At 45.5% G+C, this 57477-nt stretch carries 57 protein-coding genes and 1 tRNA gene (2 of these 58 running past the window's edge); 37 read left to right on the forward strand and 21 right to left on the reverse strand.

The features are described 5' to 3' along the window. On the reverse strand, positions 1-1040 hold the 5' portion of the coding sequence (locus QUA24_RS06820; protein WP_333228294.1) for an FAD-dependent oxidoreductase. The gene continues 613 nt to the left of window position 1, outside the view; the window shows 1040 of its 1653 coding nt (coding positions 1-1040); the start codon lies at positions 1038-1040; its stop codon lies off the left edge, out of view. A gap of 58 nt (positions 1041-1098) precedes the next feature. On the opposite strand from QUA24_RS06820, the gene QUA24_RS06825 reads away from it, so the two are divergent. The 4 genes from QUA24_RS06825 (at position 1099) to QUA24_RS06840 (ending at position 5020) form a co-directional block, all read left to right on the forward strand. Beyond that, a complete protein-coding gene (locus tag QUA24_RS06825; RefSeq protein ID WP_333228296.1) occupies positions 1099-1476 on the forward strand; it encodes a hypothetical protein in 378 nt (125 codons plus the stop codon). After that, positions 1476-1877, forward strand: a complete 402-nt coding sequence (locus tag QUA24_RS06830; protein WP_333228298.1) for a type II toxin-antitoxin system VapC family toxin — start codon at positions 1476-1478, stop codon at positions 1875-1877. The genes QUA24_RS06825 and QUA24_RS06830 overlap by 1 nt, the downstream gene beginning before the upstream one ends. Before the next feature lie 198 nt (positions 1878-2075). Further along, positions 2076-3767: an AAA family ATPase gene (locus QUA24_RS06835; RefSeq protein WP_333228300.1), complete on the forward strand. Its 1692-nt coding sequence runs from the start codon at positions 2076-2078 to the stop codon at positions 3765-3767. A 56-nt stretch (positions 3768-3823) separates the two neighbouring features. Then, positions 3824-5020, forward strand: a complete 1197-nt coding sequence (locus QUA24_RS06840; protein WP_333228302.1) for a 5-methylcytosine restriction system specificity protein McrC — start codon at positions 3824-3826, stop codon at positions 5018-5020. A 91-nt stretch (positions 5021-5111) separates the two neighbouring features. On the opposite strand, the gene QUA24_RS06845 is transcribed toward QUA24_RS06840, so the two are convergent. Continuing rightward, a complete protein-coding gene (locus tag QUA24_RS06845; RefSeq protein WP_333035850.1) occupies positions 5112-6116 on the reverse strand; it encodes a phosphoribulokinase in 1005 nt (334 codons plus the stop codon). Between the two features lie 588 nt (positions 6117-6704). Between QUA24_RS06845 and petH the strand changes: the two genes are divergently transcribed. The 4 genes from petH to QUA24_RS06865 all read left to right on the forward strand — a co-directional run bounded on the left by petH (position 6705) and on the right by QUA24_RS06865 (position 11316). Beyond that, positions 6705-7910 carry a ferredoxin--NADP reductase gene (gene petH / locus QUA24_RS06850; RefSeq protein ID WP_333228304.1) on the forward strand — a complete coding sequence of 402 codons (1206 nt, stop codon included), beginning with the start codon at positions 6705-6707 and terminating at the stop codon, positions 7908-7910. Positions 7911-8054: 144 nt separating this feature from the next. Next, on the forward strand, positions 8055-8789 hold the full coding sequence (locus QUA24_RS06855) for a Uma2 family endonuclease (RefSeq protein WP_333228306.1): 735 nt from the start codon (positions 8055-8057) through the stop codon (positions 8787-8789). 136 nt (positions 8790-8925) lie between these two features. Beyond that, complete coding sequence (locus tag QUA24_RS06860) at positions 8926-10242, forward strand: homoserine dehydrogenase (RefSeq protein WP_333228308.1); 1317 nt, start codon at positions 8926-8928, stop codon at positions 10240-10242. A 135-nt stretch (positions 10243-10377) separates the two neighbouring features. Next, positions 10378-11316: a hypothetical protein gene (locus tag QUA24_RS06865; protein ID WP_333228310.1), complete on the forward strand. Its 939-nt coding sequence runs from the start codon at positions 10378-10380 to the stop codon at positions 11314-11316. A gap of 17 nt (positions 11317-11333) precedes the next feature. On the opposite strand, the gene QUA24_RS06870 is transcribed toward QUA24_RS06865, so the two are convergent. Further along, entirely contained in the window at positions 11334-11810 is a 477-nt protein-coding gene (locus tag QUA24_RS06870; protein ID WP_333228311.1) for a hypothetical protein, read from the reverse strand. A 160-nt stretch (positions 11811-11970) separates the two neighbouring features. Beyond that, positions 11971-12855, reverse strand: a complete 885-nt coding sequence (locus tag QUA24_RS06875) for a PhzF family phenazine biosynthesis protein (RefSeq protein WP_333228314.1) — start codon at positions 12853-12855, stop codon at positions 11971-11973. Between the two features lie 174 nt (positions 12856-13029). On the opposite strand from QUA24_RS06875, the gene QUA24_RS06880 reads away from it, so the two are divergent. Then, positions 13030-14352 (forward strand): WD40 repeat domain-containing protein, encoded by a 1323-nt coding sequence (locus QUA24_RS06880; RefSeq protein ID WP_333228316.1) that lies wholly within the window; start codon positions 13030-13032, stop codon positions 14350-14352. 135 nt (positions 14353-14487) lie between these two features. On the opposite strand, the gene trpE is transcribed toward QUA24_RS06880, so the two are convergent. The 7 genes from trpE to QUA24_RS06915 all read right to left on the reverse strand — a co-directional run bounded on the left by trpE (position 14488) and on the right by QUA24_RS06915 (position 23107). Continuing rightward, the gene (gene trpE, locus QUA24_RS06885; protein WP_333228318.1) at positions 14488-16035 is read right to left on the reverse strand and encodes an anthranilate synthase component I; all 1548 of its coding nucleotides are present in this window, start codon (positions 16033-16035) and stop codon (positions 14488-14490) included. A 104-nt stretch (positions 16036-16139) separates the two neighbouring features. Beyond that, positions 16140-17000, reverse strand: coding sequence for a GNAT family N-acetyltransferase (locus tag QUA24_RS06890; protein ID WP_333228320.1), 861 nt, complete (start codon positions 16998-17000; stop codon positions 16140-16142). 164 nt (positions 17001-17164) lie between these two features. Beyond that, positions 17165-17590 (reverse strand): photosystem I reaction center subunit II PsaD, encoded by a 426-nt coding sequence (locus QUA24_RS06895; RefSeq protein ID WP_332956926.1) that lies wholly within the window; start codon positions 17588-17590, stop codon positions 17165-17167. 301 nt (positions 17591-17891) lie between these two features. After that, positions 17892-18392 carry a peptidoglycan-binding protein gene (locus QUA24_RS06900; protein ID WP_333228322.1) on the reverse strand — a complete coding sequence of 167 codons (501 nt, stop codon included), beginning with the start codon at positions 18390-18392 and terminating at the stop codon, positions 17892-17894. 1280 nt (positions 18393-19672) lie between these two features. Further along, positions 19673-21664, reverse strand: coding sequence for a DICT sensory domain-containing protein (locus QUA24_RS06905; protein ID WP_333228324.1), 1992 nt, complete (start codon positions 21662-21664; stop codon positions 19673-19675). Positions 21665-22307: 643 nt separating this feature from the next. Then, positions 22308-22619: a DUF2973 domain-containing protein gene (locus tag QUA24_RS06910; protein WP_333106625.1), complete on the reverse strand. Its 312-nt coding sequence runs from the start codon at positions 22617-22619 to the stop codon at positions 22308-22310. A gap of 158 nt (positions 22620-22777) precedes the next feature. Beyond that, positions 22778-23107, reverse strand: coding sequence for a DUF2605 domain-containing protein (locus tag QUA24_RS06915; protein ID WP_333214680.1), 330 nt, complete (start codon positions 23105-23107; stop codon positions 22778-22780). Between the two features lie 277 nt (positions 23108-23384). Here QUA24_RS06915 and QUA24_RS06920 point away from each other — a divergent pair, with 277 nt between their 5' ends. From QUA24_RS06920 to QUA24_RS06960, 9 genes are all read left to right on the forward strand, one after another. Further along, positions 23385-23534 (forward strand): hypothetical protein, encoded by a 150-nt coding sequence (locus tag QUA24_RS06920; RefSeq protein ID WP_333228326.1) that lies wholly within the window; start codon positions 23385-23387, stop codon positions 23532-23534. Continuing rightward, on the forward strand, positions 23527-25356 hold the full coding sequence (thrS, locus tag QUA24_RS06925; RefSeq protein ID WP_333228328.1) for a threonine--tRNA ligase: 1830 nt from the start codon (positions 23527-23529) through the stop codon (positions 25354-25356). The genes QUA24_RS06920 and thrS overlap by 8 nt, the downstream gene beginning before the upstream one ends. A gap of 120 nt (positions 25357-25476) precedes the next feature. After that, a complete protein-coding gene (locus QUA24_RS06930; RefSeq protein ID WP_333228330.1) occupies positions 25477-26268 on the forward strand; it encodes a DUF4058 family protein in 792 nt (263 codons plus the stop codon). Between the two features lie 202 nt (positions 26269-26470). After that, a complete protein-coding gene (locus QUA24_RS06935; protein ID WP_333228332.1) occupies positions 26471-26689 on the forward strand; it encodes a DUF3285 domain-containing protein in 219 nt (72 codons plus the stop codon). Between the two features lie 205 nt (positions 26690-26894). Then, complete coding sequence (gene ybeY, locus QUA24_RS06940; protein ID WP_333228334.1) at positions 26895-27431, forward strand: rRNA maturation RNase YbeY; 537 nt, start codon at positions 26895-26897, stop codon at positions 27429-27431. 161 nt (positions 27432-27592) lie between these two features. Then, a complete protein-coding gene (locus QUA24_RS06945) occupies positions 27593-28105 on the forward strand; it encodes a diacylglycerol kinase family protein (RefSeq protein ID WP_333085282.1) in 513 nt (170 codons plus the stop codon). Positions 28106-28282: 177 nt separating this feature from the next. Then, the gene (locus QUA24_RS06950; protein WP_333228336.1) at positions 28283-28870 is read left to right on the forward strand and encodes an aminodeoxychorismate/anthranilate synthase component II; all 588 of its coding nucleotides are present in this window, start codon (positions 28283-28285) and stop codon (positions 28868-28870) included. Between the two features lie 323 nt (positions 28871-29193). Next, the gene (locus tag QUA24_RS06955) at positions 29194-29976 is read left to right on the forward strand and encodes an MBL fold metallo-hydrolase (RefSeq protein ID WP_333228338.1); all 783 of its coding nucleotides are present in this window, start codon (positions 29194-29196) and stop codon (positions 29974-29976) included. Positions 29977-30141: 165 nt separating this feature from the next. Beyond that, on the forward strand, positions 30142-30771 hold the full coding sequence (locus QUA24_RS06960) for a fasciclin domain-containing protein (protein ID WP_333214694.1): 630 nt from the start codon (positions 30142-30144) through the stop codon (positions 30769-30771). A gap of 138 nt (positions 30772-30909) precedes the next feature. Here the strand turns inward: QUA24_RS06960 and QUA24_RS06965 are convergent, their stop codons facing one another. Next, positions 30910-31845, reverse strand: coding sequence for a cobalamin-binding protein (locus tag QUA24_RS06965; protein WP_333228340.1), 936 nt, complete (start codon positions 31843-31845; stop codon positions 30910-30912). Positions 31846-31934: 89 nt separating this feature from the next. Further along, entirely contained in the window at positions 31935-34589 is a 2655-nt protein-coding gene (locus tag QUA24_RS06970) for a glycosyltransferase family 39 protein (protein ID WP_333228342.1), read from the reverse strand. Between the two features lie 132 nt (positions 34590-34721). Between QUA24_RS06970 and QUA24_RS06975 the strand changes: the two genes are divergently transcribed. Continuing rightward, a tRNA-Phe gene (locus tag QUA24_RS06975) sits at positions 34722-34794 on the forward strand. After that, complete coding sequence (locus QUA24_RS06980; protein WP_333228344.1) at positions 34765-34911, forward strand: hypothetical protein; 147 nt, start codon at positions 34765-34767, stop codon at positions 34909-34911. Before QUA24_RS06975 ends, QUA24_RS06980 begins: the two co-directional genes overlap by 30 nt. Positions 34912-34977: 66 nt before the next feature. Here QUA24_RS06980 and QUA24_RS06985 read toward each other — a convergent pair whose 3' ends face one another. After that, the gene (locus tag QUA24_RS06985; protein ID WP_333228346.1) at positions 34978-36426 is read right to left on the reverse strand and encodes a DUF4339 domain-containing protein; all 1449 of its coding nucleotides are present in this window, start codon (positions 36424-36426) and stop codon (positions 34978-34980) included. Between the two features lie 229 nt (positions 36427-36655). On the opposite strand from QUA24_RS06985, the gene bchI reads away from it, so the two are divergent. Beyond that, entirely contained in the window at positions 36656-37771 is a 1116-nt protein-coding gene (gene bchI / locus QUA24_RS06990; protein WP_333228348.1) for a magnesium chelatase ATPase subunit I, read from the forward strand. A gap of 95 nt (positions 37772-37866) precedes the next feature. Then, positions 37867-38400, forward strand: coding sequence for a crossover junction endodeoxyribonuclease RuvC (gene ruvC / locus QUA24_RS06995; RefSeq protein ID WP_333228350.1), 534 nt, complete (start codon positions 37867-37869; stop codon positions 38398-38400). Between the two features lie 7 nt (positions 38401-38407). On the opposite strand, the gene QUA24_RS07000 is transcribed toward ruvC, so the two are convergent. After that, complete coding sequence (locus tag QUA24_RS07000) at positions 38408-38977, reverse strand: Uma2 family endonuclease (protein WP_333228352.1); 570 nt, start codon at positions 38975-38977, stop codon at positions 38408-38410. A gap of 261 nt (positions 38978-39238) precedes the next feature. Here QUA24_RS07000 and QUA24_RS07005 point away from each other — a divergent pair, with 261 nt between their 5' ends. Beyond that, positions 39239-39613 (forward strand): hypothetical protein, encoded by a 375-nt coding sequence (locus tag QUA24_RS07005; protein WP_333228354.1) that lies wholly within the window; start codon positions 39239-39241, stop codon positions 39611-39613. A 106-nt stretch (positions 39614-39719) separates the two neighbouring features. On the opposite strand, the gene QUA24_RS07010 is transcribed toward QUA24_RS07005, so the two are convergent. Continuing rightward, positions 39720-39989: a hypothetical protein gene (locus tag QUA24_RS07010; RefSeq protein ID WP_190660572.1), complete on the reverse strand. Its 270-nt coding sequence runs from the start codon at positions 39987-39989 to the stop codon at positions 39720-39722. A gap of 254 nt (positions 39990-40243) precedes the next feature. On the opposite strand from QUA24_RS07010, the gene QUA24_RS07015 reads away from it, so the two are divergent. The 3 genes from QUA24_RS07015 (at position 40244) to QUA24_RS07025 (ending at position 42542) form a co-directional block, all read left to right on the forward strand. After that, entirely contained in the window at positions 40244-41467 is a 1224-nt protein-coding gene (locus QUA24_RS07015; RefSeq protein ID WP_333228355.1) for a hypothetical protein, read from the forward strand. Between the two features lie 10 nt (positions 41468-41477). Further along, positions 41478-41726, forward strand: coding sequence for a hypothetical protein (locus QUA24_RS07020; RefSeq protein WP_333228357.1), 249 nt, complete (start codon positions 41478-41480; stop codon positions 41724-41726). Between the two features lie 177 nt (positions 41727-41903). Continuing rightward, positions 41904-42542 (forward strand): restriction endonuclease subunit R, encoded by a 639-nt coding sequence (locus QUA24_RS07025; protein ID WP_333228359.1) that lies wholly within the window; start codon positions 41904-41906, stop codon positions 42540-42542. 80 nt (positions 42543-42622) lie between these two features. Here QUA24_RS07025 and QUA24_RS07030 read toward each other — a convergent pair whose 3' ends face one another. The 3 genes from QUA24_RS07030 to QUA24_RS07040 all read right to left on the reverse strand — a co-directional run bounded on the left by QUA24_RS07030 (position 42623) and on the right by QUA24_RS07040 (position 44981). Beyond that, positions 42623-42958, reverse strand: a complete 336-nt coding sequence (locus QUA24_RS07030) for a ribulose bisphosphate carboxylase small subunit (RefSeq protein WP_332954823.1) — start codon at positions 42956-42958, stop codon at positions 42623-42625. A gap of 45 nt (positions 42959-43003) precedes the next feature. After that, positions 43004-43414 carry a RuBisCO chaperone RbcX gene (gene rcbX / locus QUA24_RS07035; RefSeq protein ID WP_333054738.1) on the reverse strand — a complete coding sequence of 137 codons (411 nt, stop codon included), beginning with the start codon at positions 43412-43414 and terminating at the stop codon, positions 43004-43006. Positions 43415-43550: 136 nt separating this feature from the next. Next, positions 43551-44981 carry a form I ribulose bisphosphate carboxylase large subunit gene (locus QUA24_RS07040; protein WP_333045238.1) on the reverse strand — a complete coding sequence of 477 codons (1431 nt, stop codon included), beginning with the start codon at positions 44979-44981 and terminating at the stop codon, positions 43551-43553. Between the two features lie 637 nt (positions 44982-45618). Between QUA24_RS07040 and QUA24_RS07045 the strand changes: the two genes are divergently transcribed. The 6 genes from QUA24_RS07045 (at position 45619) to panB (ending at position 50754) form a co-directional block, all read left to right on the forward strand. Beyond that, a complete protein-coding gene (locus QUA24_RS07045) occupies positions 45619-47376 on the forward strand; it encodes a serine/threonine-protein kinase (RefSeq protein WP_333228361.1) in 1758 nt (585 codons plus the stop codon). 19 nt (positions 47377-47395) lie between these two features. Further along, positions 47396-47875, forward strand: a complete 480-nt coding sequence (locus tag QUA24_RS07050) for a hypothetical protein (protein ID WP_333228363.1) — start codon at positions 47396-47398, stop codon at positions 47873-47875. A 101-nt stretch (positions 47876-47976) separates the two neighbouring features. Continuing rightward, positions 47977-48813, forward strand: coding sequence for a hypothetical protein (locus QUA24_RS07055; protein WP_333228365.1), 837 nt, complete (start codon positions 47977-47979; stop codon positions 48811-48813). 66 nt (positions 48814-48879) lie between these two features. After that, positions 48880-49296 (forward strand): hypothetical protein, encoded by a 417-nt coding sequence (locus QUA24_RS07060; RefSeq protein WP_333228367.1) that lies wholly within the window; start codon positions 48880-48882, stop codon positions 49294-49296. Positions 49297-49449: 153 nt separating this feature from the next. Further along, complete coding sequence (locus QUA24_RS07065; protein ID WP_333228369.1) at positions 49450-49866, forward strand: aspartyl protease family protein; 417 nt, start codon at positions 49450-49452, stop codon at positions 49864-49866. Between the two features lie 111 nt (positions 49867-49977). Next, complete coding sequence (gene panB / locus QUA24_RS07070) at positions 49978-50754, forward strand: 3-methyl-2-oxobutanoate hydroxymethyltransferase (RefSeq protein WP_333228371.1); 777 nt, start codon at positions 49978-49980, stop codon at positions 50752-50754. A 61-nt stretch (positions 50755-50815) separates the two neighbouring features. On the opposite strand, the gene tatA is transcribed toward panB, so the two are convergent. Then, the gene (tatA, locus tag QUA24_RS07075; protein WP_006632937.1) at positions 50816-51007 is read right to left on the reverse strand and encodes a twin-arginine translocase TatA/TatE family subunit; all 192 of its coding nucleotides are present in this window, start codon (positions 51005-51007) and stop codon (positions 50816-50818) included. 128 nt (positions 51008-51135) lie between these two features. Between tatA and QUA24_RS07080 the strand changes: the two genes are divergently transcribed. The 4 genes from QUA24_RS07080 to QUA24_RS07095 all read left to right on the forward strand — a co-directional run bounded on the left by QUA24_RS07080 (position 51136) and on the right by QUA24_RS07095 (position 55714). Beyond that, positions 51136-51873, forward strand: a complete 738-nt coding sequence (locus tag QUA24_RS07080) for a phycocyanobilin:ferredoxin oxidoreductase (RefSeq protein ID WP_190745633.1) — start codon at positions 51136-51138, stop codon at positions 51871-51873. A 71-nt stretch (positions 51874-51944) separates the two neighbouring features. After that, positions 51945-53588, forward strand: coding sequence for an HlyD family efflux transporter periplasmic adaptor subunit (locus tag QUA24_RS07085; RefSeq protein WP_333228374.1), 1644 nt, complete (start codon positions 51945-51947; stop codon positions 53586-53588). 172 nt (positions 53589-53760) lie between these two features. Beyond that, complete coding sequence (devC, locus tag QUA24_RS07090) at positions 53761-54921, forward strand: ABC transporter permease DevC (RefSeq protein WP_333213519.1); 1161 nt, start codon at positions 53761-53763, stop codon at positions 54919-54921. Between the two features lie 70 nt (positions 54922-54991). Next, positions 54992-55714 (forward strand): DevA family ABC transporter ATP-binding protein, encoded by a 723-nt coding sequence (locus QUA24_RS07095; RefSeq protein WP_333228376.1) that lies wholly within the window; start codon positions 54992-54994, stop codon positions 55712-55714. 17 nt (positions 55715-55731) lie between these two features. Here the strand turns inward: QUA24_RS07095 and QUA24_RS07100 are convergent, their stop codons facing one another. Beyond that, positions 55732-56643 carry a hypothetical protein gene (locus tag QUA24_RS07100; protein WP_333228378.1) on the reverse strand — a complete coding sequence of 304 codons (912 nt, stop codon included), beginning with the start codon at positions 56641-56643 and terminating at the stop codon, positions 55732-55734. Positions 56644-57181: 538 nt separating this feature from the next. Between QUA24_RS07100 and QUA24_RS07105 the strand changes: the two genes are divergently transcribed. Continuing rightward, positions 57182-57477: the 5' end (the start) of a DNA polymerase III subunit gamma/tau gene (locus tag QUA24_RS07105; protein ID WP_333228380.1), read on the forward strand. 1786 nt of this gene lie beyond the right edge of the window; only the first 296 of its 2082 coding nucleotides appear in the window; the start codon lies at positions 57182-57184; its stop codon lies beyond the right edge, outside the window.

Below are 57477 nucleotides of genomic sequence, written 5' to 3' on the forward strand. Positions count from 1 at the left end.
AACCCGTTCCATGACAGCACATTTTTGTTATAAACGCAGACATTGCCTTTATCAAAAAAGAATCCTTTATTTTGACTAAAGGGCAGCTTTCTGTCTATGTGATACGCTGCACCTATGGCTACGCTTCTGATGTCGTAGCCGTCTGTATATGGCTGATAAATCGTACTCCAGAAATTCCTCATCCAGAATTTTGTACTAGCCGGATCTTTTGATTTCATAATGCTTTCTTTAATTTTTTTTACCAAAGGCCGGTTGTAGAGAATTTCATCTTCTATTCTGCGGAATTCGGACATCGTTATACCTGTAATTGTCGGAACTACAGAGACTGCTAAAGTTTCATTTTTAGATTTTATATTTTGAGATTCATATCCTGTATAATAAGATAATCCGGTTTTTCTGGCTAATTCCGCGTCTTGAGTTACGTCAATAAAAGAGTTGGCTTTAATTCTTAAGGTGCTGCCTTTTACTGAGGCATATTCGATTTTTTTATCTACGACGTGGGGAGTAAGAGTTGAGTTGGAAATAACTCTGACTTTTGCTGCTGAAAGCATTTGCCTGAGAGCTTGATCTGCCATTTTTGGGTCTAAGCAAGATTCCGGCGCATTCGCTTTATCTAAGAATTCCTTAAAACATTGGGCGTAGGGTTGGCGATACCAACCTGGGATTTTATCTATATCGATGTAAGCTAAACCGCCGCGGGTGAGTAAGCCGCCCAAAGGTGCTCTTCCGTAGTTCGATCGCACGATCGCAACTTTGCCCTTTGCGCCTAAAGTTTTCTTAGCCCATATCGCCGCACATATCCCCGGTACTTCATCACCATATACTACTACATCGAACGTTTGCTCCGGTGATTTTTTGGGAAGTACCGGAGGCGGGCTGCTGGATTTTTGCTGCACAGTTCCATTGTCTAAGGTAGCACTTGCTGGGTTTCTATTTGCGATATAATTTTCTATTTCTCTGAAAGCCGGATAATTAAGTAAAAGTTTTAGGGTGGCAAAGATGATTGCAATTGAAGCTAATTTCTTGAAAGTAGAGAGCATTCAGTTGACTCGTGGATAAATTTGCAATACCTGATAGGGAAGTTCAGGGTTTACGGAATTGAATATAGCACGTTTAGATTGTTTCGACACAATTTTAACTTTTCCGGGAACCGTGGTAAACGAATCTTCTCAACCCAAACCTGGTGATGCTGTCCTTGGCAGCCAAAATGCTACAATTACATCAATAACCAATTTAAACATAAAAAACATGACTTTTGAGGCGGTTTTAAATCTTGTTAAGCACTTGTCTCTAGCCGAAAAGTTACGATTGATTAAGTGGATAGTTCCTGAAATAGAACGACAATTAGTTGTTGGGCCGACTCCGCGCAAATCATTGTGGGGTTTATGTGCTGACTTGGGAATTGCACCCTCTGCCACTGATATAGATGAAGCTCGCAGCGAAGAATGGGCGAATTTCCCAAGGGAGGATTTCTAATGCTGCGTGCTGTAGCTGATACTCATGCTGTGATCTGGTATATCTTTGCCGATTCACGAGTTTCGGTGACTGCTAGAACGACAATAGAACAGATGGCTGCCGAGGGAAATCAGGTGGCTTTTTCATCAATTACATTAGCAGAAATTGTCTATCTGAGCGAGAGAGGGCGGATTAATTCAACTACTCTCGATCTATTATTGAGAGAAGTTGAGAGCGATGATGCTTTATTGGTTGAAATTCCTTTCGATCGCAATATAGCTTTGACTTTAAGGCAAGTTGACCGATCGCAAATTCCCGATTTGCCCGATCGCATCATTGCTGCTACTGCTTTGTATCTTAATGTACGCGTTATTAGTCGCGATCGCCGGATTCAATTATCTAGTATAGACACAATTTGGTAAATCTGAGTCACTCGGCGCAAGTTGAAATTTTCCGGGAACGGTTGTTAGCGGTTTTGCCAGTGTTACTGGTTTGGGAGGGCTATTGATGTGGGTAAGGATGGTGGGTGCGATCGCTTCTCAGATATCTGGTGTCGGAAAGGGCGATCGGCTACAATAATTTAAGAACAACAATTGACTCACCTTAAACATACAGAAAAAATGGAAAAAGTTTTTGTACATCCTGAATGTCCTTTTTCAGAAAACACATTTAACTTATTGGCACAATTTTATGAAAACCCCAACTTAGAGTGGCGATCACAAGATTTTTACCGGGAACACAAAAAAAAATTCTTAAAATATGTAGAAGAGCCAGTGAAGTATATTTTAAGCCAGGTAGAAGAGCAGTTGCCTGATTTTATTAAAAAATATATAGATATCAAGCAGGAGAGCTGTCATCAGGGCTGGGCCCCCATTCAAAACAAATATTTGGAATCAGGAGTAGTCTACAGGGTAGACTACTGTGGTATCATCCCTGACGAATCTCCTCAGTTAATATTAAGAGTTGAAAACCAGACATTAACCTTTGGTTGGGAGGCACAAGAATTTGCGTTTGAGTTAATGCTATATCAGTACAAAGCCTCTTATAGAAATGACGTTAATTTAAGCCCAATTTTTAAACGTTATCACCTTTCCAGTAAACATGAATTTTATTTAAAATATAGCCTTAAAGAAGGTGATAATAATAAATTGGGTTGGGAGAGGGCTTATCGCAGGATAAAACCTGGAAAATGTATTCATGAACTCTTAGAAACTCTCTTGAAAGAGATTCCTGTCGATTCGCTAGAAACTGAAATATCTCAAACTCAAAGTTCATTTGGTAATATTTTTGTCGGCACATCACTTGAATTAAAAGAAATATTAGGATATTCGGCTAAACAATTAATTCATACGATCGCACAAACCTTTAAAAAAGTATTTCCTTTATTTTTACTCTCTCACTTAGACTACATGGATCGTGAGCTACCTCTTCTTATCAACCAATATATTTCAGTCTATGAAAAGGAATTTAATCCAGTGTATCAACTAGAAGAAATCTCAGAAATTACTGGTTTTCAAACAACCCAACTAACCCAATGGATACACGCCATTAACCGCAAAGGCCAAGCCATCATCCAAGGCCCACCTGGAACCGGCAAAACCTTCATAGCCGAAAAACTAGCCAAACATTTAATCGGCGGCGGTGACGGTTTCTCAGGCATTATCCAATTCCACCCCGCCTATACCTACGAAGACTTTATCGAAGGCCTCCGCCCAATAACTCAAGACGGACAATTAACCTACTCCATAGTTCCCGGTAGATTCCTCGGATTTTGCAAACTAGCCGAAGCCCGTGAAGACACTTGCGTTCTCATTATTGATGAAATTAATCGCGCAAATCTTTCTCAAGTCTTTGGCGAGTTAATGTATCTCCTAGATGACCGACAAGACACAGCACGCTTTATTACACTAGCCAGCGGTAAACTATTTAGAATCCCTACAAATGTCCGCATTATTGGCACAATGAACACCGCAGACCGTTCTATTGCCTTAGTTGATAATGCACTCCGCCGCCGTTTCGCATTCATTCCCATCTATCCAAACTATGAAGTGCTGCGACAGTATCACCACAGAGAAAAAACAGGTTTTCCAGTTGATAAATTAACTAGCATTCTAGAAAATGTCAATCGCGCAATTAACAACAAACACTATCAACTAGGCATCTCCTTCTTTTTGACAAAAACATTAGGTAAAGATATCCAAGATATTTGGCAAATGGAAATTGAGCCATACCTCGAAGAATACTTCTTTGATAACCTGGAAAAAAGGGATGAGTTTATCTGGGAGAATATCAAGAATAAATTGGGCTATTGACAATCTAACGCCGTCATTAACGCCGATATCATGGCGTTACTGCATCCACCAGAATTATGAAACCAGAATCCCGCCGAATTATCGAACTTACAGAATATCAATTAGCAACTTTTGAACAAGACTCAATCCCCGAATCAGTAGGACAGAAAATATACCATAATTATGCCAAGAAAATCGAGATAGAATTTCCCAACTTTAAAACAAAATATCAATGGCACTTAAAATCTAAAGGCCGAGTTGGCAACATTCCCATCACTCCAGAATTTCACATCGCCATCCGCCCCAAGGTTCCCATAAACAACCTCTTCGGAATGCTTGACTATGCCTACAACCTTAATATAAAATTTCCCCAAGGCTCGATTCAGTGCCAATCTTTACAAGAAACTTACGAGAGATTAGCTAACATTCTTGCCCACAAAATTCTAGAACGCTGTCGCAAAGGATTATATCGCGATTACTTATCCAAAACAGAAAGACTCGCCTACATTCGCGGCCGCGTCGATTTGCGGTCAGCCCTGCAAAAACCTTGGGATGTTAAACTAAAATGCCACTATAACGAACAAACAGGCGACATCGAAGACAATCAAATACTCGCTTGGACACTTTTCATCATTGGCCGCAGCGGTTTGTGCGGTGAATCTGTTTCATCCACTGTGCGAAAAGCCTTTCATGCACTCCAAGGATTTGTCACATTAAAACCTTTTAAAGCCGAAGCTTGTATTGATAGAAATTATCACCGTTTGAATCAAGATTATCAACTTTTACACGCCTTATGTCGATTTTTTTTAGATAACACAGGGCCAAGTCACGAAACTGGCGATCGCGAAATGCTACCTTTTCTCATAGACATGGCTAATTTATATGAACAATTTGTCGCTGAATGGCTCAAAGCAAATACACCAAAAGGCTTTTTTGTCAAACAACAACACCGAGTCACACATGACCAAAACTATTTCGATCGGATTGACTTACTCCTAGGCGATAGTGAAACAAATGAAATCCTGTACGTCCTCGATACAAAATACAAAGCTCCCGATAAAGTAGCCAATAATGACATTCATCAAATAGTTGCTTACGCAAATGCCTTAAAGTGCCAAAATGCCATTCTCGTCTACCCGCAAAACCTCAAACAGCCACTAGATATAAAAAATGACGATATCCGAGTTCGCAGTCTAACTTTTTCCCTAGATAGCGACCTGAATGAAGCCGGAAAAACCTTCTTAACCTCTCTACTTCCAAACACCCTCTCCTAACTCTTCTCTGCGCCCTCTGCGCCCTCTGCGGTTCATTTCTCCACAAAAAAAGAGGCGCAATTGCGCCTCCCAAATCTTTCATGTCTGCGTTCTAAACACTAACAGCCACTTTCGCTTCTTTTGCAGTCAACTTCTCGTAAGTCGCCCGCATCTTCAATCCGACTAACACTTGGAACAAACCAGTTCCATTGTTAGAACCAGGATATTCGCGGTGCTGGAGTAACAGGTGAGTTAACTCGCCTTCATACTTCGCAGAAGTCTTGCTCAAATGGCTTTCGATGTAAATAACTTCTTCGAGATTCTCGAATTGACCATCTACTTCCAAAATCGAGACTTCGTGACCGTAGAAAGCATCGGGCCCGTAGTACATCTTAATTCCGGGATAGGAACAAGTCAGCTTGCGGCCGCAAGGAACCCAGTTAATTGTTGAACCTTCGTCAAACAAATACGCAGGCTCAAAATTGGCGATGCCTTCGCGCTGGATCATTTGCACGCGCAGAACCTTCCGCTCCTTGTCATCTTTGATCAAGTTGGTCGGCAACACTTGAATTACCACATCAGCATATTGCTTTTGCGGGTCGATGTAGGCGGTAAAATCCGGTTTGCGAGCATTGATCGCAAACAGCACGTCTTCGTAACGGTGGCCCCGTTCCGCCATGTCGCGCTGGATTTTCCAAGCAATTTTTACCTCGTCGCTGATGTCGAGGTAGACGCTGAAGTCGAGGAGCGATCGAACTCGCTCGTCGTACAGGGGATGCAGCCCCTCAATCACAATCACATGATTCGGCTCTACCCGCTCAGGAGGATCGAGCAGACCAGTTTCGTGGTTGTAAATCGGCTTGTCGATCGCGTGACCTTCTTTGAGCGCCTTCATTTGCTCAGCCATCAGGTCAAAATTGTTGGCTCTGGGGTCAAGGGCTGTAATCCCTGTTTCCTTGCGCTGCTTGCGATCGAGACAATGATAGTCATCAAGGCAGATTACAGTCACGAAATCTTCCCCGAACAAATCTGTCAATCGGCGTAAAAAAGTAGATTTTCCGCATCCGGAATCTCCGGCAACGCCAATTAAAACCACGCGATCCGGCTTACTGGTCATAGTTTCCCTCTAACAAAATCACTGTTTACTAACTAACTCAAGTCTAGATTCCACAAAATTTCAGCCCGCAGGTAGCGGCAAGCAGGCTTTGTGCTGCTGTGCTACCCCGAGAGGATCGAGTTCTCACCAGCATACAGCAGTGAGTTGACTGCCTGCCCGGGCAGACCCAAGCAATCTTCAAGGCAAGTAATTAATACTAACTTTAGTGGTTAATCTTACCAGAATGCGTTCGCCCCCTACAAGCTCAGCCTCATTAAACTGCTCGAATTTTCCTTTCTCTGGTGGGGCGCTCCCCAAATCAGAAGGACTTATCGGGGCAGATCCCCCGATCGGGTAAAATATTGGCAGTACGCAGACAACAATAGCTATAGGTCAACAGCCGAACGCAAAGCGGGCTCGGTGAGCGCGGCGTTCGGCTAGTAGGGATTTGATACGCGAGCGATCGCAACTTCAACACTCCTGCCGGCGTGGCGAGGCCCAAAAATTGGCGCGGCCAATTAGTCCCGATGGCCTTAAGAAAAAAGTAAATTGAGTCTAACGTCACATTCTCTTTCTTTATAACTCTGTATCGTGAAGGACAAGCAACAAATGTACAGCCCAAGCATATCTGGTGTTGCGGCAAACTCAGAATCAGGCAGCCGCATCTTTGTTTACGAAGTGGAGGGTATGCGTCAGAGCCAAGCAACTGACCAAATAAGTAACCCGATTCGCCGTAGCGGCAGCGTATTTATCTCCGTACCCTACGATCGCATGAATCAGGAAATGCGTAGGATTGCTCGCATGGGTGGAAGAATTGTCAGCATCCGCCCCTCAAACAGCGCTCCCGAAACAAATGGCAAAGTCGCACCAGAAGCAGGGCTACAGAGTCAGAAATCTGGAGAAAAAACTAAGCCCATGACTCAAGCCAAGGAAAAAGTTCAGGTTCCTGTTAACCTCTACAAACCGGCCAATCCCTATATTGGTAAGTGCATTTCTACAGAAGAATTAGTCAGAGAAGGCGGCGAGGGTACAGTCCGTCACGTCAAATTTGACATTTCTGGAGGCAAATTGCACTATCTCGAAGGTCAAAGTATCGGGATTATTCCCGATGGGACGGATAAAAACGGCAAACCTCACAAAATTCGGCTTTACTCGATCGCCTCCACCCGTCACGGAGATGATGTAGACGACAAAACAGTCTCTCTGTGCGTCCGCCGCCTAGAGTACAAAAGCCCAGAAACCGGTGAAAAAGTCTTTGGTGTTTGTTCGACTTTTCTCACAGGTTTGCAACCTGGAGATGATGTCAAAATCACCGGCCCCGTAGGCAAGGAAATGCTGTTGCCCGACGACGAGGAAGCCACCGTGATTATGATGGGTACTGGTACGGGTATTGCTCCTTTCCGGGCTTATTTGTGGCGGATGTTTAAAGAAAACAATCCCGATTACAAATTCAGAGGTTTAGCTTGGTTGTTCTTTGGAGTTGCTTACACTCCCAACATTCTTTATAAGGAAGAGTTGGAGCAATTGCAGCGCGAGTTCCCCGATAATTTCCGCTTGACTTATGCCATCAGCCGCGAGCAAAAGAATGTTGACGGCGGCAAGATGTACATTCAAAACCGGATTCAAGAGAACGCAGACCAATTGTGGGAATTGGTTCAAAAGCCGAATACTCACACTTATATCTGCGGTTTGAAGGGTATGGAAGGCGGAATTGATGAGGGAATGTCGGCCGCGGCTGGCAAGCACGGTGTTGACTGGGCTGGCTATCAGAAACAGTTGAAGAAAGAACACCGTTGGCACGTTGAAACTTATTAATGTGTTACCTGATTTAATCTGATTTGTAGGGCGGGCTTTGCTCGCCCTACAATTTTTGAAGCAGTTTTGAGTCTTGAGGGGCTGATTCACCCAAGACAAGTGTAAAATATACAGTAAGCTCACCGAAAAAGGGAGATAACTGACATGGTTATAACTTCTACCCAAAAACTCACCTTTGAAGAATATCTGAACTATCAGGGAGAATCGGGTGTTTGTTATGAATTATATCGGGGCAATCTGATCGAAATGCCAACACCTACAGCAATACATATCAAAATTTGTGAATTTTTAGTTTATCAGTTCCGGCGCTTCTTTGCAGCACACAACCTACCCATAGTTGCAATTGTGACTACCGCAGTCCGAACTGAGGAAAACTCTTCTCGCATTCCTGATGTGGTGATTTGCACTCAGAGTCTGTGGGAACAAGTCTGCGCGCAACCTGGTTCCGCAGTGCTAGATTTTGAAGAAAAACCGCTGTTAGTTATCGAAGTTACCAGTCAAAATTGGCGGGACGACTACATTCGCAAACGGGCAGAATATGACTTAATTGATATCCCTGAATATTGGATTGTAGACCCAAATCAACCGAAAATACGAGTATGCAGTCGCCCGGAAAATGAAGGCAGTTATTCTCATCAGGAATTTGTGCCGGGACAGCAAGTTCAGTCTGTACAGTTCGCTGAATTTATTTTATCGGTTAATCAAGTGCTATGTCCGCCCCTAGTTGAAGATTTAATTCGAGAAGAACAAGCACAGCTACAGCAACTAGAACAGCAAAATCAGCAACTTGAACAGCAAGTTAATGCAGAAAGGCAGCGGGCCGAAAGATTGGCGCAGCGGCTGCGAGAAATGGGGATAGAGATGGATACAGAACTTTAAATTGCCATGTAAAATCTGGATTAATTAGTCATGTAGATCCCGGACTTTTTTAAGAAGTCGGGTCTCTGGGTATTCAGTGAAGCCGCGGTTATCATACAATGATTCTAGATGAAGTGAGTTTCTACGGGTCAAAGTCGTGGCTTTCAAAATTGGTTTGCTAGGTTTGGGTACAGTTGGCGCGGGAACAGCAGAGATTTTGCTCTCCCCAGATGGCCGCCATCCACTGTTGCAGGAATTGGAAATCTATCGGGTGGGAGTGCGCGATATTTCTCGAACTCGGTCTTTACAATTGCCAGAAAATGTGCTGACAACTGACCTAGAAGCGATCGCAACTGACCCGGAAATTGATATTGTAGTAGAATTGATTGGCGGATTGGAACCGGCGCGATCGCTCATTCTGCAAGCTATTGCCAGCGGCAAGCACGTCGTCACTGCCAACAAAGCAGTTATCGCCCGCTACGGTAATGAAATCTTCGAGGCCGCTAACAAAAAAGGCGTTTACGTAATGCTAGAAGCTGCTGTCGGCGGCGGCATTCCAGTCATTCAAAGCCTCAAACAATCCTTAGTTGCAAACCGCATTCAAACTGTCACCGGCATCGTCAACGGCACAACTAATTACATCCTGACGCGGATGCAAACAGAAGGCGCAGACTTTGCCGAAGTCCTCGCCGACGCTCAGCAATTAGGTTATGCTGAAGCTGACCCCACAGCAGATGTAGATGGATTAGATGCTGCCGATAAAATTGCTATCTTAGCCTCGCTAGCTTTTGGCGGACGCATCAAATTAGCTGATGTTCACTGCGAAGGTATTAGAAAAGTTAGTGCGGCGGATATTGACTACGCCGACAAGCTGGGATTTGTGATTAAATTATTGGCGATTGCTCAAGAAACTTCCCGCTACAATGGCAAGCAAGCGGAGGGAGAAAGCGAACTGCTGTCCATTCGAGTGCATCCGAGTTTTGTGCCGAAAACTCATCCGCTGGCGAGTGTTAACGGGGTTTACAATGCAATTTTAGTCGAAGGAGAGCCGATCGGGCAATTGATGCTGTACGGGCGCGGCGCCGGTGCGGGCCCCACAGCTAGCGCCGTAGTATCCGACATCATGAATGTAGCGGCCATCCTGAAAACAGAAACTGTTCCGATTCCTCATCCTTTGCTGAGTTGCAGTCACCAACACTACTGCAAAATTGCTCCGATGCAGGAACTTGTTACTCGCTTTTACGCCCGTTTTTTAACCCACGATACTCCGGGGGTAATTGGCAAACTAGGCACTTGTTTCGGCAACCACAAAGTTAGTTTAGAATCAGTTGTGCAGACGGGAATTCACGGCGATTTAGCAGAAATTGTCGTGGTGACTCACGATGTTAGGGAGGGTAATTTTCAACAAGCACTCGATGAAATTCGAGCGATGGAAGCAGTCGATAGTATTGCTAGCACGTTGCGAGTTTTGTAAAAGTGATTTGCTAAGGCCGGGCGGGTTTCACATACAATATTTGTTAATAATTGACAATATCTAAAACCCGCCCTCTCACTCCCCCAATGGTAAATGTCATGTAGATTTTTGCCATTTGATACAAGTAAAAGTTAATTGAGATTATTCGTTGTGCGGTGGCGGGTTTATGTAGATTTTTTGTACTTATTCAATATTGTTGGTAAAACCGGCGGCTACCAGATAATGAAAGGAACAGAATTCGATTTTGTCGATCGCAAAACGGGAAGGCACTTGCTAGATTCCCTCTACGAAAAGTTTGCCAAACCCCAAATGCACGATACTTTTAAACCCAATAATCCTTCAATTTACATTCGGCACGAGGAAGGGCAAGTTATTGATGGAAATTATATCATAAAAAAAGTGTTTGAAGACTCTCGCACTGGTTTTTATGCTGAAAGTCGCATCCCCATTTCTGGCAATAATCCGCCTGTTTTCGTGATTCGCGGATACGGTTCTTGGTATCCTTTCGAGCGCGTTTTGGAAGATACGCCCGATGTATTTATGGCAAAACTAGAACGCCAGTTAAAATCGGCGCAAACTGCGGGTGCTATTGATTGGATAAAGCAGCAATTTCACAGCGGGAATCCGCCCGATGTCATCGGAGAAAGTTTGGGGGGCAAAGTTGCTCAGCAAATAGCAGCAAAATACCCTGATTATATTAGATCCACTGTAATTTTTAATTCTTTGGGCGTTTCGGAAAAGTTAGCTAAAACTTCCACCGCTAAGAATGTTTTTCACTATTTTACTTTAGGCGAAAGGTATGCTTTCTGGGCAAATGAAGGCGATTACATACCGGGGACGATTTTTGTGATTTCCCAGAAGGGGAAAAGCTGTTGTTATAAAATCGAAGAGGCGATCGTCCGAATGGCGCGTTTTGAAGGCAAGTTTCTCAAAAGGCGCGCGATTGTGGCAATATTGGCTCAGTTGCTTTTGCTAAATAGACACAATGCGATCGTCCTCAACAAGCGACGGCCAGTAGTCGTTCAGATCGATCGCACTCAATTGCAAATTTTCCGAAAAAAGCGCTTTGTTTAAACTCAGACAGAATAGCTTCAGGCCGCAGATGGCTGATTTTCCCGCGCTGCGACAGCGAGAACCAGACAAAGTGCTGCGATCGCTTTTTCCCATTCTTGCTTTACAGCGGTAGGTTGAACCTCATCAAAGGTGCTAACTAAACGAGGGATCGCTCGTTCTAATGCCTGTCTTGGAATTGATTTGTGCAGATCAACTAAACGAATTAAACTTTCTTGATTCTTCAAAAAACCGACTACCCATTTCGTAGTATGATCGGGACCCTCAGGGACGTTTTTAATTCCTAGTTCTGTTTGTAACCAGTCGTAAAAAGGCGGCAGCTTTTGAGCTAAAACAGTTCCAGCAGTAGGCAAAGTTTCTTTGAGTAAAGCAGTATCCAGACTTGCGAATAATTGATTGAATTCCGGTGAATCGAGCAAGCTGGTTAATGGCAGTGAAAGCAGCGCTTCTGAAGCGTCAGGGGATACATTTAAAGTCCGCGAAAATGTTTGCAGCATTGGAAAGTCTCTGGTATTGATGACTTTTTTAGCCTAACAATCATGGGAATCAATGAATATGAGCTACCTCATATTAGCAAAATTGTAACATCTCGATCGCCAAAGAAGCCTCTAAATCTAGCTGCCTGCATCTACGGTTAATAATTCTCTGTTAAAAATGCTACACAAATTCTCCCTTAGCAACCATCACCACCTTACCACCAACCAAAACTTCTATTTCCCCTTCATTTTGGGCGGCTTGTAACAACAGCAAAGAAGGTCGCTCGATTTCATAACCCTGCTCAACTCTGACATCAATCTTTGCTTCCCCATAATAATCATGTTCTACCAAATATCCAGCCAAACAGCCGTTAGCACTACCCGTCGCCGGATCTTCTGGAATTCCTAATGAATGGGCAAAAACTCGCACGCTTAAATCATTAAGGCCGCTGTAGGTTTCTGGGCAAAATATCAAAATTTCTTTCGCTTCCATTGTATCAACTAGCTCAAAATATTTATCTAAGTTGACTTGAGCTTTTTTGAGCGAGGCGAGAGTTTTTAATGGGACAATAATAAACGGCACTCCGGTCGAAACTTCTTGAATTGGGAAGTTTGCATCAATTTCATCTGGTTCTAAATTCAGGACATTTGCCAGAGTCTCGGCTGATAAAACTTGACCAAAACTAGGGGCGTTTTGTCGCATCCACAAAATATCTGCCGATTCATTATGGTAATTAAAAGTAACTGGAATTTGACCGACTGCTAGATTGAGAATTACTCGATCGACCTTTTCGCGAATAATCTCTTGCTGCAACACAAACGCAGTGCCCAAAGTCGGATGACCGGCAAAGGGCAATTCCTTCTTTGGCGTGAATATCCGCACGTCATAGCCGCCATCTCGCGGAGTGGGCGATCGAATAAACGTAGTTTCTGAATAATTGATTTCCCTCGCTATCAGCAGCATTTGAGCCTCAGATAGTTCGGCAACTCCTGCACCGCAAAATACAGCTAGTTGATTGCCAGCATATTTTGACTCCGCAAACACGTCAACTATATAAAAATTCATAATTATGCCTTTGGTAAAAGTCGATAACTAATATTTTACATCCAGCGTTACAAAGCAGATTTATTTTATAGATCGAATCACCGCGACGATTTGACGCAGTTTAAAGAAGTGCTTAGAATTGGAAAGATATAGAGAAACAGGGATTTGTAAGAATTTGTTGAGGAATTTGTAACGATGAGTGAGTTTAAACAAGAGTTAGGGGAAATGTCGCGGGAAAAGCGACTTTATACTTTAGAAAGTCTGCCAAGGCATTTAGTAGAGAGTGGGCAAGGGGAAAAGCTGTACCAGTTGTTAACGGATTTCGATTTTATGCAGGCGAAACTGGATGAGTTGGGGCTTCAAGCGTTAATTGAGGATTATGATTTAGCGATAGATTCTCAATTGTTGGATGGGCCGGAGCAAAGTCAAACTTATCTCTACTGGATTCAACAGGTACTTCACAGGTCAGCGCCAATTTTGGAAAGGGATAAAACGCAATTAGCAGGTCAATTATGGGGGAGATTGCTTGCTTTTGAAAAGCCTGAGTTTCAGAGGATGTTGGAACAAGTCAAGCAGTCGAAAAATAGTCCTTGGCTGCGGCCTTTGAGGTGGAATTTAATAGTGGGGCCATGTTGGCGTAACCTCGCCGGCCATTATTTCGGGGTACAAGCAGTGGCGATCGCACCCGACGGCAAACGAGCAATTTCGGCTTCATCGGATAAAACCCTTAAAATCTGGGACACAAACACTGGCATAGAACTGAGAACTCTCACCGGTCATACTGGCCCGGTAAGGGGAGTCGCGATCGCACCCGACGGCAAACGAGCAATTTCGGCTTCAGACGATAACACTCTAAAAATCTGGGACATCGAGACCGGTACAGAACTTCAAACCCTCACCGGTCATACTAACTCGGTAAGGGGAGTCGCGATCGCGCCCGACGGCCTGACAGCGATTTCGGCTTCAGACGATAACACCCTAAAAATCTGGGACTTGGCCAGTGCCAGCGAACTGAGAACGCTCACCGGTCATACTAACTTTGTAAGGCAAGTCGCGATCGCACCCGACGGTCTGACAGCAATTTCGGCTTCACACGATAACACCCTAAAACTCTGGAATTTGGTCAGCGGAACCGAACTGAGAACTCTCACCGATACTGGCTATGTATATGCAGTGGCGATGACACCCGAGGGCTTCAGAGCGATTTCGGTTCCACAACTTAACACGCTGAAAATTTGGGACACAGACAGCAGCAGGGAACTTCAAATCCTCACCGATGATGATAGCTTTGTATCTGGAGTGGCGATCGCACCCGATGGCAAACGAGTAATTTCGGCTTCATTGGATAACACCCTAAGAATCTGGGATCTGGCTAGCGGCAAAGAAATTGCTAGTTTCACCGGAGATTATTGGTTTGATTGCTGTGCGATCGCACCTGATGGGGTGACAGTGGTAGCGGGGGGTCTACCGGGCACCGTGCATTTCCTGCGATTGGAGGGAGTTAGCGGCGGGGGATAGGAGTTTTAAGTGCGATGGAGTTGGCGGGCGATCGAAAAAGTTCGGTTCATCGGGGCGATCTAGTCTTCAACCCGCTCTCGTCGGGTAAAGTTTCGTGTAGACGGGGTTTCAACCGCCGAGTCCTATATTTATTCGCTACTTCAAACAGCGAATTGCCTCTAACATTCCCCTGGCTTTATTGAGAGTTTCCTCATATTCCATATCCGGGTTAGAATCGGCCACCAAACCAGCACCTGCTTGCACAGAAACCGAATGTTTATTGCCTCCTTGAGAGCGAACAACCATAGTCCGAATTGCGATCGCACTATTCAATTGCCCCTCAAAATCATAATACCCGTAAACCCCAGAATACGGCCCCCGGCGACAACCTTCCAACTCGTGTACAATCTCCATCGCCCGAATCTTCGGAGCACCGCTAACCGTACCCGCAGGAAAACCAGCTTTCAACAAATCCCAAGCTGTCTTATCCTGGGCCAATTCTCCCACCACATTGCTCACAATGTGCATGACGTGAGAATAACGCTCAATTTCCATTAATTCGTCAACTTTTACAGTACCGTTTCGGCACACTCTGCCTAAATCGTTCCTACCCAAATCAACTAACATGACGTGTTCCGCAATTTCCTTGGGATCTTGAAGCAATTCAGCAGCCAAAGCATCATCTTCTTGAGGAGTTTTACCCCGGCGACGAGTGCCGGCGATTGGTCGCAAAGTCGCTATCTTTTTGCCATCAGCAGCGTTTTCCGCTTTCACCATAATTTCGGGACTCGAACCGATAATCTGCCAATCTCTAAAATTAAAATAAGCCATGTACGGAGAAGGATTTATGAGACGCAAAGATCGGTAAAGTGCAAAAGAATCGCCACTGTATTCAGCTTCGAGTCGCTGCGAAATAACTACTTGAAAAATATCTCCGGCTTTGATATAATCCTTCGCTTTTAAGACATTGGCACAATACTTTTCACGGGTAATATTGCTCGTGTAAGCCAATTCTGTATTTCCGGTTGGGGAACGGGCATCTTGCCAGTCATTGGGAGGTGTCCATTCTATTAGAGTAGATTGCCGGGAAAGCGGCGATTGCAACTTCTGAACTAACTTGCCAACGCGATCGCACGCTTGCTGATAAGCATCTGCCAAATCAACGCCAACCTCGCGCAAATCCGCATAGGCGACGACCCAAATTTTCCGCTTCACCTGGTCGAAAATCAGCAAATTATCCACCTGCATCCACAACCCATCCGGCAAATCATTCTCGCTTGCTGGATGCACGGGAACTCGCGGTTCTATCCACTTAATTAACTCGTAACCCCAAAAACCGAATAACCCGCCAATTCCCGGCGGTAACTGCGGCAATTTCACCGGTTGATAAGACTCCAAACACTCGGTTAAAGCTACAAACGGATCGCCCGTAAATACTTTTTCGGAACCGTCACGGTAAACTTGAGTTGTGCGATCGCCCTTTGCCTCCAAAATCCACAACGGATCGCACCCTAAGAAACTATAACGCCCAAGTTTTTCCCCACCTTCCACCGACTCCAGCAGAAAACTGTAAGGTTGACCCGCACAAACCCGATACCACGCAGACACCGGCGTATCCAAATCAGCAACCCATTCTTGATACACGGGTACAAAATTGCCTTGTTTCGCCAGTTCCGAAAATTGTGAGAAATCGGGAAATATCATATATATCAGAAGGAAGAAGGAAGAGGGAAGAAGAAAGAAAGAAGAAGGAAAATGCAATCCTGGCAATAATTTCAGCGATTAAAAGCGTCCTACCCGTCTTGGGATCAATAAACAAAAGACGGAAAGCAACAGCCATGAGGCTGCTGGTACTCGCCAACTGCCATCACCGCCATCGGTTTGAGCGCGCGCAGCCCCTCTTGCAAACACCAGCGAAACAAACTTGCGTAACGCACCGGCAAGTGGAAAGAAACCTGTGCTTCGGAGTTCGATGCCGCCGCCCCCAACAGTAAAGCCTGCATATCCGCCTCAGTTTCTGCGACGCTGTGGCTCAAAGCCGACACCGCACAAGTATAAGCCACAATCCGACCTTGTTTGCAAGCAACCCAAGGAGAAAAGAAATTCAGGGCGTACTCAATATCGCTAGTTCGATCGCACCTGTATAATTTCTTGCACAAAACCGCACATTCACCAACATCCTCACTAGCCAGCGGCCGCACCTCAAACCCATGCTGCGGCTGGCTGCGAAACTTCCCTTCCATTAACACGAAAGGTTCTTTCACCTCAAAACCCAAAGAAGCGTACAGCGACAGCGACGCCATATTAAAAGATTCCTGAACCAAACGGATACCCACAGCGTCCTGTCCGCGTTCCAGCAAAGCTTTCATGATTTCGCGTCCCGTGCCGCGACCTTGAAAAGTTCGATCGACACTGACGGGCCCGATACCGCGAATCGGGTTGCGTTCGTCCATAAATCCGCAGCCGACAACGACACCGGAACTCTCGGCTACGATGCCAAAAAACAACGGACTTTCGATTAGCAAGCTACTTATTTTGGTTGCAAACTCCAGCGTCGGAAAATCTGTAGGGAACAAGTGGCGATCGGAAATATCTTTAAAAGCTTCATAAGTAATGCCAGCGCAAACATCGATATCAGAAGGCTGCGCTCGCCTGATTGCGACATTCATTTTTAATTTAACGATTAACTTTTAATAAGATTAGAAGTTGGCAGTAGTATTTTGACGCTGCGGGCTTAGCCTCCCGCGCCAGAATACTACTGCAAAAACAAGTTCACAAGCTGAGCCTTTCAAGGCAATATTACCTATGTTTTGCTCAGCGATGCAGTCATAGTTTAAGGATCGAAAGTCTTCTTGCCGCTGAACTTCAGCTTAGCCGGATTGGGATTGCTGCCAATATTGCGGTCAATCTTACCGTTGTAGGGACGACCTTCGTTCACCTTTTCAGGGAACACGCCATCTTTGGGATGCAGGTACTCAGTAGAACCGTCGGGAAACACGCGGTAAATTTTGTAGTTCGAGATTTTGAATTTAGCCCGCAGTTGCTGGCCGCCCAAAGCGATGCACTGCTCCTTGCGGGGCAGATACAGCAAGTTGTCGCCTTGACGCATGATTGCAGCGCCGCCTGTAGGCATTTCAAACACCTGTTCCTTGGGGCTAGTCCAAGTGATCGCGTACTTCTCTTCAACTAGCGCCTTGGTCAGCAAGCCGCCGGTGCTGCCGCCGAAAAGAGGGGGTTGTCCAGTGAGTTCTTCTGCCATAAACATATCCAAAGGATTTTTACGGCATCCTATCATCATGACGCGACACTGCTGTCGAAATTGTAAGGAAAGTTAACAGTTTTTGGGCGATCGATCTCTTCTGATAATTGATAATTAGTAATTAATAATTGATAATTGGTAATTTACACCAAAGTTATAAAACAAAATTAGGCAGCACGAATCCCGAAAAAATAATCAAACAAAAATAGCAATTATTCGGGTGCTTGTGGGCCCCCAAATAATCGCACATTCTCCCAATTTTCCTCCACAAGCGATGATCGAAAAATTTACCGCGTCAACCCTAAGTCAAGAACCAATTAGGGTCATAGCCGCGGGGAATTTGGCTCAAAGCAGTCCAAGTTTCTTGATTGACAATCCCGTTGGCCTGAATCCCAAAGCTTTTTTGAAATGCGCGAACAGCTTGATCCGTCAAAGTAGCAAAGTCGCCGTCAATTTCACCACCATAATGGTTGGAAGTTTTGAGAACTTCCTGAACAGTAGCGACTGCTTCCCCAGAACTGCCTAATTTGAGTATCGGCATATTAACTGGAGCAGCAGTATAAAGCGCCTGCCAAGTCAGCGGCCCGACAATGCCATCCGGCGACAAGAAAACCCGAAACTGAAACAGTTTCACAGAAAAATCAACTGCTTTGTTAAAAATTCCTTTAGCAGGCTGTCGGTAAAGGTGCAACTTGGTTAGCAGTTGTTCTAGTTCCAATACCGCTTTACCTTGAGAACCTAATTGTAGTTGTGGCTTTTTGGCTATAGGTTGAGTAGATTTCATCTGGATTGTAGGTGACATAATCGGTTTTGCTAACCTCTAGGTTTGAGTATTCTTATGGAAAAAAACTTTTTCCGGGCGAAACATTTGCCTTCTCAAATTTTCTCGAATCAACACTGGCGTCGGCAGTGCCTCAACAGATTCGAGCAACCTTTACCATCTCGCGACTTGTGGACAGGAGACTTATACCATTTTAGATTTTAGATTGGGCATGACTGATTACTATCAGGGTTTGCAGCTTACGTACAGTTGGATTCTTTGTTTAAACTGATATTAATTTTCGGCAGCCTCCCTAGGTACTCTGTCGCCAAACCCGGTTTAAGACGGCAAGCGCATCCTGAATCTGCTTTGATACTTTTGATTTTAAAGCTGAACACCGCGTGGCCACATCTCCTTTAAGGCTGATCTCACAGGGTGAGGATTGAGGGTGATATCCTTTCCGTTTGCATCGGAATTATTCATCTCTCTCTTCTCTTTCTCTGCGAGCTCTGCGTTCTCTGTGGTTAAATCATTCCGATGCAATCGGCATTAATATTAGTCATTAAGTCCGACAGGGGTTTCAACCCCTGCCTCATAGCTCAAGTCGTCTCAAGACGACTGTAGATTAGTATTTGATATCAAGTCCGGCTTAAATAGCGCCTCCTATCAAATTTGTTAGCATCGAAAGTATTCCTATCTCTCTTCTCTATCTCTGCGTGAATCCGCGTCAATTCCTTGTCCGGGGCGGTTAATACATTCTCTTTTTTTCACCGCAGATACAGGCAGATAAACACAGATTAACGCAGATGAATTAGATCAATTCCGGTTGCACCATCCGTGGTTGACTGTTGACTGGATTTTACTATTCCGATGCTACCGCAATTGATATGAGAGAGGGTGTAGCAGCGGAGGCTGGTTCTGCTGGGAAAACTTTTCTGTGCTATCGTATCTCGGTCGATCGATTAATATCGATTCCGGTGGCACCGTCCGTCATTGTTGACTGTTCACTGTTGACTGTTCACTGTGAGTCAAAAAAATGAAAATTGCGCGAATTATTTGTTGGCATCTTGATTCGACTTTACGCCCGACTCCGGAAGCGCGGATTTGATATCATTCCAGCGCAGCCGGATTTGATATAACTCGATCGATATTTGCGCGATCAGACGCCCAGAAACCCGATTTTTTACAGTATATTCCATGTAAATTTAGTACGGATAAACAGGGTTTCGAGCAACAGAATCAGTAATGATGCGAGAACTGTAAAGAAACCAGGTTTTGCGCGGTGTACTTCATAAACCTTGAATACGCTGTATTAATTAAGCCTAAACAGTGGGAATAGTAAAGTGAAATTCACTTCCTCGGTCTTTTCCTGCGGAATCTACCCAAATTTTACCGCCCCAGCCAGCAACAATCTGTTTGCAAATGGCCAATCCCAAACCGGTACCGCCTGCGCTGCGGCGCAAAGCTCCTTCTTCTTGATAAAATCGATCGAACACTACTTTTAAACTGTTCGCCTCGATTCCCCTCCCCGTATCGGCTACGAGCACTTCCACCATCCGAGAACCGTTGCATTTCGCTCTTATGGTGACGCTTCCTTGAGGTGTGGTGAATTTGCAAGCGTTGTCTAGCAGTTTGGAGAGCACCTCCACCAACCACTCTCCGTCAGCTTGCACTAAAGGCAATTCTGCGGACACTTCGGCGATAATTTCCGGTAACCGTCGATCGACTCCGTGGCGTGATCGCACGCTGCTAAGGGCCAAATCAACGCATTCTTGCAGCGTCAGCGATTCTACATTCCATTGAACTCGCCCGCTTTCTAAGTGAGAAAGAGTTAAGAAATCCTGCACGAGTTTTCGCATTCTATCGGCATCACCCAGGGCAGTTTCTAACATAATTTTCCGCAATTCTGCGGGCATATCTGGTTCCGAGTTCAAACTTTCTAGACACACTTGAATCGTAGAAAGTGGAGTCCGGAGTTCGTGGCCGGTGATGGCAATTAGATTGCTGCGAGTGCGGTCTAATGCTTCTAATTGTTGGTTTAGTTCTTCTAAATGAGCGTAGGTTTCTGCTTGAATTAAGGCCGCTCCGAGTTGGGTGGCGATTGCCTCTACTAAAGCAATTTCGTCTTCTTCCCAAGCCAAAGTCGATCGACACTGGTGCATTTCCACCATGCCCAAAACCCGCCCCTGATAAAGCACTGGCACCATGAGCCAAGAGACAATTTGCCAGTTTTTTACAGTTTTTTCCAGGAATTGTGTATTGACAATCAGGGGGTGTTGTGCTGTGTCTTGGATGTAAACTCGCTCTTGCCGCGCCACCGCGTCGCTCCATATTTGATTTTCCTGCAACAGCCAAGTCTGATCCAGCATGGAACTAGCGCCCGGCCCCAAAAACTCGCGATCGATTTTGACCGCCACATCTGCGGTCTTGCACCGATAAATCAAACATCGGCTTGCTGACAGGGCAGTCCCCAGTTCTTGAACTGCAACTTCGACGATTTCTTGTGGGTTGAGAGACTGCCGCATTGCCGTTGTAATTAAGTTTACCAGGCGTTCTTTGCGTTCCTGGGCGGCGATGGCGGCGTATGCTTTGAGCAGTTTGTGCTGGCCTGCTTGCAAGTAGGTTACTAAGCGCTCGGTAAAAGCGTCGCTCAATTTTGGATTGGGAATTTTTGAGCTTTTTCCCGTACTTATGTCGGGTTTGGCGGCTTTGGAAGTGGCGGATTTCCTCGTTTTTTTCGGTGTTTTGAGCTTGTAAGTAGTTCGCGCTCGATCGATCTTTTCGGCCAATTCCGGGCGATAATTGACAATTCTATCGAGCAACAATGCGGCAGCTTTGGAGCTGACCTCGCGATCGAACGTCCAAATTCCTTCAAATCTGCGAGCTTGATCCATCAACAGTGGCCCGCGATCGTCCTGGTTGTCGATCGGCACAATTTTTTCTTGACAAATCAGGCAAGTTGAGTAGTGCTGCCCCAGCACCACTAAGTGCCACTCTTTACTCAATCCGTCCTCCGGTGCAAACGCCACAGTTTCGTGACATTCCGAGGAATTTTTAAAGTCAGTTTCCGGTGCAGCCAGCACGTATACCTGAGACGAGCGTGAGGCAATTCGCCGGTAGCGGTGAGCTTCCTGGCGGTAGAAGCGCTCTCGCTGAAAGCTGGCAATCACTAGCGGTTCGTCGTCTGAACCCGCCAAAACTAAGTCTTCCATCGCGTGCGACAAGGCTGTCATGGAAGATTTGAAATAAATTTGTGCCCGCAGTTGGGGCAAAGCTTGCAGAAGTTCTGCCAGTAGCGAAATAGGGACGATCATCTAGCCTTAAACGTGCATTTTTGCCGATGACAAAACAGGATCGATAGGAGGTTTAGAGCGATCCCTTTTCAGTATCTGATACATTTATGCTTCATAACACGACTGTTTAAGTCCTATCATGCTAGCCATATCATTTAGACGAATCTAAGCAGAGGTATGCCTCCAAGACGTTGAGTTCATCCCAAAGTCACCTGTTTTTACCTCTAGGTTTTGACGCCAACTCATCTATTCAGGGTTCGATTCGGGCGTTAGCACTCTCACCATTCAGACTTGTTAGGCACCGCTTCCGGATCTCTTGCATTATACTATTCTTGAGCTATTTGATATCAATGCTATCTTTATCGGTTTTTGGCGAATCGGTTTTTGGCGATCAATCTGGCTAATCGGCAATTAAACTTTCAAAAATCACAAGTAATTGGCCATTAGCTCAAAACTAACAGCCAATTATTTTGAGGACTTATATCCAATCTGGTTAGATTCGGAATGATGCCAAGGATGCTCGGAAAATTATTATTCCGATGAAGCGCGGAAACGATTTTCACCAAAATCTATGAAGAAAAAGGGTTTCGGACACCTAGCTTGTAAGTCCTATATTTTTTTTGAGGCATAGTGCCTAAGTATAAATGCTGCGGCTGTGGTTGTATTAGGCTAGTTCGCCCCCTTCGTCGCTGCCACCCGGAGATGATTTGTAGAGAGCATCTAATTGTTCGCGGGCGTCTTGGACAGTCAGCGAACGCATCACTAACAGCGGCTCATTGACAACATTTCCGTGTTCGTCTAAAAGTTCTGGATGCGGTACAGATTGAGAGCGAGGATAGGATGCGTAGGGATTATTTGCCCTGAACTGTTGAGGGCGCTGGGACTCCATACCAACGGTGACTAGACTGCGGATTAAGTTACCGACCGCCAGAAAGGCAAGAACGGTAAAAGCTAAAATATAAAGCAAGTGCAACATTATCTTCTCCTCCGGGCTAAACAGCCACACAGCAATTTACAAAAGTGTTTCAGCAAGTAATAACTTATTAACTGGAAATCTGTTTGAGGTTGTCAAGTGGGCCGCCACATTTCCCAAGGTTGGGGATTTGACTGCAAATTTAACTTGAACTCGCTTCCTTATTTTCCAGGGGGAGCTGACTGCCATGAGCGAAAGCGTGCCGATACTTGCCAGCATTCGGCGAGCTGTCTGTGCCACGGCATCAGTGCTGCTGTTTCAATCCCAACTTGACCCCCGGTTGCTTGAAATAGAGCTTTAGCTGCGCCTACTTCTTGCTGAGCCTGTTTGACTCGCGCCAGCAAGTCAGATTGATCTTCCTCGCTGAGAAAGGGAATTTCCTCAGTTTCTAAGAGCTTTGCCGATCGGTCGAACCAGTAATTGAAATCCTCTAACAGCGGTTCCAGTAACGCTTTGAGCAATTCTGGCTCGGGCAAGTTGGAATTAAGCATGGATCAAAATTGGGTTATTTATCTATTATAGTCTTAGACGGTCTTTACAAATTGTAACATATTTTTAACAAAAATTCAATAATTTAATAACAATTAGCCGGTGGGTGTGAATAAATTTAACTGTGCCAGCAGCGATTTTTGAGTCGAAATCCCCAAATTGTGCAATATCGGCTCAGACTCGCTAGCAATAGCTCATAGCAGAAGGAAGTTCGGCAAGGGATTCGCTTTCTTCCGATGTAACAGATGAAAGGAAGAAGAAAGAAGGAAGAAAAAAACTATGCCCAATGCCCAATGCCCAATGCCCAATGCCCAGAATGACCTAATTTCCCGGAGTGTCCCCCAGTCGGAAGTCGGCGCTTGCTGTCCCAATCTGAGTAAGATAGAAGCAACTGCAACTAAATTAATTGCTAATTCAGCCGATGTCTAGCTCAGAATCCATGTCCGCTCCAGAAGAGTCCGTTAAGATTGAGTTGCCCCGCACGAGTGAGTCGGAGGCACTAAAAAAAATTCGCCACACCACCTCCCACGTTATGGCGATGGCGGTGCAGAAGTTATTTCCCAAGGCGCAAGTGACCATTGGCCCTTGGATTGAAAACGGTTTCTATTATGACTTTGACACTCCCGAACCTTTTACGGAACAGGATTTAAAAGCCATTAAAAAAGAGATGATCAAAATCATCAACCGTAAATTGCCTGTAATTCGCGAAGAAGTCAGCCGCGAGGAAGCGGAACGCAGAATTAAGGAGATTAACGAACCTTACAAATTAGAAATTTTGGCAGGTTTGATCGAACCAATTACTCTTTACCATTTGGGCGAGGAATGGTGGGATTTGTGCGCGGGGCCTCACTTGGATAATACCAGTGAGTTGAATCCAAAGGCGATCGAGCTAGAAAGCCTCGCAGGCGCGTACTGGCGCGGCGACGAAACCAAAGCTCAATTACAGCGCATTTACGGCACTGCTTGGGAATCTCCCGAACAATTAGCAGCATACAAACACCGCAAAGAAGAAGCATTAAGGCGCGATCACCGTAAATTAGGTAAAGAATTAGGCTTATTTATCTTTGCCGATCCGGTGGGGCCGGGTTTGCCTTTGTGGACGCCAAAAGGCACTGTTTTGAGAAGTATTTTAGAAGATTACTTGAAACAAGAACAAATCAAACGCGGCTATTTGCAAGTTGTGACTCCACACATCGCCAGAGTAGATTTGTTCAAAATTTCTGGACACTGGCAGAAATACAAAGAAGATATGTTTCCGCTGATGGCGGAGGATGAGGAAGCGGCAGCAAACGAACAGGGTTTTGTGATGAAACCGATGAACTGCCCTTTCCACATCCAAATTTACAAAAGCGAATTGCGATCCTATCGAGAACTGCCGATGCGCTTAGCGGAATTCGGCACGGTTTACCGCTACGAACAATCGGGAGAATTGGGCGGTTTAACGCGGGTGCGCGGCTTTACGGTGGATGATTCCCACTTATTTGTCACACCGGAACAGTTGGATGCAGAATTCTTGAATGTGGTGGATTTGATTCTGTCAGTATTCAAGAGTCTGCAACTGAAAAACTTTAAGGCGCGTTTGAGTTTTCGCGATCCAAACAATTTAGAGAAATACATCGGTTCCGATGAAGCTTGGGAAAAGGCTCAAGGTGCAATCCGCCGCGCAGTGGAAACTTTGGGAATGAATTATTTTGAGGGAATTGGAGAGGCGGCTTTTTACGGGCCGAAACTCGATTTCATTTTCCAAGATGTCTTGGATAGAGAATGGCAATTAGGAACTGTTCAGGTAGATTACAACTTGCCAGAACGTTTTGATTTGGAATATGTCGCTGAAGACGGCACTCGCAAGCGTCCGGTGATGATTCACCGCGCTCCTTTCGGTTCTTTGGAACGTTTGATCGGGATTTTGATCGAGCAGTATGCGGGGGATTTTCCGCTGTGGTTAGCGCCGATTCAGGTGCGGTTGTTGCCTGTCAGCGCGGAGTTTTTGCCGTTTGCGAAGGAAGTGGCTGCGAAGATGAAGGCGCTAAATATTCGCGCTGAAGTTGATGAGGATAGCGAGCGTTTGGGCAAGTTAATTCGCAATGCTGAGAAGGATAAAATTCCGGTGATGGGTGTTGTGGGTGCGAAGGAAGTTGAGGCGAATAGTTTGAATATTCGGACTCGGGCTTCTGGGGAATTGGGGGCTATTTCGGTTGAGGAAGTGATTGGGAGGTTGCAGGCGGCGATTAGTAGTTACGGGGATTTTTAGGGGGATTTTTTAAACGCAGATGCACGGGGATTAACGCAGATGATAGTTTAATATTGTCTGCGTTTTTCTCATTGATCGGCTAAAATCATATAATTAGGTAAATTAACAGGAGTTAAATTAATGAGTAATCCGTTTCCGGGGATGAATCCTTATGTAGAACATCCTGAATTATGGCCTCAAGTACATCATTTGCTAATTAGTAGCATTTTTGAATCATTAGTGCCGCAGTTGCTGCCAAAATATATCGTCGATATTGAAAAAATAGTTTATGAGCTTAGCGGAGAAAATTCCCTTTTAGTGGGGATTCCTGATGTCACTGTGCAGCACTCTCCAAGTCAAACAAACCCAACTTCTTCTAATGTTGCAGTGGCCGCACCGCCTGTGAAAGCTTTGAAAGTAAGACTGCCAGTACCTGTGGAATTTAGGGAAGCATATTTAGAGGTACGAGATACAGCAACTAGGGAAGTTGTGACAGTGATTGAAGTGTTGTCACCCGCCAATAATCGCCCTAGAAAAGGGCGAGAAATATATGATGAAGCAAAGCGAGAAAAGGTGTTTGGTAGTCGCACTCATATGATTGAAATTGACTTGCTGCGAAGTTACCAACCCATGTTAGTTTTTGAGAACGATATTGAGGCAAGTTATCGAATTTTAGCGAGTCGGGGAAATCAAAGGCCTTTGGCGGATTTGTACCTTTTCAATTTACCGGATATGATTCCTCAGTTTCCCTTGCCTTTGCGTGCGGGTGATGCGGAACCAATGGTAGATTTACAAGCGTTATTAAATGGGGTTTACGATCGCGCCGCCTATGACTTTAGAATAGATTACACCGCCGCACCCGTACCTGCGCTTTCGGAATCAGATGCTGCTTGGGCAGATGCTTTGTTGGGGGAAAGAGGGTTAAAGGGATAAGGACAGTAGATTCTTCCCTGGTGTGGGGCGGGTTTATGATAATTTTTGGGGGTTTGTGATGTCGGAGAAGTGGCCCCTACAGAAATATAGGGTTGCGAGGCTCGAAAAGCTAAAAAGTCCTACACAAAACGTTACATCTTTGTTACCATCGTGGCAAGTCTGTCCTCAGCAGCCCCTCTATTAACCTTCTAAACTAACCGTTATGAGTCAACATCCTTCAGCAATTCCCGCCTCCGAAGAGTCCGCCGAAACCCAGACAGCGCCGACAAACACTGCACCTCCACCGAGTTATGTCAAGCTGGCGATGCGGAACATGGTTCGCAAGCGGGCGACTTCTTTGTTTCATTTTGCCTTGACAGCCGCCGGACTTTTAGGCGTACTCGTCGGTTTGGCTTTTCTCGATCGCTATTTCAATTCTTAATCCGGGATTCCAACAATCAGCCTCTAATTTCTGCTGATGTTTTTGATCTTTCTTAATCGGGAATTAAGCTGATTGTTCTGCCTGCCTGTTGCAATCTCTAACAGATTACTGTATCTTTCCAGCAACAGCAAAATCCCCTGCCGTTCGATCGCGCAATTGGAATTTGTAAAAAATTGAATATATCCCTTGACAGGAGAGCAAAAAAATGTTAATTGAGGTGAACGTCGAGGACTGTTACGGGCTCGCCCAGCAGTCAGCCGACGCTTCCAACCTCCCTGAGAGTACAGCCAGCGGGGAGATTTCAGCCGAAACCTGGGAAAATTGGTTTAGCGTTTGGCTGGAAAACCAGGAAGATTATGTGCCAGTCGCTCCGGGCTACGAAGTCAGTCTGCGTTTAACCGCCGATACGGAGATGCAAGCCCTCAACCTCCAGTACCGCCAGCTCGATCGACCGACTGATGTACTAGCTTTCGCATCTTTAGAGGTAGACTGTCCTCAGCTAGAGGAAATGCAGTCATCTGAACCCCTATACTTGGGTGATATCGTCATCTCGATCGATACAGCTAACCGACAAGCCCAGCAGCAAGGACATCCCCTGAAGACCGAACTAGCTTGGCTGGCAGCCCACGGTTTTCTGCATCTTTTGGGCTGGGATCACCCGGATGAAGAAAGTCTGACTCAAATGCTCGATCGACAAGAAACATTGCTGCGGGCGATCGGTCTTGCGATCCAAACAGCATAACTGAAGTTGATGTTGATTTAAAAAATCATCTCAAGCCCAACATAACTTTCTGAAATTAAACCAAAACTTTAGTAAAAACTTAGAAAAGTTACCTAGACTTGATGAAGTTAATTGGAAAAGTTTAGCTTTCATTCATCTCTGTAAATTAAAGTTGGTTCTTTATGACACTAGATAGACCCTCAATTTCATCACAAATCGCACAGTTTCTGCCCATGCCTCAAGACTCTTCTAGCCAGACAGTCCAGGAGCCGAAAAAAGCCTTGAAATACAACCGAGAGCTGTCCTGGAAAATCGCATCTAGCTTAGCTACGAGTTTTAGATACGCTTGGGGGGGTCTGAGTTATGCTTTTGAAACTCAGCGCAATTTTCGGATTCACACAGTTATAGGCACTTTGGCGATCGGACTCGGACTATTTTTGCAACTCAAACCTGTAGAAATATCTGTGATCGGCGTCACCATTGGCATAGTTTTAGCAATGGAACTGTTGAATACGGCGATCGAATCGGTGGTAGACTTGACAGTCGGGCAATCTTACCACGAACTAGCCAGAATTGCCAAAGACTGCGCTGCCGGAGCAGTTCTGGTATCGGCAATGGCTGCGATCATCGTCGGTACTGCACTTCTGCTTCCTCCTTTGTGGGCAGTCGTTCAAATTGCGATCGGCCGTCAGTAACTTATTGGAGGCAGAAAATTTTAGGTTTTAGATGACCAATTTGAGATTTTTAGTTTTATTCGTCTATATTGCAGCTATTTTTATCTTCGGCATCTATCTAAAATCTTGAAACCCTTGCTTTCAGGGAGCGAGTCAATCTAAAATCTAAAATCTAAAACCTAAAATCTAACTTAACCCGTGATTATAGTCATCGATAACTACGACAGTTTTACATACAATTTGGTACAGTATCTAGGAGAACTAGGTGCTGAATTGCCCGTAGCCAGCGAAGTGCAAGTCTACCGGAACGACCAAATTTCCTTAGCAGAAATTCGCCAATTGCAGCCGGCAGCAGTGGTGATTTCTCCTGGCCCAGGGCGGCCGGAAGATGCGGGAATTTCTCTGGAATTAATCAAAGAATTGGGCCCGACTTTACCAATTTTAGGCGTGTGCCTGGGACATCAAAGTATCGGTCAAGTATTTGGCGGGAAAATTGTTTCTGCACCCGTGTTGATGCACGGCAAAACTTCTCAGGTAGAACACGCAGGAGTCGGAGTTTTTCAGGGCGTGGAATCGCCGATGGTTGCAACTCGCTATCACAGTTTGGTAATTGAAAAGCAGAGTTGTCCAGAAGTTTTGGAAATTACGGCTTGGGTTGAAGACGGAACTATTATGGGCGTGCGGCATCGGGAATATCCGCACATTGAAGGTGTACAGTTTCACCCGGAAAGTATTTTGACGACTTCGGGAAAGCAATTATTACGAAATTTCTTGGAACGGCTTTAGTTGGGTTTTGAATTTTGAGTTTTTGTCTGAATCTTTCGGGTGCGTAATGCGAACCTGACGGTTGAAATTATCTAACTTTGTAGGGCGCGCAATGCGAACTTTACGGTAAAACTATGGTGCACATTTTCGCATCTCAGGCGCCCACAAAAGGGTACAAGCCCCCGAAAATCGTTGTGGTGAACCCCAAATTTTAGACGAAAGTTCCATATCCCAGATTCATCTGTGGAGTAAATCAAAAATCTAAAATCTAAAATCTAAAATCGACTGGCGGTGTTTTGTGGTATAACAACAGACGACCAACACCCGACAACCCCAACCACAAGATGAAACGGCGACAATTAATACGTTACGCACAGACGGGTTTGCTAGCAGCTTTCTTCACTGGTTTGCCATCTGGATGGGAAAGCTATCAAGCTCAAACTGCTGATTCTTTGTCGATTCAGTGGTTGGGCCACACTTGCTTCTTGTTCGCCGGAGGCGGTGCGAGGGTGCTGGTGAATCCTTTTCGCCCCCTGGGCTGTACCGCAGGCTATCGCTCTCCTAAAGTGCCAACAGATTTGATTCTGATTAGCAGCCGATTGCTCGATGAAGGGGCGATCGAAGGATTTGCGGGCAATCCCGGCCTTTTGTACGAACCAGGGGCTTACAGGTCTAACGGGCTGCGGATTCAAGGGATTCGGACGGAAAAAGACCGTGAGGGAGGAAGGCGATTTGGGGTCAATGTGGCTTGGCTGTGGCAGCAAGCGGGCGTTAAGATTTTACACTTGGGCGGAGTTGCTGGCCCGATCGGCATTGAAGAACAAATCTTGATCGGGCGGCCCGATGTAGTGCTGATTCCCGTGGGCGGCGGGCCGAAAGCTTACACTCCGGCGGAAGCGAAGCAAACTTTGCAACTTCTCAAACCAAAGATGGTGATTCCGACGCATTTCAAAACCCAAGCCGCCGATGCTGCTGCGTGCGATTTGGTGCCGCTAGATGAATTCTTGGCGCTGATGGATGGTACGCCGGTGCGCCGATTGAATAATGACACGATTTCGATCAAATCTGCTGACTTACCCCAAACTGGTTCAGTGATTGAGGTTTTGAGTTACAGATTTAGCGGTTGATGCCCGATTTTTCAGCTTGCGTTATAGTAAGGGAGTTTTGGTCGATCGGGGATGCAAGAGAATTTTTTCTTTACCTTAGCCTCTGGCAACCTTGCCTTTTGTCGAGATTTGGCTAACATAACAATTCATGTTCACTGTTTTATCTCATAAGGAAATGCAAGCGCAATGAAAAATCAAAATTTACCTAGTTGGATCAAACAACTCACAGGTTTCGCAGGAATAATCGGCGCTAGCGCGTTAATCGGTTTCCCGGCTTGGGCTCACATCACCTCCAACACCAATGTTGCTAATGCAACTCAAACTTCACAAGTTGCAGGAAAAGTGAAAACCGCTGCTTCACCGGCACCAACTTCCGCTTCACCCGCACCAACTTCCGCTGCTAAGGATATTGTTGCTATTGCATCTGGCGACGCTCAATTCGAGACGTTGACGAAGGCTTTGGGAGCTGCAGGTTTGGTGACAACTTTACAAGGAAAAGGCCCTTTCACTGTTTTTGCTCCGACTGATGCGGCCTTTGCTGCTTTGCCAGAAGGAACTGTGGAGAATTTGCTCAAACCGGAAAACAAAGCCCTACTTACTAAGATTTTAACTTACCACGTTGTTCCTGGTTCGGTTGTATCTACTAGCCTGAAATCCGGCGATGTTAAAAGTGTCGAAGGCAGTTCGCTGAAGGTGGGAGTTAACGCAGGCAAAGTTACTGTCAGCGGTGCTAATGTTGTGAAAGCTGATATCAAAGCTAGCAACGGCGTTATTCACGTAATTGACAAGGTGTTGATGCCCCCTGATGCCAAGTAGGACTAGCGTTTTTTGCATCAATTGATGTCAGATTCGGTTACATGAAGACGAAGTAAGGACACAACATTGTTGTGTCCTTATTTGTAGGGCAGGCAATTCAGAATTAATATAAATAAAGCTTTAGCTAGCTGCAGGTACTTACAAAAATGGCTGCCAACCCTTACCCCGGTGGCCAAAATCGAAAATTTCGGGATGGAGAATTTCTGCTAAAATTTCTAACGAATCAACCAATCTCGGCCCCGGCCGATTAAAGTAAGAATTGCCGTCAGTTATGTAAACGTTCCCCATTTTTACTGCTTCCAAATTAGGCCATTCTGGGTTTTTAGTTATCTGCATTGCTTCGCTGCGAGTGCGGTTTAAATCAAAACCACAAGGCATGAAAATAATTACATCGGGGTTAGCTCCTACTAGCGATTCCCATTTTAACCAAGGGGAATGTTCCCCGACAATTCCAAATAACGAATTGCCTCCCGCCATTGCCACTAATTCGGGAATCCAGTTACCCGCAGCCATCAAAGGTTCAATCCATTCGATGCAGGCTACTTTGGGAAGTCTCTGTTTTGTGGTAATAATAGAGGATGCTTGTGTTTGGGAGGTAATAGCATCAATGCGGGATTGCAAAAGGTCGATCGCACTTTTGCCATCTACGCCCAAAGCATCAGCAACTCGCTGAATATCCGTCCAGATTTCTGCTAGGAGATTCGGCTGCAAAGAAATAATTTCCGGCTTGCTATTTACCAGCGTGCTTACCGCTTGTTCAACTTCTGTTAGAGAACAAGCGCAGACTTCACATTGAGCTTGAGTAATAATGTGAGTCGGCTGCAATTTTTCCAAAGTATCTATTTCTACTTTATACACGCTGAGGGCATTTTGCAACAATTCTGTCACGCGGTTGTGAATTTCGCGGCTAGTTCCTTCGGGATTGAATTTAGGCTGAGTGCAAACAGGTAAATTTTGGATTTCAGGGGGATAATCGCATTCGTGGGAACGGCCCACAATTGCATCGGTTAATCCTAAAAGTGCTACAATTTCGGTGGCACTGGGAATTAGAGAAACTATTCTGAGTTGGTTCATTGATTTTCTGTTTTTTACAGATTTAGAAGCACAGGCGTTACAGATTTAGAAGCACAGGCGGGACGCCCGTGCCACAATAAAAGGGATTGTTAAATTTTTAGTTTTTTTAAGTATTGCAAATCTTGCCATGCTTGAATGAGATTACCTTGCATCAGAGCCGCTACACCGTTTAAAACTCTAATTTCCGGTAGGTTGGAGTTGAGAGCGAGAGCAGGTTTTAAGGCTGTTTGAGCGGCTTTGGGATGCCAGCCGTACAGGTGTACGAAAGCGAGATAGGCGTAAGCGTAAGGGTTTTTTGAGTCTAGTTGGGTGACTTTTTCTAAGGCAGCGATCGAACTTTTGACATTCTGCTGCAATACTCGCGAAAATGCCAAAGCATAAGCCAATTCTAGATTATTTGGTTCCTGTTTCAACCGATATTCTAATGCTTGTTCTGCTTGCACGGTATAATCTTGAATTGGATCGTACTGATTGATCCGCCCAATCTGCTCGAACACGGGTTCTAAACCGGGCAATCCTTTGGGTAAATTAACCGCCATCGCCCGCAATTGAGTGACCAAATCTAACTCAGGCTTATCTGTATTATTCTCGTTTCCCGGCTCTACCTGGGAACGCATATCCAGAGGCTCTGCCTCGATCTTAACACTAACTGTCGGCACATTAATCGGATAAGTTTCACCGGTTTTCCGATTTAGATAAGTAGCTTGCAGATTGTAAATTCCCGGTGCAATATTAGCAGGAGGAAGCATCGCCGTGCGATCGACAACTCGAAACCCCACAGCAAATTTATCCGCTTCCAGCATCCCCGGATGCAAAGTCGCCTGGCCGATCGCGCGATCGTGTAAAATCCTGAAAGTCTGTCCCGGTGGAATATCGCCAGACTGCTGATTTTCCCACGTTACCAACACTAAACCAGACTGCAACTGCTGCCAAGGCCCAGACCAAGCATAAGTAACTGGTAGCGCGACTCCGGGAACTGCTTTTGCAGCGACAGTAACTCGATCTAATTGTACTTGCGATCGCGCTTCATTCAATGGCTGTATTTCGACAGGCTGCACTCGCTTGCGATAAAGATTTAAATTAGTATAATCTGGCAAAACCCAAGTTTTTTCTAACTGAAATTTATCGCCTTTTTCAATCGCGGTTACGGCTGCATTTTGAGCTTGTTTAATTTTTTCGCGGATCGAACCTTGCGGGCCACTTTTAGTTACGAACCAAGAGAGCGATCGCACATCTTGCGGCACTTGTTTTAAATTCGTTCCCACCTGCCGCCCGTAAACCTGAAAATTCGCCAAAGCACCATAAAAATTCAAATTATGCTGGTTAATTTCCGGCGTCGAAGGCAACACGCCTAAAGTAGATTGTAAATAAGGTTCCCTATAAATAATTTCTGCGATTACCTCTCGGTGCGGCCACTCTTTCCCCAAGTAAGGATAGTTAGAATTACCGGGACTGATAATTTGGACTAAGTTATGTCCAAAAGCACCTCCCAGCGGCAAGATATGGAACAGCATCGCCAGAATAGCCAAGCCAATTGTACCCCAGCGAATTTCTCGTCCCCACCGAGAAGGCCACAGCGTTAAACAGTAGGCTAAGAAAATAGATAAAACTGGCAAATAAGGTATACCATATCGGTCGTCTTTGTTAATATTTAGAGAATTAATTAAATAAGCTCCTACCCAGAAAACAGCCAGCCAGCGACAGGAGTTGAGATAAAAGATGGACGAACTCTCTTGCCGACGACGCCAATAAAGTATCAATCCTACTAAGGGAATAAGTAACAGAGGCCAAGAAATGTGTTCTGGTAAGTGTTTACCGTAGTAAATCCAAGCGTCGATCGTATTGAGGGCCGGATCTCCTTCGGCGATCGCAGAATCCACTGTTGCCCGTTTTCCCCCGGTCAAAATTAACAGCCAATTAGTTTTTGCCCACGGCCCAAACACCGCCACCGACAGCAACAAACTACCTGCTAATTGAGCTAATCTTCCCCAAGCTTTTTGTCGCACAGCACCCACAGCCAACCAGAAAATCGGGGTAAATAGAAATAATACGGTAGTATGTTTAACTAATATTGATAAACCGAGAGAAATTCCAAAGGCGATCGCCCAAAACCAAGACGACGGGGAGAGGGGGAGAGTGGGGTAGGGGGAGAATTTATACTTTTTCTTTGTTCGTTCTTCCAACTGAGTTCTATCCGTTACATCCGTTATAAAATCCGTTGCCGAACTTCCTTCAGAAGCCTTCCACATGGTCAAACAATAGAAAGCAAAAGTAATCGCAGCAGTGAGGGGATAGTCGAGCAAAAATTGCAAGCGGAACCGATAAAGTCCCGGTAACAAAACGCAAATTGCAGCGGCCCACAAACCGACTTGCCTGTTAAACAGTTGCACGCCCAGACTGTAGACTGAGGCGAGGAGAATTGCACTAAATAATAAATGAACGAGGGTTGCCCGATCGCCCCCAGTACCGAAAACCTGAAGAAACGGAACCGTTAAGATGTATGCCAAGGGTGGAATTTTCGTCGAAAGCAGCCAGAAGTTTGTCCACCACTCCCCGGAAAACCACTGAGGATGCTGCAACGCCTGCAAGTATTTCAGGGTGCTAGTCAGGTAGTCTGCTTGATCCCACGCCGGGACAGATCGATCAAGGGCAAACCAGAGGCGATCGCTAATTGCCCCCAGCAGCCAAATTATGCCCAAGACAAGCAGACTCTTACTTCCGCTGTCCCGATGTTGCTGTGCCATTGCGATTTTTGGATTTTAGGTTGCAGCTTTTAGCTTACAGGCGGGCGGTTCCGGGCGATCGAAAATTAATTGAGAAAAGTGCTTGCTAAATTCTGTATGTGTCTGCTAAGATAGTAAAGCGCGAAAAAACAAGCCGGGATAGCTCAGTTGGTAGAGCAGTGGACTGAAAATCCACGTGTCACGAGTTCAAGTCTCGTTCCTGGCATCGCAAAGCCCTCACAAAGTTGAGGGTTTTTTTTTAGGAAAAATGCGGGCAATGCAGTCAATTATCAAACTCGATTTGCCTGAAAGTTTAGCTAACGAGATTGATGAATCTGTTTGACCTGAATATTTAAAGCTGTTGAGAAGCGTTCAACTCCGCCGAGAATAATCTTTTCGGGCTCGCCCCTTATTTTTGAGTGAGGTACGACGCTAATTCTGGAATTTCACCGGCGCGCTGCCACTCAGCTTCCCCGCGCCGCACTTTCGTTCGGGCTGTGATTTCCTGAACCTCCCATAATTGCAATCTGGTATAGGGCCCTTTGGCTTCACCGCTGCGAAACACGTACCATTGAGGAACTTCAGGAGTGGGCTGGGTCGATCGTCTCACAGGCTTCATCCGATTCATTCCAGTTGTCGCTTTGAGCTGATTTAGTTCTTGTTCTACCGGATTAGGAGAGGCTGAATTAGAATTGGGCGATCGCTTTTTCTTAGCTGAACTCTGATTTTTCTTAGCCTCCGGCTTACCTCTAGCAATTTCTACTTCGCGCGGCCACCCCCAGAAATGCCACACCGCCACCCACACTAGCCCCACGGCAGATCCTAAAATCTCTTCTTGTGTTTCTGACCATTCTGAAGACTTTCCAAACAGCAGAAAACCGATCGCACCGAGTACGATCGCTATGAGGTTTAGGTAAATTAGGTTGGTAGTGTCGTTAGCCGCTAAGTGCCAACTGGTTGTGTGCCGAACAAAAGATTGGCGGGTTGCTGTTTTGTTGTGTTTCCAGGCTTTGCGAGCTTGAATCCGGCCGTAACCAGGAGAGTCAGCGGGCCACCACGTCGCGGCCCAATTAACTAGATGCGCTGACCAATACTGCAAAGCTGCATATCCCACTATTCCGCTTAGCAGTACGCTAATAACTAACAGAAAGGTTGTCAGCGGCAGTAGCTGTATTGGCACGATTTCAGCCGTCGCAACAGTTAACAGAAAAAACGGAGTACCAGTTAATACTGGAACTAACAAAAGTTCAAGTATCTTTAGAAGCTCTGCATAGAAAATCCATAAGAATTTAAGAAGATTTTTAAGCAGCTTTGCAAAGCGGAAGTGATACAGGTAAGCAGATGCGATCGCAGTTCCTAGAATTAAAGCAACGAGCGCGCCCGAAAAGCTTCTGAGCGGCAGCATAAAAAGGGCGGTCGGCGGAATTCCCATCACGATTGCTGCTGGCAGTGTGAGAAATGCTATAACGCCTTCCCTCCAGTGCTGCCAAGCCGATAAAGTCGGCGGTTGCTGATTGTGTCGGCGAATTTCCACCCACTCTGCAAACTTGGTTAACCCCCAGTGATAGAAAGCAAATAACCAGATTTGGCACAACCAAGCAAGTACAATCGGGGATTCCCAGTCAGAGTTCCTGATGGTGTACCAGTACGTCCTGCTAAATCTGTAGGAATAGTAGTAAGCATTGGGCCACAGTAAAGAAACAATCAGCCAAAAGCTAATGCTTAAGGCAAACCCTCTGGCGCACGATGTAGGATCGGGGAGGAATTTCGGCCAATTATTCATGGTTGGGATAATTTGACGGGATCTCATCAATATTGTCCCATCGCGCCGATCGTTCTGGGCCGTGCGATCGTCCATAAAAATTGCTGGACAGTGCCGGATGTACGAAGTTGATTAAAACTTTTTTTAAATAAACACTCGTACTCGTTATCCTGTTGAAGGGGATCCGTGCTCTGTGGACATCCTACAACTGCCTGAAGCGAAGCTATCCCGAACGCGCGTGCGGGCCCGTTGCGGTAGGGAATCGCTCCAGACAATCCCTTATCCCCTACAATAAACAAGCAATTATTATATTTTGAGTTATCCTGTGAGTCCTACTGCCGAAGTCAGCAATACCCTAAATGCGGGCGCTCTACCAACCGTTACCGCTACCGCAGCCCGCCGCGCTGTTTTTCCCTTCACTGCAATTGTTGGCCAGGAGGAGATGAAACTGGCGCTGCTGTTGAATGTCATCGATCCCAAAATTGGCGGGGTGATGATTATGGGCGATCGAGGTACTGGTAAATCTACCACAATCCGCGCCCTCACTGATTTGCTGCCGGAAATTGAGGTGGTGGCTGACGATCCTTTTAACAGTCATCCCAGCGATCCAGATTTGATGAGTGATGAGGTGCGCGATCGCACTTTATCTCAAACTGACATTAAAATCGCCCGCAAAAAAGTCCAAATGGTAGATTTACCTTTGGGCGCTACCGAAGACCGAGTTTGCGGTACGATCGACATCGAGAAAGCTTTGTCAGAAGGTGTTAAAGCTTTTGAACCCGGCCTTTTAGCTAAAGCTAACCGCGGCATTCTGTACGTTGATGAAGTCAATTTGCTCGACGATCATTTAGTCGATGTTTTGCTCGACTCGGCCGCCAGCGGTTGGAATACTGTTGAAAGAGAAGGCATTTCGATCCGCCACCCGGCTAAGTTTATTTTAATCGGTTCCGGGAATCCAGAAGAAGGAGAATTGCGGCCGCAGTTGCTCGACAGATTCGGGATGCACGCAGAAATTCGGACTGTGAAAGACCCGAATTTAAGAGTGGAAATTGTCGAACAGCGATCGAGTTTTGACCAAAATCCGGCGGAGTTTCTCGCGAAATATCAGCGCGAACAAGATGATATGCAGCAGAAGTTGGTGGAAGCCCAGGAAAGGTTGAAATCGGTAACTATCGATCGAGAGTTGCGGGTAAAAATCTCCCAAGTTTGCGCGGAATTGGACGTAGACGGGCTGCGGGGCGATTTGGTGACGAATCGGGCTGCGAAAGCTTTCACGGCCTTAGAATGTCGCACAGAGGTGACTGTGGACGATATTCGCCGGGTGATGACTCTGTGTTTGCGGCACCGGTTGCGGAAAGACCCGTTAGAATCAATAGATTCGGGGTATAAAGTGACTAAAGTGTTCGATCGGGTATTCGGTCTGGAATCAACTGAGGGGTAATTGGTAATTGGTAGTTGGTAATGGGTAATTGGTGGTGATGAAACCTTCCCAAATTTTCATACCTAATTCCCCATTTCCAATTACTAATTCGGGCAATGGAAAAAAGAATTTTAGGATTAGATCCGGGCTTAGCAAATCTCGGCTACGGGGCAATTTCCTGTCAAATTGTCCCCGATAAACAAGATAAAAACAGCGTTTCCATGATTGATTGTGGCGTCATACAAACAACACCCAAACAGGAAATGGGACAGCGCTTGAAAACAATTTACGACGATTTGCACGAGGTAATTGAACAGATTAAACCTGATCTAGCAATTGCCGAAAAACTGTTCTTTTACAAGATGGGAAATACCATACTTGTAGCGCAAGCGCGGGGCGTTTTGACCCTAGTATTGGCGCAGCGTGGAGTGCCGTTATTCGAGTTTACGCCGGCTCAAATTAAGCAAGCTTTGACCGGCCGCGGTAATGCGGATAAATCTGAAGTGCAAGAGGCCGTGGCGCGGGAGTTAGAGTTGGCTTATATTCCGAAACCGGACGATGCAGCGGATGCTTTGGCGGTGGCTTTGACTGGTTGGTACGATGATGATATTTGTCCGAAGAAAATACAGTTGGAAACAGGAAAAATTTGATACAATATCAAATCATGGGCAAATTAAGCACAAATCCGGGCAACACATCTTCTCCGGATAAACTTACAGGAAATTGTACAATCTCTACTTCGCGAGAAGGGCGATAAATTTCTACTTTTTCGTCTAGAGGATTAATTAACCAACCCAAGCGTAAACCGCTGTTTAGATACTCCTGCATTTTCTCCTGAAGCGGTCGCAGCGGGTCTGGGCGCGATCGCAATTCAATGGCAAAATCAGGACAGATTGGCGGAAATTTCTCTTGTTGTTCTGGTGTTAAAGCAGACCATCTTTCTAAGCTAACCCAAGCCACGTCTGGAGCTCGATAGCCATTATTAGGCAAGCGAAAAAGTGTAGAAGAACTAAACACTCTCCCTAGCTGGGTTTTACGGTTCCACAAGCCCAAATCTGTAATTAAATAGGCTTTTCGATTGCCGCTAACTCCGCCTGCGGGTGACATAATAATGATTTCTCCTTTAGGTGTCCGTTCAAATTGCCAATCTCGATTCATCTGGCATAAACGGTAAAACTGTTCATCGGTTAGTGCGACAGTATCTAAGTTTAAAGTAATGATGGTCATTTTTCCTAACTCTTTATAAATATGAGTCCTGCCAACCTATTTTAGCGCCGCATTTGGTCAATTTTAACATCACTCCTCATAGCCCGGACTTAAGCTTTAATACGAGGGCTTAAGCCCCAGCCCGACTATTGCGAAGTACAAAATATTAGTTGAAAATGTAATTAAGTTCGATCGCCCAATTCCCACCTCCATCAAAAAATGCTATAATAGCAACTTTAATTGCTAAACTTATCCCGCCAACAGAGAACACAGGAAAATAATATGGTGATTATTACCTCACAACAAATTGCCCAATTTCGCTCGCAATTAGCGGAATATCCCGAAGCCCTAAAAGCCCTAGATGCAATCGAAGATTGCGAAGGTAACATCGAAGATGCAGCGATATCTCTAGCAATTCAAGCCGGGCAAGAACCGAATATCTCGGAAAATTGGTTAGACGGATTGGCCAAAAGATGCCGGGTTGCTATCTGCAAATCAGAGGTTAAAGAAGAGTTGAAAAACGGACAATTGAATGCTGCATTTAGAGATTTAGTGGCAGCAAAAATTTGCCCTAATATTTTGGTGACTTCGGTGATTATTTATGTATTTAAAACTGGGGTGAATGAGTTTTGTGAACCTCTCGAATATAAACTGTAAAGCCATCGCTGCATTTAAAAATTAGGTGAAACACAGCTATCCCGAAGGGTAGGGAATCGCCCTCATTTCTCAAAACATGATACAACGAGGCTATGGCAACTCTTCTCTACCCCTTTGCACTACTGTAGCCAGCCGGCCTTAAATCCGGCGACAAACCCAAAGATTTCCCCAGCAAACGAGCAAGTTGCACTAAAAAATTAGCAGTATCTTCGTCACCTTCGCGCGCCATTGAAGCCGATATCTGGATTAGCATTTGCACAAATCCCGCATCAATTAAATCGGAACAGGAACTTAAGACCTCTGGTTCTTGGCCGTTGGGACAGGTAAGCACTCGCTCGATTAAGTTCAAATAAGCCTCTTGACGTTCTGGATTCATTTTGGCAGGAGCTTTACAGTAAATAATTTATTATTACGTTTAACTCACTCCTGTCAATCAGGCGATCGAATAAGCGATCCCCCTTTTTACTCTAGAAACTCCATTCAGTCAGGAATAGACAGAAGCTTAAAGAAAATCTTAAGTTTCTCCATGCTAGTTTAGTCGAGGTAAGTTGTCCCGATGCGCCCCCTAGAATGCAAGCTAAGCTGCGCCAATAATAACCCTAAGATTCAAGGGAATTAAGAATATACAAAATGAAAATAGGAATATTTTTAGGAAATCTAGGAAACCCCGCCATCTACTATCCCAAACTTGCCCCAATTACCGGCGGAGTCGCGGCGAGTATTTTTCTTTGCCAATTATTGCAATGGCAATCACAACAGTCCAACTCCGGCGAATGGGTGAAAACTAACAGCAGCGAAATTGAAAAAGCTACTGGTTTAAATCGCGAAGAACAAGAACTCGCGAGACGCCTGCTAAAAGTGCGATCGCTCCTGAAAGAAAAATTAACAAATCCCAACACGGACACCCTAGAACTCTGGGCGGACATTGACGCTTTCGAGGAAAAACTAAATAACTTTTGGTCACCGAATCCGCCAGATATTATAACACCTATAAGTTGCGAAAATAACAATCACCCTGTAGAAATTTTTCGCGAAACATCACCCCCAAATCATGTAGTTAAAAGCGACAAATATTTCGGGCAACCCCGCCAACAAATAGCTGTGGCTGTCACCCCTAATTACCGATTTAGTGGCCCCTGGAATTCCCAAGAAGAACTCCACAATTTTCAACGAGCCTTAGAAGCCTATGCTCAAGAGCGCAACTTAGGATTTGGAAATCCTTCTGGATGGGCATTTAAAATTATTGACAGCATGACAAAAGGCTTAACCTCGACTTTTTGGGATGAATTTATCGCCGGAATTCCTTTAGGAGAAAGTCAGAAAGTTAAGCGAGATTGGGAAATCGAACCGGAAGTGCCTTATCCTGCTTTTGAAGAGGAGCGAATTCAGTATTACGTGCACAAAGGCGAACCGCTAGAAGCAGCAGTCTCTAAAGCCCGTGCTGACTTGAGAAACCCGGTTTTGGGCAAAGATTTGTGGGAGGGATTTTTGCGAAAGTGCGATCGGCTTGCCGATGATGCACTCAGAGCAAAACAGCAGGGCGTTGACACACCATATCTGCCGTCTTCCTTCAACGAAAAACCGCAAATCACCAAGGATAGTGTAATGCGGAAGTTAGGGGCGATCGCGCCGCAATTAGCCCTCAATCAATCCACATCTGAAACAATTGCTGAACCGCCAAAACTCGAACAAAAAGAGCTGCCAACAGTCGCCGAAACCCCCAGTATTTCCTCTTTGCAAAAAGCTTACCAAACTCCTCTGGGTCGAAGTATAGTCGAAAAACAAATCGCTGCCAACCCAGAATGGGGCTACGAAATAGTTGACGGTGAAATAGTCGAATCAATCCCTTTTTAATGAGGCTGATATGAAACGAGTTAGCGATATTAATCCGCTGGGAGAAGAGCGACCAAATCCGTCTGAGGAAGAGAGAGAAAAACTGCGGCGGGAAAGGTTGCAGCGAGAAAGAGATGAAGGATATCAAAAGTTAGTTGAACTCTGCAATTTAGGCGAATATGACATGGCACAGCAGTTGGGAAATCGACATCTTAATTGGGGTTATGAAGTAGTTGATGGGATTGTGATGGAAAGGATAGATTGCGATCGTCTTCAATAAGGTAGGGTGCGTCGCTATGATATTTTTGCTCGGATTTAAATATCTTCGATGGCGACGCACCCTACCACTTGATATATTGTGGAACGGGCCGAAAAGCCTGTTCCTAAGAATGGTGCAAATTGACTACCCCAATGTCTATGTTATAATTATAACTAAAAATTAAATAACTCTTAAAATATGACGACAACTATTAATGCCAAAAACCTAACATTAGCAGAAGTACACCGTCTGTTCGGCTTTCAAAAGCAGTACACTAACTCGTTTACCTCTCTGTTATCCCTTGAAGATATCACAGAACACGAACAGCAGGAACTTATACAAATTAGGGAGGACTTCGATGACTACATTTCAACTGATCGAGTTTCTGAAGGACTGGTAAAAGCTCTGACTACCTTTCCCCTCATGCGATTGGCTGGCTTCTACCGCCGCCCGATTAAAATTAGTTTAGAACAAGACATCACCGAAATTAGCATTGAAGACGAAGATACAATCATTAAAGGACGGTTTGATATCTTAGCTGTCAACAGGATAAAACCCATCAGAAGCGATACATATTTTTGGGTTTTGGTGATTGAAAGTAAAAATTCTGGAATCAACGCATTGATGGGTTTATCCCAATTGCTAACCTATGCTTATCAAAATTTAAAATATCAGGACACAATCTGGGGCTTGACAACAAACGGAATGCACTATCAGTTCGTCAATATTCAGGGGGGCAATAACCCAACCTATCAGCTAATGCCTTTGCTAAACCTGATGGAGTCCGACTCTTCAATTTTGTTGCTGCAAGTGTTAAAAGCTATTTGCAAACTATAAAAAAAGAGGCAGAGAAAATTCCCCGCCTCCCATCTGCAATGACTGTTAACCTAAAAGTTAGATTAGCCAGCCAATACTTTTTAGTAGCCTCTGGTGTTAGGCTTGTGGACGATGAAGCTGAGCACTTGGCATTGCTTCACGTTGTCAAAACCCATGACGCGGATGTAGCAGCTAGGATTTTCTTGACGGCAACTTTGAACTTCAGCCATGATTTCTTGGACGCTGCGAGCACCAAACAAAGGCAACTTCCACAAAGTCCAGTAGCGCATTTCAGCAGCAGAGGTTTCGTTGAACTCTACGCCGGGAATGTAGCCTTGATCCAAGATGTATTGGAGTTGCTTGGCAATTTGCGCGTCTGTCAGGGGGGGCAAATAGGACAGAGTTTCGTAACGACGCTCTTTAGGTAAAGTCTTCATTTTTTGTATCTCTAAGGTGTGTGTTCGATCGCACTTGTCGATCGATTAACTCGACAAATTATCCAGATTCGGTTCAGAATCTATTGATGTTTCAGGATTACTGCTAGAAACAGACCAATTAAGTTGCGTAGTTCGCTCTAAATGCTGGCGTCTGTGTTCCATATTCGCCTGCTGAATGCCAGTACAAACCATTTCTGGCAAAAATTCCGTCACATCGTGAGCCAGATACTCTCGCACAGTCATGATCCGAAAGCCTAAATCTTGATTTTCCAAAAGCAACTCTTGAATATAAGCTTCTCCATCTTGGATTTTGCCCTTAGTGGAAAAGTCATTCAACCAGATTGCCAGAGGAGGATTGGTTTCGCTCAACTGAGCGACCACCATCCGCACGGATTGATAGGTTAGGTAACTTGCCAGCACCTTAGCGGTGTCTTTCGCAACTTGTTTGAGATCCATTTTGACCCCAGCCCCCTCAAATTTTAGATTTTGGATTTTAGATTTTGGATGCAAACTTACTTGTAAATCTTCTTCAAAGATAAAGACTCCACAGCAAGTTTGCTACCTAAAACCTAAAATCTCAAACCAAAAATCCTTAAAGGGTATCCATTGCCTCAAACTCAAACTTGATTTCTTTCCAGAGTTCGCAAGCAACAGCCAGTTCAGGAGACCATTTGCAAGCTTCGCGAATTACGTCGCCGCCTTCGCGCATCAAGTTGCGGCCTTCGTTACGAGCTTGGACGCAAGCTTCCAAAGCAACGCGGTTAGCAGTTGCACCAGGTGCGTTACCCCAAGGGTGGCCCAAGGTGCCGCCGCCGAACTGTAAGCAGGAGTCGTCGCCGAAGATTTCAACCAAGGCTGGCATGTGCCAGATGTGGATACCACCGGATGCAACTGGCATGACACCAGGCATGGAGGCCCAATCTTGGGTGAAGTAAATACCGCGGCTGCGGTCTTCTTCGATGTGGTCTTCGCGCATCAAGTCTACGAAGCCCATCGTGATGCCTTTTTCGCCTTCGAGTTTGCCCACAACTGTACCGGAGTGCAGGTGGTCGCCGCCGGACATCCGCAAGCACTTGGCAAGCACGCGGAAGTGGATACCGTGGTTTTTCTGACGGTCAATCACGGCGTGCATAGCGCGGTGAATGTGCAGCAAGATACCGTTGCGGCGGCACCATTTGGCCAAGGTGGTGTTTGCAGTGAAACCACCGGTCAGGTAGTCGTGCATGATGATGGGGGTTTTGATTTCCTTAGCGAACTCAGCCCGCTCCATCATTTCTTCGCAGGTAGGGGCAGTTACGTTGAGGTAGTGACCCTTGACTTCGCCGGTTTCTGCTTGGGCTTTTTCAATAGCTTCTTGAACGAACAAGAAACGATCGCGCCAACGCATGAACGGTTGCGAGTTGATGTTTTCGTCGTCTTTGGTGAAGTCCAAACCGCCGCGCAGAACTTCGTAAACGGCACGGCCGTAGTTCTTAGCAGACAGACCCAATTTGGGCTTAATTGTACAACCCAGCAAAGGACGGCCGTACTTGTTCAATTTGTCCCGCTCAACGGTAATACCGTGAGGAGGGCCTTGGAAGGTTTTCAGGTAAGCAATGGGAATCCGCAAGTCTTCCAACCGCAGAGCACGCAGAGCTTTGAAACCGAACACGTTACCGACCAAAGAGGTCAGCAAGTTGGTGACGGAACCTTCTTCAAACAAATCCAAAGGATAGGCAATGAAGCAGATGTATTGGTTGTCTTCACCAGGAACTGGTTCGATGTCGTAGCAGCGACCTTTGTAGCGGTCGAGGTCGGTCAGGAGGTCAGTCCAAACAGTTGTCCATGTACCTGTAGAAGATTCAGCAGCCACAGCAGCGCCTGCTTCTTCTGGGGGAACTCCCGGCTGCGGTGTGACGCGGAAGGCAGCCAAAATATCTGTATCTTTCGGCGTGTAGTCCGGCGTGTAATACGTTAGTTTATAGTCTTGAACTCCGGCTTTATACCCAGCCTTTGATTGAGTTTGGGTTTGCGCGTAAGCCATATCTCGCTTCCTAGTATTCGCTTAATTTTTTTGCCCGATCGCAGGCTGTTAAAAATATATCAACAAAGTGTCACTCTCCAATTTTAATATTCTTTTAATCATCATAAGTATTGTTTATTTTGCTTTACATTCCGAAAATATTTGTAACATATCTTATGAAATTCCCGTGGCGAAGGATGCAGGAGGAAAGGCTGGGGATCGCAGAGTGGGGGGGAATTTTGAGCGATCGAAATATATTGTGCAGCGAGCCGAACAGCGGATCAATACGGTTTATGTAAAGAATTTAATACTTAAAAATCAGAATTGGTAATCGGTAATCGGCAAGGGGGAAGTAGTTAGAAATACCTAAAGTTATGGTTGGGAGTTAAGATCGATCGCCCGATCGATCTCAACTGTTATTCAGTATGTAGCAATCCAAAATCCAAAATCTAAAATCTAAAATCCCGTGAATCTGAGACCGCTAACTCAAAAATCCACAGGATACCACATAATATGGACAGGGCTTGTGCAGCAAGAGCAAGCTCGTTTCTCAAACCAAATCCGTCGTTACAGCAATTTAACCTCGCTGAAAACCTGGTTTCTGCCTTAACTGCGCGTAAGTCTAGTATGGATATTTAGTCCCATTTTTACTCTGGTTGTGCCTCACCCCCCTTCAAAAGCCGTTCACTGCATCAATCCAGATTGCCCAAGGCCCTACCCTCAGACTTGGGGCAACAATTTTTGTCATAGTTGCGGGGCTCCCCTGCGGCTAAAAAATCGCTACGTGCCTCTACAAAGCCTCGGTTCCGGGGGTTTTGCAGCGATTTTCACAGTTTGGGACACAGAAACTGAAACCGAGCGCGTCCTGAAAGTGTTGCTCGAAACGGCCCCAAAAGCGCTGAAACTGTTCGAGCAAGAAGCTTGGGTTTTGGCACTTTTGCGGCACCCAGGCGTCCCTAGAGTCGATCCTGACGGTTATTTTCACGTCCAAACGCAAAATTTTGCAGGGGGCGAGGGAAATCCTGCGGCGAAGCGGCTACCTTGTTTGGTAATGGAAAAGATTCACGGCAAAACTTTAGAAGAAGTTCTCGACGAGCACCCTCAAGGATGTCCGCAGGAATGGGTGTTTAGTTGGCTGAGTCAAGCTGTGGAAATTTTAGAGGAGTTGCACAGGTGTCAGATTATTCACCGCGACATTAAACCCTCAAATTTGATGCTGCGAGACCCGGAATCGCCCCAAGTTTTGCTAAGCAAGGGTTTGGGCGGACTGCAATTGGTGACGATCGACTTTGGGGGAGTTAAACAGATGGGCGGTGTCGAATCCGTGGGAAAAGATTCTCGGAGTTCGACGCGATTGATTTCGCCCGGGTACAGTCCGCCGGAACAAATTGTGGGAGGCGGTGTGGTGCCGGCGACGGATTTTTATGCGCTGGGGCGGACTTGTATTCATTTGCTGACGGGGAAGTATCCGGCGGAAATTGAAGATCCGATGACGGGGGAGTTGCGGTGGCGTCACATTGTATCGGTGAGTCCGGCTTTGGCGAATTTGTTGGACGATATGGTGCGATCAAACGTGCGGGAACGTCCCGCGACTGCTGGCGATGTTCGGGCGCGTTTGCAGGAGATTTATGCTAGGAGTAAGGGCAAAATCGCGATCGCCCCTGCGGGTCAAGCTATTGTAGAATTCTGTCGGCAAGTAGTGGTGACGGGGGCGCAAAAAACGGGAAGTTTGATGGTTGTGCTGTTCGGCGCGATCGCCCAAATCGTGGTAGCTTCTCTGGATACGGGCTGGGAAATGGTGCTGGGTGGCGTTGGTGGAACTGCGGGGGCGATCGGCGGTTTGGTTTTGGCCTATGCTTCGCCTATTGGCCCGGAAATTGCCAGTTTTCTGAATGAAGGTTTGCAGCAATTAATTCCTAATATGACTTTCGCTGTCGGGCCAGAAGTGCTGCTGTTTGGATTTGCGGGGTTCGGAACTGCGATCGGTTTGACGGATGCGGGGAGTTTTCGCCAGCAAAAACAGTATTGGCTGTCTGGATTGATGGGCGCTCAGGGCTATTTGTTGGCGGGTTTGTGTTGGATGGAAGCAACAGCTTCTAGTGGTGTGCAGGGGGTTATTTTGGGAGCTTTTGCGATCGCCTCTTTGACTGTGGGAATGGGTTTGCGGAGCCATCAATTAGTTCACGCTTTGGTGGTCGCTGTTTTTTCTACGGGAATGTTTCTGTTGCTGAATGCTTGGAACATTTTTCCGGGGAGTTTCTTTGGGATTTTGTCACTGTCTAACGTTACCTTCGGCTGGCTGCAAGTTTGGGGCTCAATTGTGTTTTTTGGTTTGTTGGGAAGTGCGATCGGGCTTTGTTTGGGAGTCAGCCATTATTTGGTTGTGCCTTTGTTGCGGTGGTTGGGCTGGAAGTAGGAATTAACACCAAATCACTATGATAATCAAGTTGTTATCAATTAAGTCTCTCTCAAGATTTTCAATAGTTTTTTCTCTGGCGATCGCCCTTGTCCTCAGCAGCCCCAATCTAGCCAAAGCCGAATCGCGAGAACAAGCCGTCGATCGATTGACCGATTTCTTATTCTACAGGGTTAATCCTCAGTTAAACAATCGCAAACTCCAAGCGGGCGATCGCGAATATAGCAATCAATGGCGGAGATTGCGCGAAGCGATCGATCCACGAGTCAAGTCGGTACAAGAAGTCTGTTTTAGGCCAGCCCCAGAAGAGACAGGATGGGAATTTACCACCATTAACGGCGAAACCTACGAACAAACCTACGATTTACTTGCAGATACAATTTTTTACAGCCGCCATCCTCAACGAACCGGACAGCCCATTCCCAAAAGCGATCGGATCGGCATTAGTGAATGGTCAGCAATTAGACGCGAAATGTTTATTTCTAATTGTGGACTGTGAGATTCGATCGCCTTACAGCGCAGCATTGATCGAAGATAACTCCTAGAGTAGAGGTCATCTCTACACAACTCTGTAAAAAGAAAGGTTTTTAACCGATGAGTATGAAAAGTTGGATAGGCGATCGCACTCTTATTACAACCAGAATTATTGCACCATTGATGGGACTAATCGCCATTGGATCTACAAGTTTTGCAGGTGCTGCCCCACAGCAACAAATTCGCCGCATAAATAGTGCGAAAGTCGATACAGGAAGTCAAAAAAATTACATCAATAATTCCGAAAAAAATTCAACAATTGTTGCTTTAAGTGAAAAGGTTCAAGTCAGCCTTGAAAATTCTGTAAATTCCACTCAAAAAATACCTCTTCAACAAGGTATGCCATACAAAGAGGCGCGCCAAATCCTGATCCAACAAGGGTGGCAGCCCAGCTTACAAGGTCAACCTAACCTCAGAGATCGTTCTGTTAAAGAGCTATTTGATTTAGGATATAAAGAGATTAAGGATTGTTCTGGTACAGGAGAGGGGCCTTGTCGTTTTGAGTTTATCAATCAACAAGGAGAACTGCTAGTTATAGTCGCTACGACAAGAGGTTTTGAAAATACAAAACGTTTTGTGAGGAATTGGTGGATTGAGAAAAAAACAGATAGCCCTCAACAAAAATCTTCATCGAACATAATTCAAGAAGGTCGTTATTGGTTGGGAGGTACGGATGAGGGTTTAGAGGTAAAGGGAAAACTATATCGATATTATGACGAGTCTAATATTGATCGACCGTGGCAACCTATCTCTGAGTTACAATATATCAAAAAAGGCGTTGTCTTTGATGGTAAAAATTATTGGTGTTTATCTACTCTCGTACCTCAAACAGGAGGAAGTTCTTGTTCTAGAGATGGATGGCAACGAAATATTTATCACCCGCTATATCGGGGAAATTCATAATTTTTATTGGGTTGAATCGTGCTAATTAAATCACTTTCAATTAAGTCAATTTCGAAGTTTTTAGGGGTGTGTGCATTAGCTATATCCCTTGTAATCGGTGGTTCCAATCTAGATAGTGCTACAGCGCGCGATTATGAATCTCGAACTCAAGCTGTGGATAGGTTTACGGATTGGTTTTTTTATAGAGTGAATCCTCAATTAGGAGACCGTAAATTGCGATCGGACGATTCTTCTGCCTACATCCGCGAATGGAATGCTATTCGTAATACAGTTGATCGAGAAATGATTACTACACAAGGAGATTGCGTCGGTGATGCTTTCTGGGACTTCGATTATCGCTCTCATGGGCGATCGCTCGATCGGATTGCAGATACAATTTGGGATATCCGCGATCCATCGGGTGACAAAACTCGTGCAGATGTTTCTAAACAAGAATGGCAGAAGCTTCGTCAATCAATAATTAGAGAGCATTTTTGCTATTAAGTTGCCATATTTGTCAATCCCATTTCAACAATAAATAACAACAGCGCTTTGAGTTACAAATATTGTTAAAATATAAAATAGGCAACCTCGATTGTAGATCATTTAGTCAAAAAGCAACGAAAACATTCTCTAGGAAAACAAAAGGATAAAAAAATGGGCCGAGTCACCGCAACAATAACCGTCACCAATCACATCGATGAAATTCTGGGAGAAAGAGGGTTCATCCCCGCAGAGCAAATACGCTCTATCACCATCGATAACGTCTTAGTCGATACAGGCGCAACTCGACTCTGCTTACCAGCAGATATTATCAGTCAGTTGGGTTTACCAATGCTAGGTGAAATCGACGGACATACGGCAATAGGAACCAGAAAATTTCGTCTGTTCAAAGATGTCACTCTTGCCGTAGCTGGCCGGGAAGGCAGGTATGATTGTGTAGAAATTCCCGCAGAAGAAGAACATTTACTGGGCTTAATTCCCCTCGAAGATTTGGGTTTAGAACCCGACTTGAAAAATCAGCGGTTGATTGTTTTGCCGGCGGAGGGAATACAAAGCTATATTCGCGTGTAAAATCCCGATAATTTCCATCTCTTTAGTCCGCGCAGGCAGACTTGGTTTGTGTAAAATCGGTTTCCAACCGCCGAATTATTTAAATATCTAATTATCTAAGAGTCAACGAAAATGTCAGTCACTACTCATCAATTAATTCACTGGAAACAACAAGGGCGGTCAATTGTCGCCCTGACAGCTTATGATTATGCGATCGCCCAACTCATCGATCAAGCAGGCGTAGATATCATCCTAGTCGGCGATTCCCTCGCCATGACAGTCTTAGGGTACGACACAACCCTACCCATAACCCTAGATGAAATGCTGCACCACGCTAAAGCTGTGCGCCGCGGAGTTAAACAAGGATTAATTGTGGTCGATTTGCCGTTTTTAACTTACCAAGAAAGTCCCCAGCAAGCCATGCACTCGGCCGGTAGAGCTTTGAAAGAAACCGGCGCTCAAGCTGTAAAATTGGAAGGTGGATATCCAGCAATGGCCGCCACAGTTTCGCAGCTAACATCCGCCGGAATTCCGGTGATGGGACACGTCGGTTTAACTCCGCAGTCGGTACACCAACTCGGCTACAAAAAACAAGGAAAAACGGCCCAAGCAGCCGATCGCATCATAGCAGAGTCGATCGCGCTTCAAGAAGCAGGTGCCTTTGCGATCGTCTTAGAACACATTCCCGCAGACTTAGCCGCTCAAATTACCCAAAAACTAACTATTCCCACGATTGGTATCGGCGCCGGGCCGCACTGCGACGGTCAAGTTTTAGTTACTTCCGATTTGTTGGGACTTTCCGAAAAACAGCCGCCTTTTGCGAAAGCTTACGCGAATTTGCGAGAAACGATTACCCAAGCTGTCACAGATTATTCCCTTGAAGTTAGAGAAGGCAAATTTCCCGAATAGGTTCTTAGTGAGGGCTTGAACCCTTAAAAAGGAGGACTAAAATCCTCACTACAAACCTAATTTACACTTTCGGCTGGCCCTCTTCCTCTTTATCCTTCTCAACAGCTTCATCCTCAGATTGACCAACCCCTTCCTTAAAACTCCGCAGCGTTTTGCCCAAAGCATTTCCTAACTCAGGAATCTTCTTGGGGCCGAAAATTAGTATGGCAACCACCGCAATAATGCCCATTTCGGGCAATCCCAGACCAAACATACAAAAACTCCTGTAAAACTTGCTCGATCTTAAGTCAATCTACTGATATTGTTAAAGTATCTACCTTTTTTCCTGCATCTTGCAACAGGAGAATCAAGTTTTATTAAGCTATCCCCCGATAAATAAGAATGTTAGAAATATCCCAGCCTTCTCTGCGCGACCAACAGCACCATCTCATCCGCGATTTAGCAGACCGGATGGAAGCAGTATGGCACCGCTATCTCGACCTCGAACCCTACCACCTGCCCGCTGAGTTGGGATACGTAGAAGGCCGCTTGGAAGGAGAAAAACTGATCATTGAAAACCGCTGCTATCAAACGCCGCAGTTCCGCAAAATACACCTCGAACTCGCTAAAGTCGGCCCCTTGCTTGACATTCTGCACTGCGTGATGTTTCCCAGACCGAATTATGCTTTGCCGATGTTCGGTACAGATATCGTAGCAGGCAAAGGCCAAGTTAGCGCCGCGATCGCAGACCTTTCTCCCCTCAATCCCGATCGAACTTTGTCGGAAACCTACCGAACCCAACTGGAAATTTTGCCGATTAAGCAATTTTCTAGCCCCCGCCAAATTCCCGAATGGGGGGATATTTTCTCAGAATTTTGCCTGTTTGTGCGGCCAGAGTCGATCGAAGAAAACAGTCGGTTTTTGGATATTGTTGAATCCTACGTTGAAATTCACTGCAAACAGGCAGTCGCTTCCGAACCAGTCTCTGCCGCCGAAGCATCGGAAATTCTAGACGCTCAAATTTACTACTGCACCCAGCAGCAGCAAAACGACAAAACCCGCCGCGTACTCGAAAAAGCTTTCGGTCAAGATTGGGCCGAACATTACATGACCGAGGTGCTTTTTGATATTCCTAAATAGCTGAATTTGGTTTACAATACTTAATAGTAGGTGGGCAAAACTTAATTAGGAAATCACCTACTTTAGAAGTCATGGGAAAGGAATCACGGGTCAAGGATAAATCATTTTTAAAACCCCCAGGACGAGGAATCATCGGTTTAGCGATAGCCGCCACTCTCATTACCACAGGAGTCGGTTTTTGGCAAGTATCTCAAGTTAGAAAAGCCGAAGAGTTAAAGGCGGCGGCTGCAACGGCTGCTGCAACTTCCGTCGCCACCCGCAACAGCGTTACCGCTTTGGGTAGGTTGACTCCGCAGGGGGAAGTGATCAAATTGTCGGCCCCTTCGGCGTCGGAGGGAGCAAGAATTGAACTGTTACAGGTCGAAGAGGGCGATCGAGTCAGTCAAGGACAAATCATAGCAGTTCTCGATACGCGCGATCGACTGCAAGCAATCCTCCAACAAGCCGACAAAGAAGTCAAAGTCAAACAAGCCGAATTAGCGAAAATTCAAGCAGGCGCAAAAACAGGCGTTGTCGGCGCCGGGAAAGCCGAAGTTGCCAAGTTTGAAGCACAAGTGCAAAGAGAAACCGAAGCCGAAGCAGCCAATGTCGCCCGCTTAGAAGCTCAACTGCGAAGAGAAACCGAAGCCGAACAAGCTAACGTCGCCAAATTCGAGGCCGCGCTGCAAAGAGAAACCGAAGCCGAACAAGCTAATCTTGCCAAATTTGAGGCACAACTCCAAAGAGAAACAGAGGTGCAGCAATCCAAATTGGCTAGGCTAGAAGCTCAATTGCGTGGCGAAATTGCCTCTCAAAACGCTACAGTCGATCGGCTAAAAGCCGAATTAGCCAACGCCGAAGCCGAGGAAAAACGCAATAAAGAACTCTCCGAAACAGGCGCAATTTCTGCTTCCGCCTACGACACCAAACGCTTAGCAGTAGAAACGGCTCGCCAGAGAGTCAAAGAAGCTCAAGCTGTATTAGAAAAAACAGTGCAAACTTTGCGTGAGGAAATAGTCGAAACTAAAGCCACAGTCAAACAAACAGTAGAAACAGGCCAGCAGGAAATCAATCAATCCCGAGCCAATCTCAGACGCAAGTTAGAAACAGGTAGGCAGGAAATTAACCAAGCCAGAGCAACCTTAAATCAAAAGATAGAAACAGGACGAGAACAAATCAATCAAGCCGAAGCAATACTCAAACAAAAAGCAGAAACTGGCCAAGAACAAATCAATCAAGCCAAAGCAAATCTAGACCAAATTGCCGAAGTACGTCCCGAAGACGTGCAAGCAGCCCAAGCCGCCGTAGAAAGTGCGATCGCCACCAAACAAAAAGCTCAAGTAGACTTAAACTTAAGTTACGTCAAAGCACCCGTATCCGGCTACATCCTCAAAGTTCACAGCCGACAAGGAGAACGTGTCAACACCCAAGACGGAATCGTAGAACTAGGCGGCACCGACCAAATGTACGCCGTAGCAGAAGTTTACGAAACCGACATCGCCAAAGTGCGAAACGGCCAGCGGGCTACCGTCAGCAGCCCCGTATTTGCAGGCACTTTGGAAGGAACAGTCGATCGCATCGGCAAACAAATCGGCAAAAAAGATGTCCTCAATACAGACCCCGCCGCCGACACCGACGCGAGAGTTATCGAAGTAAGAATTCGCCTCGATCCGGAATCGAGCAAAAAAGTTGCAGCCCTCACAAACTTGCAGGTTGAAGTCAAAATAGATATCTAAATTTTACCTTGACAGAACTTACGCATGGGGACTCAAGCAACGGGGTTTTTAACCGAGGTTAAGGTTTTGAATCAAATATAAGGGTAAAAAAACCGCTTCCTCAACACCCGTGCTTAAATCCTAAAATTATTCAATCCAAAACCCAAAATCTCAAATTTAAAATCGGAGGATTATGGCCAAAATACCACTAGCTTGGGCACAGTTAACCCGCGAAAAAATGCGCTTAGCCGTCGCACTAGCAGGCATTGGCTTCGCCGACTTGCTAATGTTTATGCAGTTCGGGTTTAGAGACGCGCTATTTGAAAGCTCCATCACCTTTCACTCAAAGTTAAAAGGGGATATTTTTATCACCAGCACTCAGTCAACGGCTTTAATAGCCATGAAAAGTTTTCCCCAGCGTCGCTTGTATCAAGCCTTGAGTTTTGACGGCGTTACAGCAATTAGTCCGGTATATTTAGGCTTTGGATTGTGGAAAAACCCCGATCCCAACCAGCGAAATACCCGCCAATTGATGGTAATCGGTTTTGACCCCGCTCATCCCATTTTTGATCTGCCTGAAATCCAAAATAATTTGGACAGAATCAAAATTTCAGATGTGGTTTTATTTGACCAAGCTTCCCGCCCGGAGTTTGGGCCGGTAGCAGAATATTTCAAACAGGGAAAAGTTGTTGAAACTGAAGTTGACAATCGCCGCGTTAAGGTAGATGGTTTATTTACTATAGGAGCCTCTTTCGGTGCCGACGGGAATCTTGTCACCAGCGATTTGAACTTTATGCGGATTTTTTCGACGCGGAGAACAAGAGGTTTAATCGATATAGGTATTGTTCACTTGCAGCCGGGTACAGATGTTAAGGCTGTTGTTGATAAAATGAGGGCAACGTTGCCGAATGATGTGAGGATTTCTACTAAAGAAGAGTTTGTAGATTTTGAAAAAAAATATTGGCAGGAAAGTACCTCAATCGGATTTGTTTTCACTCTCGGCGCGGCAATGGGATTTATCGTTGGGATAGTGATTGTTTATCAAATTCTTTATACTGATGTTACCGATCATTTACCCGAATACGCTACGCTAAAGGCGATGGGATACAAGGATATTTACTTTTTGGGTGTGGTGTTTCAAGAGGCTTTGATTTTGGCAATTATTGGTTATTTGCCAGGGTTTGGAGTTTCTTTGGTGCTGTACAATTTAGGGAGAAGTGCTACGAGTTTACCGATGTATATGACTTTGGCGAAAGCTATGACTGTTTTTATTATGACAGTTGTCATGTGTGCTGTGTCCGGGGCGATCGCAGTTAGGAAGTTGCAGGCTGCTGACCCGGCGGATATTTTTTAAGGAAGGAAGAAGAAAGAAGGAAGAAGGAAATACCAATTATCAATTACGAATTAACAGCTACAAATTACGAATGAATACTTTACCAGTTGTCTCAATTAAAAATCTCAATCATTCTTTCGGCGAAGGACAACTTCGCAAACAGACATTATTTGATATCAACCTCGAAATTTATCCGGGCGAAATCGTGCTGATGACTGGGCCTTCGGGGTCTGGTAAAACCACATTGTTAACCTTGATTGGAGCTTTGCGATCGATCCAAGAAGGTAGTCTGAAAATTCTCGACCAAGAATTGCGGGGAACGCCGAAAAATAAATTAGTTAAAGTCCGCCGCGACATCGGCTATATTTTCCAAGCTCACAATTTGCTCAAATGCTTGACAGCTAGGCAAAATGTGCAAATGTCCCTCGACCTACACAACCATCTTTCTCCCCAAGAAACTAATGATAAAATAGAAGGAATGCTGGAAGCTGTAGGCTTGGGAGAAAGAATAGATTATTACCCGGACAGTCTTTCTGGTGGTCAGAAACAAAGAGTTGCGATCGCCCGCGCATTAGTCAGCCAGCCGAAATTAGTCTTAGCAGATGAACCCACAGCAGCACTAGACAGTAAATCAGGTCGAGATGTAGTAGAAATTATGCGAGGTTTGGCCAAAGAACAGCACTGTACTATTTTGCTTGTCACCCACGACAACCGCATTTTAGATATAGCCGATCGCATTATTCACATGGAAGACGGCTACCTCGCACAAGACACATCAACAACGGTGACAACCGGCGTTCTTTGGGGAAAATAATATTAACTCACCTCAACTTATTTCCGAGAACCGGGACGCTTTGCTCCTACCTTGGCAGGACTTTTCGTTGCACCTTTGGCGGGAGTTTTAGAACTACTTTTGCCACTTTTTTGACCCTTAACTCCTACCAATTGGCTATCATTGGCATTTGTAGGTCTGCCGGCCGGCGTTCTCGTAGTCCTAAAGGTAACATTCACCCCTTCATTCGACTGTTCCAAAACCAACATCGGCGTCGGCTTGGCTTTTTGATCCCACTCAATATGAACGATGCGACCTTGAATAGTCGGCTGCCAACTGTCGTGGTCGTCTGAAGGACTCAGATAAGTTTCCAAACAGTCAATAATTTGATTAATTGTTGCTGATGTTGCCTGAGTCGGCAGTTTCATCAGCTTAATTTGAATCCGAAACAGCACTCGTTTTTCTATTTTTACCGCCGGATCGCCAGTTTCGTATTCGATATCAAACATCGAATCCACTTGCCTGCCACTGCCCGCATTCCCGTTTTTATCTCCCACTGCCCCCTGAGTCGGACGCAGGGCAATACTAATTTTTTCTTTAACTTTTACCTTGATCTGGTTCACAATGGCAAAGTGAAATACTTCTTCCGCCATTCGCATTCTCAGGTAGTCTAAATTAAAGTCTCGTGAGTGGATAAGGTCGGGATTCTTTTCCATCTTTAACATGGTTTCCAGAGCCATTTTGTATTTTTTCTGGAGTTCTCGATTTCTAAACTCCTCAAATTTGAGCTTTTTACTCAAATCGTCGAGTTTTAGCTTGGTAAACACCGCTAAACCGATAAGCAATAACAACAGTAATCCCGACGCTCCCATGAAGAGTTGGTCTGAGGACGGATCTCCGGGTTTAGCCTGTTTAGGTTTGGGAGAGGCTACTGCCAACCTTGGTTCTACAAGGATTATTTGGGTTGACATGGGCTTTTAAAGGGTAAAATTTGACGCTATATTTATACAGGACTCCAGAGTAGAGCTGGTAGTGCAACTGGATCAACCAACATTGACATCATTCCACCATCATCTTGGTACAACTGGATTTCTGCAACTGGAGCACGCACCCTCTAATTAATACTTTATCTTTAACTGCAAGCCAGTTTCCGAAATATCGGAAAATCGCGTGCTGGTACTGACCAATTGAAATGGTGAATTGTCTGTAATATATTATACCAATACAGCTAAAAAAAATGTTTGTTCGGAGGTCTCCTTTTCTAGAAAAATAAAAAGAAATACACATAAATTAATAGTAACTCTGGGAGCCAGCAGCGGAAAACATCAAGCAAAACAGCCGATCGCCCGGACGATCGAGGGGCGGACGTTAGGAGGGTGCTAATTCCTACTGTTTGCTCACGGACGCCGTGTAAGCCCACCGGGCGGCTTGCTGTGAAAGTCTAGCTCTGGTGCGATCGAACAACGTCTCCTTAGCTAAGATTACAGCTAATACCACCAATATTCGATCGTGACCTACGAACCCCTGCATCACAAATATCGCCCTCAGACATTTGCCGAATTAGTCGGTCAAGAGGCGATCGCCCAAACCCTCACCAGCGCCATCCTACAAGAGCGCATAGCACCAGCATATCTATTCACCGGCCCCAGAGGCACCGGTAAAACCTCTAGTGCCAGAATTTTCGCCAAATCTCTCAACTGTATTTCTACGGTTGCCCCTACCCCGACACCCTGTGGCAAATGCAACGTTTGCCAAGAAATTGCCCGAGGTTCGACACTAGATGTCATCGAAATTGACGCAGCCAG

It is taken from the genome of Microcoleus sp. Pol12B5 (assembly GCF_036701335.1).
GTDB lineage: Bacteria > Cyanobacteriota > Cyanobacteriia > Cyanobacteriales > Microcoleaceae > Microcoleus.

Excerpts from the sequence above, each read along its gene's own strand:
- QUA24_RS06830 (WP_333228298.1), top strand. The coding sequence starts at position 1,476 with ATGCTGCGTGCTGTAGCTGATACTCATGCTGTGATCTGGTATATCTTT.
- QUA24_RS06835 (WP_333228300.1), top strand. The coding sequence starts at position 2,076 with ATGGAAAAAGTTTTTGTACATCCTGAATGTCCTTTTTCAGAAAACACA.
- QUA24_RS06840 (WP_333228302.1), top strand. The coding sequence starts at position 3,824 with ATGAAACCAGAATCCCGCCGAATTATCGAACTTACAGAATATCAATTA.
- QUA24_RS06845 (WP_333035850.1), bottom strand. The coding sequence starts at position 6,116 with ATGACCAGTAAGCCGGATCGCGTGGTTTTAATTGGCGTTGCCGGAGAT.
- petH (WP_333228304.1), top strand. The coding sequence starts at position 6,705 with ATGTACAGCCCAAGCATATCTGGTGTTGCGGCAAACTCAGAATCAGGC.
- QUA24_RS06855 (WP_333228306.1), top strand. The coding sequence starts at position 8,055 with ATGGTTATAACTTCTACCCAAAAACTCACCTTTGAAGAATATCTGAAC.
- QUA24_RS06870 (WP_333228311.1), bottom strand. The coding sequence starts at position 11,810 with ATGCTGCAAACATTTTCGCGGACTTTAAATGTATCCCCTGACGCTTCA.
- QUA24_RS06875 (WP_333228314.1), bottom strand. The coding sequence starts at position 12,855 with ATGAATTTTTATATAGTTGACGTGTTTGCGGAGTCAAAATATGCTGGC.
- QUA24_RS06880 (WP_333228316.1), top strand. The coding sequence starts at position 13,030 with ATGAGTGAGTTTAAACAAGAGTTAGGGGAAATGTCGCGGGAAAAGCGA.
- trpE (WP_333228318.1), bottom strand. The coding sequence starts at position 16,035 with ATGATATTTCCCGATTTCTCACAATTTTCGGAACTGGCGAAACAAGGC.
- QUA24_RS06890 (WP_333228320.1), bottom strand. The coding sequence starts at position 17,000 with ATGAATGTCGCAATCAGGCGAGCGCAGCCTTCTGATATCGATGTTTGC.
- QUA24_RS06895 (WP_332956926.1), bottom strand. The coding sequence starts at position 17,590 with ATGGCAGAAGAACTCACTGGACAACCCCCTCTTTTCGGCGGCAGCACC.
- QUA24_RS06900 (WP_333228322.1), bottom strand. The coding sequence starts at position 18,392 with ATGTCACCTACAATCCAGATGAAATCTACTCAACCTATAGCCAAAAAG.
- QUA24_RS06905 (WP_333228324.1), bottom strand. The coding sequence starts at position 21,664 with ATGATCGTCCCTATTTCGCTACTGGCAGAACTTCTGCAAGCTTTGCCC.
- QUA24_RS06910 (WP_333106625.1), bottom strand. The coding sequence starts at position 22,619 with ATGTTGCACTTGCTTTATATTTTAGCTTTTACCGTTCTTGCCTTTCTG.
- QUA24_RS06915 (WP_333214680.1), bottom strand. The coding sequence starts at position 23,107 with ATGCTTAATTCCAACTTGCCCGAGCCAGAATTGCTCAAAGCGTTACTG.
- QUA24_RS06920 (WP_333228326.1), top strand. The coding sequence starts at position 23,385 with ATGCCCAATGCCCAATGCCCAATGCCCAATGCCCAGAATGACCTAATT.
- thrS (WP_333228328.1), top strand. The coding sequence starts at position 23,527 with ATGTCTAGCTCAGAATCCATGTCCGCTCCAGAAGAGTCCGTTAAGATT.
- QUA24_RS06930 (WP_333228330.1), top strand. The coding sequence starts at position 25,477 with ATGAGTAATCCGTTTCCGGGGATGAATCCTTATGTAGAACATCCTGAA.
- QUA24_RS06935 (WP_333228332.1), top strand. The coding sequence starts at position 26,471 with ATGAGTCAACATCCTTCAGCAATTCCCGCCTCCGAAGAGTCCGCCGAA.
- ybeY (WP_333228334.1), top strand. The coding sequence starts at position 26,895 with ATGTTAATTGAGGTGAACGTCGAGGACTGTTACGGGCTCGCCCAGCAG.
- QUA24_RS06945 (WP_333085282.1), top strand. The coding sequence starts at position 27,593 with ATGACACTAGATAGACCCTCAATTTCATCACAAATCGCACAGTTTCTG.
- QUA24_RS06955 (WP_333228338.1), top strand. The coding sequence starts at position 29,194 with ATGAAACGGCGACAATTAATACGTTACGCACAGACGGGTTTGCTAGCA.
- QUA24_RS06960 (WP_333214694.1), top strand. The coding sequence starts at position 30,142 with ATGAAAAATCAAAATTTACCTAGTTGGATCAAACAACTCACAGGTTTC.
- QUA24_RS06965 (WP_333228340.1), bottom strand. The coding sequence starts at position 31,845 with ATGAACCAACTCAGAATAGTTTCTCTAATTCCCAGTGCCACCGAAATT.
- QUA24_RS06970 (WP_333228342.1), bottom strand. The coding sequence starts at position 34,589 with ATGGCACAGCAACATCGGGACAGCGGAAGTAAGAGTCTGCTTGTCTTG.
- QUA24_RS06985 (WP_333228346.1), bottom strand. The coding sequence starts at position 36,426 with ATGGACGATCGCACGGCCCAGAACGATCGGCGCGATGGGACAATATTG.
- ruvC (WP_333228350.1), top strand. The coding sequence starts at position 37,867 with ATGGAAAAAAGAATTTTAGGATTAGATCCGGGCTTAGCAAATCTCGGC.
- QUA24_RS07000 (WP_333228352.1), bottom strand. The coding sequence starts at position 38,977 with ATGACCATCATTACTTTAAACTTAGATACTGTCGCACTAACCGATGAA.
- QUA24_RS07005 (WP_333228354.1), top strand. The coding sequence starts at position 39,239 with ATGGTGATTATTACCTCACAACAAATTGCCCAATTTCGCTCGCAATTA.
- QUA24_RS07010 (WP_190660572.1), bottom strand. The coding sequence starts at position 39,989 with ATGAATCCAGAACGTCAAGAGGCTTATTTGAACTTAATCGAGCGAGTG.
- QUA24_RS07015 (WP_333228355.1), top strand. The coding sequence starts at position 40,244 with ATGAAAATAGGAATATTTTTAGGAAATCTAGGAAACCCCGCCATCTAC.
- QUA24_RS07020 (WP_333228357.1), top strand. The coding sequence starts at position 41,478 with ATGAAACGAGTTAGCGATATTAATCCGCTGGGAGAAGAGCGACCAAAT.
- QUA24_RS07025 (WP_333228359.1), top strand. The coding sequence starts at position 41,904 with ATGACGACAACTATTAATGCCAAAAACCTAACATTAGCAGAAGTACAC.
- QUA24_RS07030 (WP_332954823.1), bottom strand. The coding sequence starts at position 42,958 with ATGAAGACTTTACCTAAAGAGCGTCGTTACGAAACTCTGTCCTATTTG.
- rcbX (WP_333054738.1), bottom strand. The coding sequence starts at position 43,414 with ATGGATCTCAAACAAGTTGCGAAAGACACCGCTAAGGTGCTGGCAAGT.
- QUA24_RS07040 (WP_333045238.1), bottom strand. The coding sequence starts at position 44,981 with ATGGCTTACGCGCAAACCCAAACTCAATCAAAGGCTGGGTATAAAGCC.
- QUA24_RS07050 (WP_333228363.1), top strand. The coding sequence starts at position 47,396 with ATGATAATCAAGTTGTTATCAATTAAGTCTCTCTCAAGATTTTCAATA.
- QUA24_RS07055 (WP_333228365.1), top strand. The coding sequence starts at position 47,977 with ATGAAAAGTTGGATAGGCGATCGCACTCTTATTACAACCAGAATTATT.
- QUA24_RS07065 (WP_333228369.1), top strand. The coding sequence starts at position 49,450 with ATGGGCCGAGTCACCGCAACAATAACCGTCACCAATCACATCGATGAA.
- panB (WP_333228371.1), top strand. The coding sequence starts at position 49,978 with ATGTCAGTCACTACTCATCAATTAATTCACTGGAAACAACAAGGGCGG.
- tatA (WP_006632937.1), bottom strand. The coding sequence starts at position 51,007 with ATGTTTGGTCTGGGATTGCCCGAAATGGGCATTATTGCGGTGGTTGCC.
- QUA24_RS07080 (WP_190745633.1), top strand. The coding sequence starts at position 51,136 with ATGTTAGAAATATCCCAGCCTTCTCTGCGCGACCAACAGCACCATCTC.
- QUA24_RS07085 (WP_333228374.1), top strand. The coding sequence starts at position 51,945 with ATGGGAAAGGAATCACGGGTCAAGGATAAATCATTTTTAAAACCCCCA.
- devC (WP_333213519.1), top strand. The coding sequence starts at position 53,761 with ATGGCCAAAATACCACTAGCTTGGGCACAGTTAACCCGCGAAAAAATG.
- QUA24_RS07095 (WP_333228376.1), top strand. The coding sequence starts at position 54,992 with ATGAATACTTTACCAGTTGTCTCAATTAAAAATCTCAATCATTCTTTC.
- QUA24_RS07100 (WP_333228378.1), bottom strand. The coding sequence starts at position 56,643 with ATGTCAACCCAAATAATCCTTGTAGAACCAAGGTTGGCAGTAGCCTCT.